At 70.8% G+C, this 57,671-nt stretch carries 47 protein-coding genes and 1 pseudogene (1 of these 48 running past the window's edge); 20 read left to right on the top strand and 28 right to left on the bottom strand.

Features of this window, described 5'->3' with window-relative positions; translation table 11 throughout:
- The 6 genes from SANBI_RS03215 to SANBI_RS03190 form a co-directional block, all read right to left on the bottom strand.
- Positions 1-314, bottom strand: partial view of an ABC transporter ATP-binding protein gene (locus SANBI_RS03215; protein ID WP_408669732.1) — the 5' end (the start) only. The gene continues 523 nt to the left of window position 1, outside the view; only the first 314 of its 837 coding nucleotides appear in the window; the start codon lies at positions 312-314; its stop codon lies beyond the left edge, outside the window.
- Complete coding sequence (locus SANBI_RS03210; protein WP_179913469.1) at positions 293-1,405, bottom strand: FecCD family ABC transporter permease; 1,113 nt, start codon at positions 1,403-1,405, stop codon at positions 293-295. The genes SANBI_RS03215 and SANBI_RS03210 overlap by 22 nt, the downstream gene beginning before the upstream one ends.
- Positions 1,402-2,442 (bottom strand): FecCD family ABC transporter permease, encoded by a 1,041-nt coding sequence (locus tag SANBI_RS03205; protein ID WP_056136195.1) that lies wholly within the window; start codon positions 2,440-2,442, stop codon positions 1,402-1,404. The genes SANBI_RS03210 and SANBI_RS03205 overlap by 4 nt, the downstream gene beginning before the upstream one ends.
- A complete protein-coding gene (locus SANBI_RS03200; RefSeq protein ID WP_319158872.1) occupies positions 2,442-3,557 on the bottom strand; it encodes an iron-siderophore ABC transporter substrate-binding protein in 1,116 nt (371 codons plus the stop codon). Before SANBI_RS03200 ends, SANBI_RS03205 begins: the two co-directional genes overlap by 1 nt.
- Before the next feature lie 90 nt (positions 3,558-3,647).
- Positions 3,648-3,899: a helix-turn-helix domain-containing protein gene (locus SANBI_RS03195; RefSeq protein WP_319158869.1), complete on the bottom strand. Its 252-nt coding sequence runs from the start codon at positions 3,897-3,899 to the stop codon at positions 3,648-3,650.
- Positions 3,889-4,590, bottom strand: coding sequence for a hypothetical protein (locus SANBI_RS03190; RefSeq protein WP_319158866.1), 702 nt, complete (start codon positions 4,588-4,590; stop codon positions 3,889-3,891). The genes SANBI_RS03195 and SANBI_RS03190 overlap by 11 nt, the downstream gene beginning before the upstream one ends.
- A gap of 349 nt (positions 4,591-4,939) precedes the next feature.
- Between SANBI_RS03190 and SANBI_RS03185 the strand changes: the two genes are divergently transcribed.
- Genes SANBI_RS03185 through SANBI_RS03175 form a run of 3 tightly spaced genes read left to right on the top strand, consistent with a single transcriptional unit; the run spans position 4,940 to position 7,478 of the window.
- A complete protein-coding gene (locus SANBI_RS03185; RefSeq protein WP_319158864.1) occupies positions 4,940-5,929 on the top strand; it encodes an ABC transporter ATP-binding protein in 990 nt (329 codons plus the stop codon).
- Complete coding sequence (locus SANBI_RS03180) at positions 5,926-6,684, top strand: ABC transporter permease (RefSeq protein ID WP_319158862.1); 759 nt, start codon at positions 5,926-5,928, stop codon at positions 6,682-6,684. Before SANBI_RS03185 ends, SANBI_RS03180 begins: the two co-directional genes overlap by 4 nt.
- On the top strand, positions 6,681-7,478 hold the full coding sequence (locus tag SANBI_RS03175; protein ID WP_319158860.1) for an ABC transporter permease: 798 nt from the start codon (positions 6,681-6,683) through the stop codon (positions 7,476-7,478). The genes SANBI_RS03180 and SANBI_RS03175 overlap by 4 nt, the downstream gene beginning before the upstream one ends.
- Before the next feature lie 84 nt (positions 7,479-7,562).
- Here the strand turns inward: SANBI_RS03175 and SANBI_RS03170 are convergent, their stop codons facing one another.
- A complete protein-coding gene (locus SANBI_RS03170) occupies positions 7,563-9,884 on the bottom strand; it encodes an FAD-binding protein (RefSeq protein ID WP_319158858.1) in 2,322 nt (773 codons plus the stop codon).
- Between the two features lie 63 nt (positions 9,885-9,947).
- Entirely contained in the window at positions 9,948-10,736 is a 789-nt protein-coding gene (locus tag SANBI_RS03165; RefSeq protein WP_319158855.1) for a 3-ketoacyl-ACP reductase, read from the bottom strand.
- Between the two features lie 433 nt (positions 10,737-11,169).
- Between SANBI_RS03165 and SANBI_RS03160 the strand changes: the two genes are divergently transcribed.
- Positions 11,170-12,072 carry a sugar phosphate isomerase/epimerase family protein gene (locus SANBI_RS03160; RefSeq protein ID WP_319158853.1) on the top strand — a complete coding sequence of 301 codons (903 nt, stop codon included), beginning with the start codon at positions 11,170-11,172 and terminating at the stop codon, positions 12,070-12,072.
- Between the two features lie 112 nt (positions 12,073-12,184).
- Here SANBI_RS03160 and SANBI_RS03155 read toward each other — a convergent pair whose 3' ends face one another.
- The 6 genes from SANBI_RS03155 to SANBI_RS03130 form a co-directional block, all read right to left on the bottom strand.
- Entirely contained in the window at positions 12,185-15,607 is a 3,423-nt protein-coding gene (locus SANBI_RS03155) for a hypothetical protein (RefSeq protein WP_319158852.1), read from the bottom strand.
- Between the two features lie 327 nt (positions 15,608-15,934).
- Positions 15,935-17,692 (bottom strand): ABC transporter ATP-binding protein, encoded by a 1,758-nt coding sequence (locus tag SANBI_RS03150; protein WP_056136176.1) that lies wholly within the window; start codon positions 17,690-17,692, stop codon positions 15,935-15,937.
- Positions 17,689-18,651 (bottom strand): ABC transporter permease, encoded by a 963-nt coding sequence (locus SANBI_RS03145; RefSeq protein WP_319158849.1) that lies wholly within the window; start codon positions 18,649-18,651, stop codon positions 17,689-17,691. The genes SANBI_RS03150 and SANBI_RS03145 overlap by 4 nt, the downstream gene beginning before the upstream one ends.
- Positions 18,648-19,628, bottom strand: a complete 981-nt coding sequence (locus tag SANBI_RS03140; RefSeq protein ID WP_056136493.1) for an ABC transporter permease — start codon at positions 19,626-19,628, stop codon at positions 18,648-18,650. The genes SANBI_RS03145 and SANBI_RS03140 overlap by 4 nt, the downstream gene beginning before the upstream one ends.
- Before the next feature lie 159 nt (positions 19,629-19,787).
- The gene (locus tag SANBI_RS03135; RefSeq protein ID WP_319158847.1) at positions 19,788-21,446 is read right to left on the bottom strand and encodes an ABC transporter substrate-binding protein; all 1,659 of its coding nucleotides are present in this window, start codon (positions 21,444-21,446) and stop codon (positions 19,788-19,790) included.
- A gap of 228 nt (positions 21,447-21,674) precedes the next feature.
- The gene (locus SANBI_RS03130; RefSeq protein ID WP_319158845.1) at positions 21,675-22,784 is read right to left on the bottom strand and encodes a LacI family DNA-binding transcriptional regulator; all 1,110 of its coding nucleotides are present in this window, start codon (positions 22,782-22,784) and stop codon (positions 21,675-21,677) included.
- A gap of 223 nt (positions 22,785-23,007) precedes the next feature.
- Between SANBI_RS03130 and SANBI_RS03125 the strand changes: the two genes are divergently transcribed.
- Positions 23,008-24,282, top strand: coding sequence for an Nramp family divalent metal transporter (locus SANBI_RS03125; RefSeq protein WP_319158843.1), 1,275 nt, complete (start codon positions 23,008-23,010; stop codon positions 24,280-24,282).
- Positions 24,283-24,395: 113 nt separating this feature from the next.
- Entirely contained in the window at positions 24,396-25,394 is a 999-nt protein-coding gene (locus SANBI_RS03120; protein ID WP_319158841.1) for an ATP-binding protein, read from the top strand.
- A 110-nt stretch (positions 25,395-25,504) separates the two neighbouring features.
- Here SANBI_RS03120 and SANBI_RS03115 read toward each other — a convergent pair whose 3' ends face one another.
- Positions 25,505-26,026 (bottom strand): MarR family winged helix-turn-helix transcriptional regulator, encoded by a 522-nt coding sequence (locus SANBI_RS03115; protein ID WP_319158839.1) that lies wholly within the window; start codon positions 26,024-26,026, stop codon positions 25,505-25,507.
- 99 nt (positions 26,027-26,125) lie between these two features.
- Here SANBI_RS03115 and SANBI_RS03110 point away from each other — a divergent pair, with 99 nt between their 5' ends.
- The 3 genes and pseudogenes from SANBI_RS03110 to SANBI_RS03100 all read left to right on the top strand — a co-directional run.
- Positions 26,126-27,067 (top strand): LLM class flavin-dependent oxidoreductase, encoded by a 942-nt coding sequence (locus SANBI_RS03110; RefSeq protein ID WP_319158837.1) that lies wholly within the window; start codon positions 26,126-26,128, stop codon positions 27,065-27,067.
- 21 nt (positions 27,068-27,088) lie between these two features.
- Positions 27,089-29,440, top strand: a complete 2,352-nt coding sequence (locus tag SANBI_RS03105) for an LLM class flavin-dependent oxidoreductase (RefSeq protein WP_319158835.1) — start codon at positions 27,089-27,091, stop codon at positions 29,438-29,440.
- A 200-nt stretch (positions 29,441-29,640) separates the two neighbouring features.
- Positions 29,641-30,486, top strand: a pseudogene (locus SANBI_RS03100) (alcohol dehydrogenase catalytic domain-containing protein); the annotation flags it as partial.
- Between the two features lie 454 nt (positions 30,487-30,940).
- On the opposite strand, the gene SANBI_RS03095 reads toward SANBI_RS03100, so the two are convergent.
- Positions 30,941-32,416: an MDR family MFS transporter gene (locus SANBI_RS03095; RefSeq protein WP_319158831.1), complete on the bottom strand. Its 1,476-nt coding sequence runs from the start codon at positions 32,414-32,416 to the stop codon at positions 30,941-30,943.
- A gap of 175 nt (positions 32,417-32,591) precedes the next feature.
- On the opposite strand from SANBI_RS03095, the gene SANBI_RS03090 reads away from it, so the two are divergent.
- Together SANBI_RS03090 and SANBI_RS03085 are read left to right on the top strand one after the other, a co-directional pair.
- Positions 32,592-33,206, top strand: coding sequence for a TetR family transcriptional regulator (locus SANBI_RS03090; RefSeq protein WP_162246168.1), 615 nt, complete (start codon positions 32,592-32,594; stop codon positions 33,204-33,206).
- Positions 33,207-33,273: 67 nt separating this feature from the next.
- A complete protein-coding gene (locus SANBI_RS03085; RefSeq protein WP_319158828.1) occupies positions 33,274-34,191 on the top strand; it encodes a ketopantoate reductase family protein in 918 nt (305 codons plus the stop codon).
- Positions 34,192-34,209: 18 nt separating this feature from the next.
- On the opposite strand, the gene SANBI_RS03080 is transcribed toward SANBI_RS03085, so the two are convergent.
- Positions 34,210-34,860, bottom strand: a complete 651-nt coding sequence (locus SANBI_RS03080) for an SGNH/GDSL hydrolase family protein (protein WP_319158826.1) — start codon at positions 34,858-34,860, stop codon at positions 34,210-34,212.
- 142 nt (positions 34,861-35,002) lie between these two features.
- On the opposite strand from SANBI_RS03080, the gene SANBI_RS03075 reads away from it, so the two are divergent.
- Together SANBI_RS03075 and SANBI_RS03070 are read left to right on the top strand one after the other, a co-directional pair.
- Positions 35,003-35,560: a MarR family winged helix-turn-helix transcriptional regulator gene (locus SANBI_RS03075; protein WP_319158824.1), complete on the top strand. Its 558-nt coding sequence runs from the start codon at positions 35,003-35,005 to the stop codon at positions 35,558-35,560.
- Complete coding sequence (locus tag SANBI_RS03070) at positions 35,557-35,979, top strand: organic hydroperoxide resistance protein (RefSeq protein WP_056136148.1); 423 nt, start codon at positions 35,557-35,559, stop codon at positions 35,977-35,979. The genes SANBI_RS03075 and SANBI_RS03070 overlap by 4 nt, the downstream gene beginning before the upstream one ends.
- A 135-nt stretch (positions 35,980-36,114) precedes the next feature.
- On the opposite strand, the gene SANBI_RS03065 is transcribed toward SANBI_RS03070, so the two are convergent.
- Positions 36,115-37,638: a xylulokinase gene (locus SANBI_RS03065; protein WP_319158820.1), complete on the bottom strand. Its 1,524-nt coding sequence runs from the start codon at positions 37,636-37,638 to the stop codon at positions 36,115-36,117.
- Complete coding sequence (xylA, locus tag SANBI_RS03060; protein ID WP_179912881.1) at positions 37,638-38,819, bottom strand: xylose isomerase; 1,182 nt, start codon at positions 38,817-38,819, stop codon at positions 37,638-37,640. The genes SANBI_RS03065 and xylA overlap by 1 nt, the downstream gene beginning before the upstream one ends.
- Positions 38,820-38,923: 104 nt before the next feature.
- Between xylA and SANBI_RS03055 the strand changes: the two genes are divergently transcribed.
- Positions 38,924-40,201 (top strand): ROK family transcriptional regulator, encoded by a 1,278-nt coding sequence (locus tag SANBI_RS03055; protein ID WP_319158818.1) that lies wholly within the window; start codon positions 38,924-38,926, stop codon positions 40,199-40,201.
- A 62-nt stretch (positions 40,202-40,263) separates the two neighbouring features.
- Here SANBI_RS03055 and SANBI_RS03050 read toward each other — a convergent pair whose 3' ends face one another.
- A complete protein-coding gene (locus SANBI_RS03050) occupies positions 40,264-40,944 on the bottom strand; it encodes a hypothetical protein (RefSeq protein WP_319158816.1) in 681 nt (226 codons plus the stop codon).
- Positions 40,945-41,069: 125 nt separating this feature from the next.
- On the opposite strand from SANBI_RS03050, the gene SANBI_RS03045 reads away from it, so the two are divergent.
- Positions 41,070-41,288, top strand: coding sequence for a hypothetical protein (locus tag SANBI_RS03045; RefSeq protein WP_319158814.1), 219 nt, complete (start codon positions 41,070-41,072; stop codon positions 41,286-41,288).
- Positions 41,289-41,290: 2 nt separating this feature from the next.
- Positions 41,291-41,734, top strand: coding sequence for a hypothetical protein (locus SANBI_RS03040; protein WP_319158812.1), 444 nt, complete (start codon positions 41,291-41,293; stop codon positions 41,732-41,734).
- Between the two features lie 175 nt (positions 41,735-41,909).
- Here SANBI_RS03040 and SANBI_RS03035 read toward each other — a convergent pair whose 3' ends face one another.
- From SANBI_RS03035 to SANBI_RS03015, 5 genes are all read right to left on the bottom strand, one after another.
- On the bottom strand, positions 41,910-43,277 hold the full coding sequence (locus SANBI_RS03035; RefSeq protein ID WP_319158810.1) for an acetamidase/formamidase family protein: 1,368 nt from the start codon (positions 43,275-43,277) through the stop codon (positions 41,910-41,912).
- A 268-nt stretch (positions 43,278-43,545) separates the two neighbouring features.
- Positions 43,546-44,286: a ThuA domain-containing protein gene (locus SANBI_RS03030; RefSeq protein ID WP_319158808.1), complete on the bottom strand. Its 741-nt coding sequence runs from the start codon at positions 44,284-44,286 to the stop codon at positions 43,546-43,548.
- A complete protein-coding gene (locus SANBI_RS03025) occupies positions 44,283-45,293 on the bottom strand; it encodes an aldo/keto reductase (RefSeq protein WP_319161162.1) in 1,011 nt (336 codons plus the stop codon). The genes SANBI_RS03030 and SANBI_RS03025 overlap by 4 nt, the downstream gene beginning before the upstream one ends.
- 263 nt (positions 45,294-45,556) lie before the next feature.
- On the bottom strand, positions 45,557-47,158 hold the full coding sequence (locus SANBI_RS03020; RefSeq protein WP_319158806.1) for a methyl-accepting chemotaxis protein: 1,602 nt from the start codon (positions 47,156-47,158) through the stop codon (positions 45,557-45,559).
- Positions 47,159-47,382: 224 nt separating this feature from the next.
- The gene (locus SANBI_RS03015; protein ID WP_319158804.1) at positions 47,383-48,069 is read right to left on the bottom strand and encodes a class II aldolase/adducin family protein; all 687 of its coding nucleotides are present in this window, start codon (positions 48,067-48,069) and stop codon (positions 47,383-47,385) included.
- A gap of 420 nt (positions 48,070-48,489) precedes the next feature.
- Between SANBI_RS03015 and SANBI_RS03010 the strand changes: the two genes are divergently transcribed.
- From SANBI_RS03010 to SANBI_RS02995, 4 genes are all read left to right on the top strand, one after another.
- The gene (locus SANBI_RS03010; protein WP_319158802.1) at positions 48,490-49,491 is read left to right on the top strand and encodes a TerC family protein; all 1,002 of its coding nucleotides are present in this window, start codon (positions 48,490-48,492) and stop codon (positions 49,489-49,491) included.
- Positions 49,492-49,865: 374 nt separating this feature from the next.
- Positions 49,866-51,500, top strand: coding sequence for a peptide chain release factor 3 (locus tag SANBI_RS03005; RefSeq protein WP_319158800.1), 1,635 nt, complete (start codon positions 49,866-49,868; stop codon positions 51,498-51,500).
- Between the two features lie 76 nt (positions 51,501-51,576).
- Complete coding sequence (locus SANBI_RS03000; RefSeq protein ID WP_319161161.1) at positions 51,577-53,247, top strand: ribonuclease J; 1,671 nt, start codon at positions 51,577-51,579, stop codon at positions 53,245-53,247.
- 150 nt (positions 53,248-53,397) lie between these two features.
- Complete coding sequence (locus SANBI_RS02995; protein WP_319158798.1) at positions 53,398-53,943, top strand: hypothetical protein; 546 nt, start codon at positions 53,398-53,400, stop codon at positions 53,941-53,943.
- A gap of 37 nt (positions 53,944-53,980) precedes the next feature.
- Here the strand turns inward: SANBI_RS02995 and SANBI_RS02990 are convergent, their stop codons facing one another.
- The 3 genes from SANBI_RS02990 to SANBI_RS02980 form a co-directional block, all read right to left on the bottom strand.
- A complete protein-coding gene (locus tag SANBI_RS02990; RefSeq protein WP_319158796.1) occupies positions 53,981-55,273 on the bottom strand; it encodes a tetratricopeptide repeat protein in 1,293 nt (430 codons plus the stop codon).
- Positions 55,270-56,559 (bottom strand): ATP-binding protein, encoded by a 1,290-nt coding sequence (locus SANBI_RS02985; protein ID WP_319158794.1) that lies wholly within the window; start codon positions 56,557-56,559, stop codon positions 55,270-55,272. Before SANBI_RS02985 ends, SANBI_RS02990 begins: the two co-directional genes overlap by 4 nt.
- A gap of 268 nt (positions 56,560-56,827) precedes the next feature.
- Complete coding sequence (locus SANBI_RS02980; RefSeq protein ID WP_319158792.1) at positions 56,828-57,322, bottom strand: hypothetical protein; 495 nt, start codon at positions 57,320-57,322, stop codon at positions 56,828-56,830.
- Positions 57,323-57,671 lie beyond the last annotated feature (349 nt).

Here is a 57,671-nt window from a genome sequence, read left to right as displayed (position 1 = left end):
GGGGTCTGCGGCAGCAGCGCGAGCATCCGGGCGATCTGCTTGTTGCCGAGGGACGCGAGAGGAGTCCCGTAGAGCTCGACCTCGCCGGCCCGCGGGGTGAGCGTCCGGCCGAGGGCACGCAGCAGGGTCGACTTGCCGCAGCCGTTCGGCCCGACGATCACCGTGAAAGAGCCCGCCGGGATCTCGACGTCGAGCCCGTCGACCACGACCCGCTGGTCGTAGGCCAGGCGCAGGCCGGTCCCCCGCACGGGCGGTACGGCAGCCTCGCGCGGCTCGAGGTTCTCGGTGGGGGTCACAGCGTTCCACGTCTCCATTCACGGGTGAGCAGGACGGCGAGGTACAGACCGCCGATCCCTGCGGTGAGCACGCCTACAGGGAGCGAGCCGAACCACGGCTGGTGCACGGCGACGAGGTCGGCGCCGACGAGCAGCAGAGCACCGGTCGCGCCTGCCGCGACCATCCCTGGCCCCGTCGACCCGGTCACCCGGCGGGCGACCTGCGGGGCGACGAGCGCGACGAAGGCGACGGGACCGCAGACGACGACGGCCGCTGCGGCCAGACCGACACCGACCGCGACGGCCAGCAGCCTGACCCGCCGGGCCGGGACACCGAGGGCGACGGCCGCGTCGTCGCCCATCTCGACGTGCTGCAGCCCGCGGCTCAGGGCGAGCGCCGCGAGTCCCAGCACCACGAGCGCGACAGCGATGATCGTCACGTGCTCCCAGCTGCGTGCGTTGAGCGAGCCGTTGAGCCACGCCGCCATCTCCTGTGCCTGCTCGCGGCGTGTGCGGGTGATCGCGAACTGCACGAAGGCGAGCGACATGGCGCCCACCCCGATCCCGATGACGACCATCCGCAGCGGCGCCTGCACGCCACGCCCTGCCCCGAGCAGCACGAGCACCACGGCGACGGCCCCACCCAGGAGCGCACCGACGGGTGCGGGCAGCAGCCCGGGCCAGACCAGGGTCACCGCGGCGGCCCCGGCGGCCGCCCCGGCGTTGAGGCCGATGATGTCAGGGCTGCCGAGAGGGTTGCGCGTGACGCTCTGGAAGATCGCGCCGGAGATCCCGAGGGCAGCGCCCGCGCAGATGCCGACGACAGCCCGCGGGAGCCGGTTGGTGAACACCACGAAGTGCTCGGTCTTGCTGCCCTCGCCGCGCAGCACCGCGGGGAGGTCGGCGAGAGCGATGCCGAGCCGACCGAGGGTGAGCGACAGGACGAGAGAGACCAGGACGAGGACCAGGGCCACCGTGACGACGAGCGTCGCACGGGCGTTCCACGGAAGGGCCGCACCGAGCACGCGGACATGACCGTCCTCGATCCGGGGGCGCAGAGCGCGCGGGGCACGACCACCTGCGGCAGCGTCTTCTGCGACCGCCTCGGCGACGGTCGTCGGGCGGGTCACAGCCCGCTCCCCGAGCGACGGACCGCGACGTACAAGAAGGGCGCACCGACGAAGGCCGTGACGACACCGACCATGAGCTCGGCGGGTCGTGCCACCACCCGGCCGATCACGTCAGCGCCGAGCAGCAGGACAGGTCCGAGGGCGACGCAGTAGGCGACGAGCCAGCGGTAGTCCGAGCCGGTGATGCTCCGGACGATGTGCGGCACCGCCAACCCGACGAAGGCGATCGGCCCGACGGCCGCCGTCGCCGCGCCGGCGAGCAGCGTCGCGACGAGCGCACCGAGCAGTCGCGTCCGGCCGGCGTTGCCGCCGAGGGCCTGCGCCGTCTCGTCTCCGAGCGCGAGAGTGTTGAGCGGGCGGCCCAGCAGGAGACCGGCGACCAGACCGACGACGATGATCGGCCACACCATGTCGACGGTCGACGCCGGGCGTCCCGCGAGCGAACCGACGACCCAGAACCTGTAGCTGTCGAAGACCTCGGGATTGGTCAGCGTCACCGCCTGGATCGCCGCCGACAGGACGGCTCCGACAGCTGCGCCGGCCAGCACGAGCCGCACCGGTGTGGGACCAGAGCGCCCCGACCCGATCGTGTAGACGAGGACCGCGACGGCGAAGGCCCCGGGGAGCGCGAAGTAGATGCTGCGGCTCCCGAGGGTGCCGAAGACCACGCTGCCCGCCACGATCGCGGCCGACGCCCCGGTGTTGACGCCGAGCAGACCGGGGTCGGCGAGCGGGTTGCGGGTGATGCCCTGCATGAGCGCACCGGACACGGCGAGGGCCGCCCCGACGAGCAGCCCGAGGACCGTGCGCGGCACACGGGACGCGATGACCGTCGCCTCGAAGGAGTCGTCGGGCGCGAAGAGCCCGCGCCACACGGTCCCGAGGGGCAGCTGGTTGCTGCCGACGGCCAGGCTCAGCCCGGCGACGAGCGCCGCGAGGGCGACCGCGAGGACCAGCCCGGCGCCCAGCCCCCAGCGCCGAGCAGGACCGGACGTGACCGTCCGGTCCTGCTCGGGTGCGTCGACGTGCGTGGTCATCACCCGACCTTGGCGACGGCCTCGGAGATCATCGGGACGTACTTGTCGATGGCCCACGGCACGCTCAGCGGCGTGGAGACTGTCACGGCCATGCCGAGCTGGCGGTCGACCATCGGGACGTAGGCGCCCGACGCGAAGGCGGGGATCGAGGCGAAGAGGGGCTGGGCCTCGGTCGCGGCCTGCTCGGTCTCGTCGTTGAACCACGTGAAGAGGACGTCGACGTCGGAGAGCACGTCAGAGTTCTCGAGGCCGATGTCTGCGGTGAACAGGCCCTCGGGGGCGGTCAGGTCGGCGACAGAGGGCGCGAGCTGGAAGCCGAGCCCTGTGAGCATGTCGACGCGCGGGTCGCCGGGCACGTAGGCGGCGAGGGTGCCGAGCTCCTGCGAGGCGACGTAGGCGACACTGACGTCGGCGAACTCCGGGTGCTCTGCCGCGGCGTCGGCAAGGGTCGTGTCGACCTCGTCGAGGAGCGGCTGCGCGGCGTCGGGGACACCGAGGGCCGTCGCGGCGATCTCGACCTGCTCGTCGAGGGGCGTGATCCACGGGCCCTCGGGGTACGCGACGACGTTCGTGAACTCCGACAGCTGGTCGAAGGTCGCCTGGTCCAGGCCGGACTGCGGCGCGAGGATCAGGTCGGGCTCGAGGGCGATGACAGCCTCGACGTCCAGCTCGGGGTACATCTCGATGGTGGTGGGCAGCTCAGCGCCCTGCTCCTCGACGGCGTCGCGGAACCACGGCTGGTAGCCGTCCTCGTCACCGGCCCACGCGTCGGTCTCGATGCCGACGGGCACGACGCCGAGCGACAGGGCGATGTCCGAGGAACCCCACCCGAGGGTGACCACGCGCTCGGGAGCCTCGTCGATGGTCGTCTCACCGAGGGCTCCGGTGATGGTGACCGGGAAGGCGCCAGCCTCGGCGGCGGGCGCCGAGCTGCTGTCACCCGTCGCGTCGTCCGCGGAGTCGTCCGAGCCGCAGGCTGCCAGGGCGAGCACCGCGGTCGCGGTCGCCGCCGCGACGAGAGTGCGCCGCAGGCGCGAGGTGGGGCGTGCTGAGGAGACGGACACGGGGTGCCTTCCGGAAGACGTCGAGGTGCCGACCACCGATCGGGAGGTCATTTGGTAAGGCTACCCTCAGGATCGCACCCCGGACGAGGACCGGGTTGTCACCGGGGGTGTGACCTGCTGCACACCCGGCCCGCGCGCAGGTCAGGGAGCCATGACATCGCTCCGCGAGGCCTCGGCGCGCAGGACGAACAGGTCCCCCGGCCCCACACCCAGAGCGGCACAGAGAGCCGCGACCGTCGTGAACCTCACCGCCCTGGCCTTGTTCGTCTTGAGCACCGACAGGTTCGCCATCGTGATCCCGGTCCGCCTGGAGAGCTCGGTCAGCGTCATCCCGCGCTCGGCGAGGATCTCGTCGAGCCTGCAGACCACGACGTCAGACGACTCAGACGACACTGTCGACCTCGTCCTGGAGTCGAGCACCTTCGCGGAACACCAGCCGCAGCACGAGGACGACAAGACCGGCGGCGATCATCGTCCACGGCCACTGCGGGCCGGCCAGGCGGAAGCCGTCGACAGAGATGATCCCCGGCACCTCGAAGACTGCGGTCGACACCAGGCGGACCGCGACGGTGTCGCCGAGGCCGACGAGCAGACCACCTGCGAGCAGCACAGGTCCGAGCAGCGTGAGCATCGGCCGAGCTGACGTCCACGACCTCCGCCCGCGGGTGACGGCCAGGACGAGACCGACGACCAGGACCCCGGCGACCAGGATCGTCGCGCCATGGACGAGCACAGGCGCCGCCGCGATCACGCGGAGCGTCGTCGGGAGCTCGTCGAGGTAGACGGGGTTTCGACCACCGTTCTTCGTCAGCTCGAGGAGCTGCGGCAGCTCCGTGGCGTGGACCCTGGAACCGAAAGACGACTCGTACGGAGCAGCCTGACGGGCAAGCAGCACCGTGAGCGCTTCGATGAGGAGCTGCGCCACGGCCAGCACGGTGACGACCCCCACCGCTCCTGCGATCCACCGCACCGAAGTGCTCGTGCGCGACGCCGGCTCCTCCGGGAGCTGTGCTTCTCCGACCCACCCGAGGAGCACGGTCCCACCGTCTCCGTCACGACCCGTCGAGCCCGCGCGTCCCACCATGATGCCCCCTGTTATCGAGATCGATATTATTGATGTCGATAATCTAATGGGGCCGTGCGGCCGTGGCAACCCCCCTCGAGGGCCGCAGCGCAAGACCCTTGCCCCCGGGGCAGCACGACGCCCCACTCTCCAGCGACACCCGCGGCCAACCCTAGGTATACGCAAAAGATCCCACAGGCCAGTCTTGCCGGTTTCGCCCCCTTGGTGCTACCGTTCGGAAGTTCGCCCGAGGGCTACCGAAGAACGGTGAAGACATGAGCCTGGTATCGATCACGGCAGAGCTCGCCAGCACCGACGATCGCACCTCCGGGCCGAACCAGCTGGGGCTCCGCCTGCTGGAGGAGGCCCGGTGACAGCACCTGATGTCCTCTCCTGCCGCTCTCTGGTGCGCGAGTTCTCGAGGGGTAGAGAGCGGCGACGCGCGGTCGACGGACTCGACCTCTCTGTTCCTGCCGGTCAGGTCTGCGCCCTCATCGGCCCCAACGGCGCCGGCAAGACCACGACGGTCCGCATGTGCTCGACGCTCCTGCTGCCGACGTCGGGGAGCATCTCTGTCCTCGGGCACGATGTCGTCCGAGACACCCGCGCCGCTCGCCAGAACATCGGTCTCGTGCTGGGCGGTGAGCGGGGCTTCTACCTCCGCGCATCGGCGCAGGAGAACCTCAGGTTCTTCGCAGCAGTGCAAGGAGCCCGGATCACCCGGCGGGCTCTGAGCGACGTGCTCGACCAGGTCGGGCTCGCCGACCGGGCTCGGTCCCGCGTCGAGACCTTCTCGCGCGGGATGGTCCAGAGACTGCACATCGCGCGGGCGATCTTGACTCGGCCAGCGCTGCTCCTGCTCGACGAGCCGACCATCGGCCTCGATCCAGAGGTCGCCGTCGAGGTCCGCTCGTTGGTGCGGCAGCTCGTGGCAGAGGGGACCTCGGCCCTGCTGACGAGCCATTCGATGCGTGAGGTTGAGCTCCTCGCCGACACGATCGTCGTCATCGCCGGCGGACGGACGCTGGCTCAGGGCGACGCACAGGCGATCGGGGCGGCAGCAGGGATCGGTGAGGTCTCGTCGTACCTGATCGACGACTGGGCGGAGTCCTACCGCAGCCAGCTCCTCTCGTCCCCAGGAGTGCGTTCTGTCGACGTCCATGCCCGGGGGCTCATGACCGAGGTCGTCGTCGCCTGGCGCTCGGGTGCTGTGCCAGGATCAGCCCACCTGCCGTTCCTCGTGCGCGGCGAGAAGACGCAGGCCGCTGGGCTGGAGGAGTGCTACCTGGCGCTGCTCGCCGACCGAGGCCGCTCGGGGACCGGCGGCGCGCCAGACAGCCTGATCGACGCAGCGTCATGAGCCGGGACGCCGCGCTCATGGTGGGCTTCCACAGCCGTCAGATGCTCCGCAACTCGTTCTTCGTCCAGCTGATCGTCGTCACTCCCGTGAGCTTCGTCGCGGTCAAGGCACTCGTCGCCTACGGGCTCGACGCACCGCTCGGCGACCAGGTCTGGTTCGAGGCTGGCGCGGCAGGGATGTGGTCGCTGACCACGATGTCCGCGGGGATGATCGGCTTCCAGCGGTTCCAGGGGACGCTCCCCCTCCTGGCCGTCTCGCCGCACGGGGCCGCTCGCATCTTCGTCCCCCTCGTGGCCTCGACGGCCTGCTCCGGACTCCTGTGCTTCCCGGTGGCAGCCCTCGCCGTCCTCGTCTGCGGTGGACAGGTCGGGTGGTCGACCTCGCTGCTGATGCTGCTCTCGGTCGCGCTCTTCGCTGTGGGGTGCGTCGCGGCCGCACTGACCATCGCCGTCTTCTTCGTGCTGACACGGCACGCCATCGTCTACGAGGCCCTCCTCGTCATCCCGGTGTGGATGGTGTCCGGGATCGTGACGAGCCTCGACTCGTCGCCCGTCTACCTCCGATGGCTCTCGGTGCTCAGCCCGCTCACGGGCCCCGTCGCCACAGTCAGGGCTCTGCTCGACGACGCAGACCCGAGTCTCGTCTGGCTGGGGCTGTCGGCGTGCGCGACGGTCTTCTGGCTGCTCGTCGCACGACTCGGGTTCCGGGACGCACTGGACCGAGCCCGGTCGCGCGGGACGCTGGCCCTGCTGTGAACGGCCCCAGGTCTGACACCGTCACGGTCTGGACGACCCTGCTCGCATCCAGCGCAACCGTCGCCCGGCAGAGCCTGACGGCCTTCGCGACCTGGTCGACGGCTCTGGTCGTCTGCCTCGCGACCCCGGTGCTGAGCGTGATCTTCCTGACCGCCATGAGCTCGTCAGCCGGCGGTGAGGCCGGTGCGGCGGTGGCCTACAGGTGCGCCGTGATGGTCGCGGTGACGACGGCATCGGCACTGATGGTCGACCTCGGGATGACAGACAGGCGCCTCGGGGCGGTCGACTCTCTCCTGTCCTCGGGAGGGCTGGCCTCGTCAGCCCTGTGGCTCGGCAGGGGAGCAGTGACCTCGGCCACAGGCATGGCGGTCGGCACGACGACGTCGCTCGTCGTCGCAGCCGCGACCCACGAGCTCCCTGACGTGGGGTGGCACCTCGGATTCCTGGTCGTCGCAGCCCTGGCAGGCTCTGTCACAGGGCTGCTGATCCTCGCCGCTGGCCTCTCGCTGCGCGACCCTCACGTCCTGGCGACCGCCTACGCGTTGCTGATGCCGCTCCTCAGCACAGCCCTGCTGCCAGCCGTCGCCTATCCCTCTGCCCTCAGGCCCCTGGTCCGCCTGGTCCCAGGCTCGGGGTTGATCGACGCGACCCGCGACTCTGCGACGTCAGGCCGCGCAGGTGCGCTGCTCATCGAGGCGGTCCTGCTCTGCGCGCTGCTGGTGGTGGCCCGTCTCACCGTGAGGGCCTCCGAGGTGCGCGCACGCAAGAACGGCAGCGCCGTCATGACCAGCTGATCCCGTCACCAGACAGCACGACGGCCCAGTCCTCCCCCTGCGGAGCCCTGAGCCGTCGTGGTCTGTGTCGTCGACGAGCGTGCGTCAGACGATGTTCCTGTTCTCACGGTAGCTGCGCCACACGTTCTCGAAGAAGTCGTCGTCCTCAGGGATCGGACGCACCGGTCGCCACGTGAAGTCGCAGGTCCCAGCCCTGCGGCGGGATTCTGCGGCACGCAACCCCTCCTGCTCCGACCCGACCTCCTCGGCGGTGCCCAGGACTTCACCCGCTCCCCCGCGGTATGCGCTCTCCGTCCCCGTCCACGACGCCTCCTGGACCACGCCGTCGAGGGCACCGCCGTCGAGGGCGAACCTGAAGATCTCCGGAAGGTCGAGCTCGGCCTGCGGGTCGTCGCCGAAGCCCACCTGAGGCAGGTGACCCGACGCGTCGGTGTACAGCACCGACCCACGGCTGCGCCCGCCGTGGTCCACGTAGTCGGCCATCGCCGAGAGGTACACGTACTGCGTGGTGAGGATGTCACGCACCAGGAAGGTCCGGTTGACCGACCGGCGGCTGGACGGGTCGGCGACCACGAGGTCGTCGTAGGCGGCGAGCCACGCCGTCACCTGGGCCAGCGCCTCGGTGATCGACTGAGCCGAACGGACCGGCCCGGCCTTCTCGCTCATCAGGGCGCTCGTCGCGCGCAGCAGCTCGCCGGTGTTGTCAGGCTCCCCCGCCGCGGCACGACCCGCAGCCCGTGCCACCAGGGCTGCGGCGGACTCGACGAGCGGCGCCGCGACGTCCCGGAAGGACACGAGGTCGACGGGCTCCTCGGTCCGGCGCACGGCGATGAACTGCGCAGCCCGCGTCGCCCCCACCTGACCGGAGTTGAGCGCCGCGCCACCAGGCCTGTAGATCCCGTGCGCCCCGCCGGCCTCGCCCACCGGGAAGAACCCGGCGACGTTCGACTGCCACCACGCGTCGACGACCAGTCCGCCGTTGTTGTGCTGGGCGCACACGTCCACCTCGAGCCAGTCCTTCTCGAGGTCCACGTAGGGGTTCTTGCCGAGGTACAGCTCGTAGGACGGCATGTTCATGTGCTTGAGCCGCTCGATCGGCGTACCGAACAACGCACCACCCCGCTCGAGGTAGGCGTGGGCCTCGGGCGAGATCTTCGACGCGTCGAGCTCGGCCTGCACGGGGTTGCGTGTGAAGTCGAGGTAGACCTTGCGACCGCGCAGCACAGTCTCCTGGTAGACGAGCAGGTCGATGAGCGACGAGCCGTCGAGGGCCTTGCGGATGTCGAAGGGCCACTGGTAGCCCTTGAGGAAGATCATCGACAGCTGACGCCCGTAGTCGGGGACCGTCTCGCTGAGGAACTCGCGCTCGTCCCCGCCGTCGGCGTCGGTCGAGACGAAGCGCGGCATCACCTGCATGTACGTGCCGGAGACGTTCCAGCGCGGCTTGGTCGACGCGAGGCCGAACTGCCACTCGGTGAGGTTCTTGCCGTGGACCCCGGCCCTGTAGGCGGCACCCGACGCACCCCACTGACCGTTGGGGAACACCGAGGTCGCGTACATACCGGCAGGCCCGCCCGTCGCGTAGACGAGGTTGCGGGCCCGGAACAGCACGAAGGGGCTCTCTGTGCCGTCGTGCACCACGTCGGTCCGCAGGCACAGGAGGCCTACGACCTCGCTCGTCGCACTGTCGGGCGCGCCGTCCGTGACCGCGGCCGGTCCGGCGCCGGCCGCATCGGCAGCACCCGCTGCACTAGCTGCACCCGCTGCACCCGCTGCACCCACCATGTCGCGCGTGACGACATCCACCACCCGGCACTGGTCGTAGATCCGCGTCCCGTTGCGGTGCACCTTCTTCTCGAGCTGCTCGACCATCGACCTTGACGTGTACGGGCCGACCGAGGTCGCCCGGCGTCGCGGGTCGTGGTCGGTCTTGTAGCCGATGAACTCGCCGTATCGGTTCTGCGGGAACGGCACCCCGAGCTCGCAGAGCCTGAGGAACCCGCGGGCGGAGAGCGCAGCCTCGCAGAGCGCGTTGTCGCCGTCCATCGCGCCGCCCGAGAACAGCGTCTCGGCCATCTCGCGGACCGAGTCGCCGTCTCCGCCCGAGAGCGTCATCTTGTAGTACGTCTGCTTGTCCGACCCGGCGTTGCGCGACGAGCCGGCGTTGACCTTGTCGGCCACCATGACCACGTCCTCCTGGCCGAATTCCCACAGCCGGTCAGCGGCGCAGAACCCTGCCGAGCCGGTCCCGACGATCACCGTGTTGGCGCTCACGACGGGCACGTCGTACCCGGCCACGCGCACGGTCTCGACGTCGAAGGTCGCGTTGACCGAGTGGTCACCGGCCTCGCGCGAGGCCGCAGGGCTGGTCGTTCCGGTCGTCTCAGGTGTGGCGGGGGCTGTCACGGTGACTCCTGGCAGGACGGTCTCGGCGGTCCGAGAGAGATGGGATGGGGGCGGCAGGTCGCGTCAGAGGCGCGGGATGTGCTGCCCGCCGTCGACGTGGAACACCTCGCCTGTCGAGTACGGGGTCTGCCCCGAGGCGAGGACGGCGACTGCGCCGGCCACGTCGCTCGGACGTCCCCAGCGCGGCATCGGGGCGAGGCCGTCGGCGAAGAGCTTGTCGTACTTCTCCTGCACCCCCGCGGTCATGTCGCTCTCGATGACACCCGGGCGCACCTCGTAGACGACGATCCCCTCGGGTGCCAGGCGCACGGCGAAGAGCTGCGTCCCCATCGAGACGCCGGCCTTCGACACGCAGTACTCCCCGCGGTTGGTCGACACCGCCGTCGCGGAGATCGAGGAGACGTTGATGATCGTCCCGACAGGACGGTCGACACCTGTGGCCTCACCGCGCCCGGCGATCATCGCGTTGGCAACACGCTGGGTGAGGAAGTACGGACCTCGCAGGTTGATGCCGAGCACCCTGTCGAAGCTCTCGGGCTCGGCCTCGAGCAGGTCCGCCCGGACCGTCGGGGCCACACCCGCGTTGTTGACGAGCAGGTCGATGCGCCCCCACGCCTCGAGCGCGGCGTCGACGAAGCGCGCGTGGTCGGCTACCTCGGCGACAGAGCCCTGGACGTAGAGCACCTCGGCCGGGCCACCGTCGGGTCCGCTCGACCGGAGCTCGTCGAGCAGCTCGGTGGGCTCGGGCCGGGTCGCGAGGATCGCGACGGCGTAGCCGTCAGCAAGGAGCCGGCGGGTGATGCCGAGCCCGATCCCGCGGTTCCCGCCGGTGACAAGAGCAACCTGGGTCATGCGTCCTCCGGTCTGTGCGGGCACCGTCGCCCGTCGTCAGGTCTGAGCGCGCGGAGACGCTCACGTGCCGTCGATGCTCTCAGAGATCGACAGTTTGGGCAAGCGCTTTCCATCGCCCTTCTCCGGGCCTCCGCCGGGAGCACCGGACGGATGCCCCTCCGAGCCCGACCCACCCCGCGGAGGCCGGGAGCGGCAGGCGCTCGGTCGCCATCGATACCCGTGGCCGTGGCCGGGGCCGGGGCCGGGACCGGGACCGGGACCGGGACCGGGACCGGGACCGGGACCGGGACGACGGCAGCACGCTCCCGTCAGGGGAGGCGCGGCGCGCGACCACGAGCATCGACGCCTTGACCCCACTCGCCCACCTCACTAGGCTCTCCGGAAAGCGCATTCCGAACTGGGGTGCCCGCAGCCCTCTCGAACGGACTCGACGATGACCTCCGGCGCAGACCTGTCCAGGCTCTCCCTCAACACCGCGACCACCAAGCTGCTCACCCTGACCGAGGCCGTCGACGGTGCGGCGCGCGCCGGCTACGGAGCTGTCGGGCTGTGGCGGGACAGGGTCCAGGAGATCGGAGCCGACAAGGCCGCGAAGGTCGTCGCCGACGCCGGTCTGCGCGTCTCGTCGCTGTGCCGGGGCGGATTCCTCACGGCCTCCGACGACGCGGGGATCGCCTCGGCCCTCGAGGACAACAAGGCCGCGATCGTCGAGGCGGCGACCGTCGGGACCAGCGAGCTCGTCTTCGTCGTCGGCGGCCTGGGCGCGAACCCCGGCCCGGGCGAGCCCGCGCGAACCTCGCAGGACACCGCCGAACGGGATGCCGGCCGCGACATCGTCGCGACCCGCCAGCGTGTCGCCGACCGCATCGGCGACCTCGCGCCCTTCGCCGCCGAGCACGGCGTGCGCATCGTGCTCGAGCCCCTGCACCCGATGTTCGCGGCAGACCGCGCCGTCGTCTCGACGCTCGGCCAGGCGCTCGACCTGGCGGCACCGCACCCGGCCGACGTGGTCGGTGTCGTGGTCGACACGTACCACGTGTGGTGGGACCCGGATCTCGAGGCGCAGGTCGCCCGGGCCGGCGCCGAGGGACGTATCGCGTCGTACCAGGTGTGCGACTGGCTGCTCCCTCTCGCGGCCGACCCGCTGCTCTCCCGCGGGTACATGGGCGACGGCTACGTCGACTTCCCGACGATCACCCGGTGGGTGTCCGCGACGGGGTACGCGGGCGACGTCGAGGTCGAGATCTTCAACCAGCAGATCTGGGACACCGCAGGGGATGTGGTGATCCGGACGGTCGCCGAGCGCTACGCAGCGCTCGTGCAGCCGTACCTCTGAGCCGCGCACCGCGGCCCAGAGACACCGACGGCCCGGTGGTCACCTGCACGTCCCCTCCTCGGGCGCAGGCGGCCACCGGGCCGTCGTCGTGCTGTCAGGCTGCGGTCGTGCGTCAGCCTGCGAGGGTGCTGCGGTCGAGGCCGACGTAGACGTCGACGTCGCCCGTGAGCTGCTCCGAGGCGACGAAGAGCCCGCCCGAGCGGTAGTGCGCGGGGACCTCGGAGCCCTCGACAGCGACGCCACCGACCTCGACACGGACCGGTGCGTCACCGGCGACCACGTGCAGGGTCACGCGGCGGTGCACGCCTGCCAGGTCGACACCGAGCACGGTGCCGTCGTCCTCGGCCGCGAGGACCGGGTCGAAGACGACGCCACCCGCGCGCTCGGTGATGCCGAGCGCGCCGTGCACCAGCTGGCGCAGGTAGATGCCTGGGCCCGAGGAGTACACGCGCCACCCGCCCTTGACCTGGACCGAGCCGTCACGGAGCTTGTCGAAGTTCTCCGCGAAGTCGTAGCGGTCGGTGAAGCCCGCGTCCGAGGAGGAGTAGAAGCAGTTGCGCTGGCGTGCGGCGCTGTGGTCGAGACGCTCGAACTGCCCGACGGGGCTGATGCGCAGCAGCTCGGTCACCAGACGCTCACGCCCGAGGGCGGCGAGGGCCTGCGTGTAGCGGACGTGCGCGTGGGTGTACATGAGGCCGATCTCGCGACCGACGTTCGCCGCCTGCTCCCCACGACGGAAGTACTTCGTGATGCCGTCCTGGAACGGTGCCGGGCGGTCCATGAGACGCACGCCGTCGGGGAAGTGCAGGTTGTCCTCGACGAGGGCCTCGTGACGCAGCACCTGCTCGGGCGTGAACAACCCCGCGATGATCGAGCGCGTCATCGGGATGAGGCGGTACCGCAGACCCGTGCGGTCGTCGGTCGGGTGGATGACGGGCCACGGGCCCTCGGGGGCGAAGACCACGTAGCCGGCGAGCACGTCGTCGATCATCAGGCGGTCGGTGAACTCGGCGGCGATGACGTCGGCCTCGGCCTGGAGCTCGTCGGCCAGCGCGTCGTGCGAGCCGCCGCGCAGCAGAGCGGACAGCGTCGACGTCGCCTGGAACAGGAGCGCGACGGTCCACGCCGACGCCATCTCCTCCTTCATCGACTCCTGAGCGGGCTGGAGCGTGTCGTCCCAGTCGCCCTCACCGTAGGAGAGCAGCTGGGTGCCGGGGGCGCGGTGCGTGCGGATGTACTCGAGCGAGGCACGCACGTGCTCCAGGACGGGGACGGCCTCGGTCCCGGCGCGACGAGCAGAGGAGTCCCAGAAGGGCACCTCGACGTCGAGGACCGACGTGTCGCCCGTCGCGGACAGGTACTCGCCGAGGGCCATGAGCGGCCAGACGACGACGTCGCCGTGCGCCTCGTCGGAGTAGCGCTCGGAGTAGGCGTCGAACATGAACCACTGCGGGAGCGTGCCGTCGGGGTCCTGGTGGCCGAAGACGCGCAGCACGATCTCGCGTGCGGTGTCGAATCGGCCGAAGGCCAGGTTGAGCTCGAGCGGTCCCTGGCAGACGTCGCGGGTTCCCCACGCGGCGCCCGAGTACTGCTCGAGGCCGTGCGGCACGAGGAAGTGGATGAGCCCGTTCTGCGTGAACCACGGCAGCAGCAGGTTGACCTCGGCGAGGCGTCCCGAGCCCTCGACGTGCAGGTTGCGCGTGAAGTCACCGATGTAGCGGCGGTGCGCCACGAGCTCGGCGGGCACGTCGAGCGCGGCGGCGAGGGTGCGCGCAGCGGCGTCGAGGGCCGGTGCGCGGCCCTCGAGGTCACCGGTGAGGACCACCGAGGCCGAGGTCGCAGCCTCGAAGGCCACGGTCACGACCGAGGTGCGGCGCGCCTCGCCGTCGGCGAAGAGCACCGAGTCGTCGCCGATCCGGCCCGTCGGGCTCGCGAGGACGTAGGTGAGGTCGGGGCAGTGCGACTGCACGTCGGTCCCGGCCTCGGCCGTGAAGACGAGCGCGCGCCCGTCGAGGGCGGGCTCGGCCGACCAGGCGTGGTCACCGAGCTCGACGTCGACCGTGACGAGCAGCTCGAGAGGCTGCTCGGAGTCGACGCGGACCTCGAGCACACGGCCCTCGGCGCTCGCCGTGGTGCGCACGCCGATGCGTCCGGCCGAGGTCTCGTAGACCCAGCGGAGCCCGCCGAGGTCCATGACGAGCGCAGACGGCACGCCGAGCAGGTTCCAGGCACCGTCGATCTTGACCAGCGCGCGCACACCGCTCGAGCGGAGCAGGTTGAGGTGGTTGCGCTGGACCGACACGAAGCGGTTCACCGAGGTGTTGCCGACGACGACGTGCGAGGCGAAGACACCGTAGACGTAGGAGGACGCCGAGAGGATGTTGTCGTTCGGTGCGACGTCGGTGCCGGCCTTGACCACGTGGCCGTGCGGACGCTCGACCGCGAGCTCCTTGGCGCGGGACACCACGTGGGTGGCGTCGGCCGTGAAGTACGAGAGGAGCGAGCCGTCGGACGCACGCTCCGGCTGGAGGACCGAGCCGGCTCCGAGGTCGACGAGCTCGTCCTCGGTGAGGTCCCGGCCGGCGAGCAGCGGGGCGGAGACGAGGAGCGAGCGGACGGCCGGGGCTGCGGCGTCGCTGGCGACCACTGCGGCAGCAGCCTCGACGGCGCGGTCGAAGAGGCCCGGGACGGCGTCGATCGCGTCGGCGAGCTCGCCGCGGTAGTCCGGCACGAAGGCCGTGACAGCGTGCACGGTGCGCGGCTCGGACAGGTCGAGCGTTGGGCCGAGCAACGTCGGCATGGAGAGCTCGTACTGGTAGACGAGGGAGTCCCACTCGGCGGTGTCGAGGGCGTGCGCGTGCCCGTCGAGCTTGCTGTCGAGGCCGTAGAGCGAGAAGCCGTCGGTCAGGTGCGCACGCGCACCCTCGACGATCGCGCTCACGGCGAGCGGGAGGACCGGGGCGGTCGCCATGGTCTGGCGGCTGGCGAGGACGGAGCCTGCGGCCGAACCCTCGACCACGTGGTGCACGATGTACTGGCTCACGTAGGGCTCGCTGCTCAGCGACATGCCCTCGGGCGCCAGGGCGAGGTCCTGCGCGACGACCACGTCGTAGGTCCCGGCCGCACCGGCTTCGACGGAGGCGAGGTCGACGCGCCAGACCCAGAGGTCACCCGTGGGATCGAGCACGAGGGAGACCGTGTAGGCCGCGCCGAGGACCTCGCCGGCCCAGCGGGCGGAGCCGTCGACCACGGAGAAGCTGCTCGCCGAGCGGGCGCCGACGAGCGGTGCGCTCTGCACGGAGCCGTCGGTGTGGCGGCGCAGGAACACCCCGCCGATCATCGCGTCGTGGTCCGAGGGGCTGTACTGGCTGACGAGGGTCGACCCGCCGTGGCGGATCGAGCGGACGTCGCCCGTCGCCGTCAGCGCGATGCGCGTCGGTCCGCTGCTCAGCTCGGCGTCGACCGGCGTCACCGGGCTGCTGGGCGCCTCGAGCACGGCGGACGTGGTGGACGGGTGGACGGGAGAGCTGTTCACGGCGGGGGTCCCTCGGTCGGGTTCGGGATGGTCGGTCGCTGCGGTGTCCGCAGTCACGAGGACGAGGTCGGGTCGCCCCCGCGGGAGGTCAGGGTCGGGTGGGACGGGCGGTCGGACCGCCTCCTCACCCGTCGCCGTCAGGTCACGCCAGGGCGTCTCGCTGCACGGCGGTGCTGGGCTCGTGAGATCCACGAGTCCTGAGGTCTGTGCTGTTGTCGGGTCCCGCCCGCCCCCGTGGGGGCCGGGCGGGAGCGCCGCACGACGGCTGCGGCCTGCCGGGGCCGGCGCGGGGAGCAGATCACCCGTCGCGCGGCCCCGGTCACGAGGTCAGCGTCCTTCGCCGGCCCGGGCGGGCTGCGGGATCGCGTCCAGCAGCTCCATCGTGTAGCTGTCCTCGGGGAACCTGAGGACCTGGGCGGTGTTGCCCGACTCGACCACGCGGCCCGAGTTGAGCACCATGATCTGGTCGGTCACCAGACGCGCGGAGAGCAGGTCGTGCGTGATGTACAGCATCGAGACCCCGAAGGTGGCCCGGAGGTCGTCGAGGAGCGCGAGCACCCCGGCACGCAGCGACACGTCGAGCATGGAGACGGGCTCGTCGGCGATGATCACCTGCGGGTCGCAGGCGAGCGCGCGGGCGATGACCACACGCTGACGCTGCCCGCCCGAGAGCTGGTGCGGGAGCTTCGCCGCGAACTGCTCGACGGGCGTCAGACCCACGGTCTCGAGGAGCTCGAGCACGCGGGTGCGTGCCGCGGTGCCCTTGAGACCCGTGTAGTTCACGACGGGGCGCATGAGCGTGTACTCGACCGAGTGCAGCGGGTTGAGCGCCGAGTACGGGTCCTGGAACACCATCTGCACCTCGCGGCGCAGGTTCTTCAGACCGCCGCGGCGCAGCTTGTCGACACGGGCGTCACCGAAGTGCACCTCGCCCGAGGTCGGACGCTCGACACCCGTGATGAGCTTGGCGAGGGTGGACTTGCCCGAGCCGCTCGCACCCACGAGGGCCATGGACTGACCGGGCTCGAGGGTGAAGGACACGTGGTCCACCGCGGTGACCGGGTCCTGACCGCGACGCGGCGGCGGGTAGACCTTCGACACGTCGGAGACCACGACGGCCTTGTCAGCCACGCGGCCGGCACGACGACGCGAGCCCGAGGCTCCACCGGCGGTCGGCGCGGCGGCACCACCCTCGGTGGCACCGTGGGCCGGGGTCGCACCGTGCGCTGCTGCGACGCTGCTCGTACCGGTGGTCTCGATCGACCCGCCACGGACGACGAGGCCCGGGACCTCGACGACCTCGGCGCGCGGGTCGGCGTAGTGGCTGAGCAGCATCTGCGTGTACTCGTGCTTCGGTGCCTGCAGGATCTGCTGCGAGGTGCCGTCCTCGACGATCACGCCCTCGCTCATCACCATGACGCGCGACGTCGACTCGAGGACGATGCCGAGGTCGTGGCTGATGAGCAGCGCCGTGAAGTTCTCGGTCTTCTGCAGGTCACGGATGGTGCCCATGACCGCATGCTGCACGAGGACGTCGAGGGCCGTGGTCGGCTCGTCGAAGACCATGAGCTGAGGCTCGAGGGACAGCGCGAGCGCGATCGACACGCGCTGGCGCATGCCGCCCGAGAGCTCGCCGGGGAAGCGGTCGAGGACCGTACGCGGGAGCTCGACCTTCTCGACGAGCTCGTAGGCGCGCTGCAGGCGCTTGGCCTTGGGGACGTGCCCGTGGGCCGCGAAGATGTCGCCGAAGTGCTTGCGGATCGAGCGCACGGGGTTGAGCGCGTTCATGCCCGACTGCAGCACCATCGCGAAGCCTCCCTGGCGCTGCGTGCGCAGCTCCTCCTCGGCCATGCCGGCGATGTCGCGGCCGTCGAAGAGGATCTTTCCCTCGGAGATGCGCGCGGGTGCCTTGGCGAGGCGGGTGACCGCGAAGCCGAGGGTCGACTTGCCCGACCCCGACTCCCCCACGAGGCCGACGAACTCGCCGCGCTCGAGGGAGAAGCTCGCGTTCTTGACCGCGTAGGTCGGCTCTGCGCCGCGCGGTTCGTAGACGACCGACAGGTCCTGGACCTCGAGGAGGCTCATCGTCCCGATCCTTCCCGTAGGCGGGGGTTGGACAGTCCGTCCACCCCGAAGTTGATGAGGGTGAGCGACGTGGCGAGCAGCGCGATGCACAGACCGGGTGCGAAGAGCAGCACCCACTGGCCGGTGAGCAGCGCGTTGGAGTTCGACGCCCAGAAGAGCATCGAACCCCAGCTGACAGTCGTCGTGTCGCCGATGCCGAGGAACGACAGGCCCGACTCGGCGAGGATCGCCGACGTAGCCGCGCCGAAGAAGCTGCCGGTGATGAGCGACGTCATGTTCGGGAGGATCTCGCGGAAGACGATGCGAGCCGCACCGTCGCCGGAGAACTGTGCCGCGGTGATGAAGTCGCGTCCACGGATCGACTGGGTCTGCGACCGCAGCACGCGGGCACCGTAGGCCCAGCCGGTGAGGACCACCACGAAGATGATCATCGTCATGCCGCCGTTCTGCAGGTACGCAGCGATGACGATCATGAGCGGCAGGCCCGGGATGACCAGCACGAGGTTGACGACGAAGTTGATGACGTCGGCGAGCGGTCCGCGGATGTAGCCCCACGAGAGCCCCACCACGACGGCGATGAGGGTCGAGAGGAAGCCGGCGATGAAACCGACGAGCACCGAGATCCGGGCTCCGAAGACGACCTGCGAGAAGACGTCCTCACCGGCTGCGGTGGTGCCGAACCAGTGGCTGCCCGAGGGGCCCTGGTTGCGGCCGAAGCCGTTCTCGCTCGCACCGTAGGGCGCGATGAGCGGCGCGAAGATCGCCATGAGGACGAAGAGCAGCAGCAGGACCACGCCGATGCGGGCCTTCTTGTTGCTCCAGATGGTCGAGGCGCCGCGGGACAGGACCTTCAGGGGTGAGGCCGGTCCGTGCGGGATGGGCGCGACGGTGCTGTCACGCTCCATCTCGTGAGGAGGTGTCGAGCCCGTGGGCTCCGGGAGGTTCGCTGCAACAGTCATCGGCGGGTCCTCGGATCCAAGAGTCCGTACAAGATGTCAACCAGGAAGTTCGCGAGCAGCACGCTGATCGTGATCATGAGGAACAGCGCCTGCATGAGCGGGAAGTCCTGGTTCGTGACCGCGTTGAACAGCAGGTAGCCGACACCGGGGTAGTTGAACACCTGCTCCACGAGCAGCGAGCCGCCGACCACACCACCGAGCGCGAGGCCGAAGCCCGTGAGGTTCGGGAGGATCGCGTTGCGGGCCGCGTACTTGATCGCGACGGTGCGGCTGCGCAGGCCGTTCGCCTCGGCGAAGGTCACGTAGTCGTCACCGAGGGTGTTGATCATGTTGTTGCGCATCCCGAGGATCCAGCCACCCAGAGAGGTGATGAGGATCGTCAGGGCGGGCAGCCACGCGTGACCGATCGCGTCGTTGATGAAGGCGAGGCTGAGGTTCGGCGTCGACTCGCGGCCGTAGGCCCCCGACGTCGGGAACCACTTGAGCTGGTACCCGAGGAAGAAGACGAGCAGCAGGGCGGTCCAGAAGTACGGGAACGCCGAGGTGAAGGTGCCACCGAGGGTGGGGAGGGTGTCGAGCCACGTCCCGCGCTTCCAGGCGGCGAGGACACCGAGCAGGGTCCCGACGATGAAGGCGATGATCGTCACGAGCCCGACCATGACGAGCGTCCAGGGGAGCGCGTTCATGATGAGCGTCGAGACGTTCTGCGGGAAGAACGTGTACGAGACCCCGAAGTCGAGGCGGAACACGTTGCCGAGGTACTGGATGTACTGCGACCAGGCGTCGCCGGTCGGGACGCCGAGCTGAGCCTCGATGGCTGCTCGGGTCGCGGGGTCCACGGGGCCGTTCTGCGCCAGCTTCGCGATGGCCGCGTCAGCCGGGGTGCCGGGCATGAGGCGCGGCAGCAGGAAGTTCAGCGTGATCGCGGCCCACGCAGTGAGGAGCAGCAAGCCAAGCTTGCGCAGGAGATACCACACGGGGTGCTCGCCTTCGTCGGGAGGTTGCGGGTACAGCACGGGCTGAGCGAGGTGCTCCGGGGGTGCGTCGCACCTCGCTCAGCCATGAGCGGTCTAGAGGTGAGACCGCTGACGTCGTGCAGAGACCAGGACGTCAGCGGTCTCGAGGGGCTAGGCCTCTCAGCCGTCAGCCTTCTTGATGGTGGTGAGGATGACGAGCGCCGATGCCGCGTAGGGCGTCGGGGTCATGTACGGGTTCTCCGCGCTGGGCCATCCGGTGAAGCTTTTGTCGGAGAAGAGGCCCCAGAGGCCTGCGTAGTAGACCGAGACGATCGGGACGTCGTTGTACATGACCTCCTGGAGCTTGCCGGCGATCTCCTTCTGGCGAGCCTCGTCGACGGTCGTGCGGAACTCGGTGAGGAGAGCGTCGACCTCAGGGTTGGAGTAGCGCTGGTAGTTCGAGGGAGCGGTCTCTCCGAGCGGACGGTTGAAGTCCGAGCTCAGGAGGTTGTAGTAGCCCTGGTAGACCGAGCCGTTGCCGCCGAAGGACGTCATCGCGACGTCGAAGTCGCCGTCCTGGACTGCCTTGAAGTACGCGGCAGGCTGCGGCTGGTTGACCTTCACGTCGATGCCGATGGCGGTGTACTGCTTCTGGATCTCCTGGACTGCGCGGAGCCAGTCGGTCCAGCCGTTCGGCGTGGTGATGGTCATCGTCGCCTGGTTGCCCTGCGCGTCGACGAGCTTGTCACCCTGCTTGGTGTAGCCGGCCTCGGCGAAGGCTGCCTCGGCGGCACCGGTGTCCTGGGTGACCATGCCCTCGTCGGGGATGGCGTCGGTGAGCCACTCCTCCTGCGTCGGGAGCAGCAGACCCTGCTGGCCCGCGGCACCGACGGTGCCCTCGGAGGCGTTCTCGGCGATGATGCCGCGCTCGAGAGCGAGCGACATGCCCCGACGGAAGTTGACGTCGTTGTAGGGCGCCTTGGTGAGGTTCGGCGCGATGCCGACGGTGCCACCGGCGGGGAACCAGTACTGGTTGCCCTCGTCGGCTGCGACCCAGGTGTTCTCCACGTCAGACATGAAGGCGTAGGCCCAGTCGTAGCCGTTGTTGACGACGTCGAGCTGCGAGTTCGCGGCGGGGAGGACGAGCTCTTCGGCGGCGACCTTGTCGGCCTGCCAGTAGGTCTCGTTCTTCTCCATCTTGTACTGGTTGGCGTTGAAGTCGCCCAGCACGTACGGGCCTGTGCCCACGGGGTTCTCGTTGGTGAAGGTGACCGGGTCAGCCTGGTCGGCCCACACGTGCTCGGGGACGATCGGCACGGCGAGCACGATGATCGGCGCGGAGGAGTCCTCGGCCTTGAGGGTGAACGTGACGTCCTGGCCCTCGGCGGTGACGGACTCGACGCGCGACCAGATGCCGGTCGTGTCGAGGGCCGGGAAGTCCTTGAGCATCGTGTAGGTGAACACGACGTCGTCGGCGGTGAAGTCCTCGCCGTCGCTCCACTTCACGCCCTCGCGGACGGTCGAGACGATCGTCTTCGCGTCAGGCTGGGTGAAGTCGGACTGGAGGAAGTTGGTCGACTTGCCGTCGAGCGCGTTCACGACCATGAGGGGCTCGTTGATGATGAGCGACATGTTGCGCTTCTCGATCACGAACGGGTTGAAGTTGCGCGTGAACGTCGGTGAGCCGTTGTCGGCAGCGAGCATGAGCGAGCTCGAGTTCGCCGTGCCGTTGCTGCTGGACTCAGGGGCCGCACAGGCGCTGAGGGCGAGGGCCGCTACGAGGCCCAGCCCGAGCGCGGAGGTCAGGCGCTTGCGCGTCCGACGGGTGCCATCGGTCATGGCTGTCTTCTCCTTCGTGTCTTCTTCGTCACGTCGACCGGGCGGTGCGCAGCTGTGCGGCTCGCGTCGGTGATCAATGCTGTCCTGAGCAATGTATGCGCATACATCGCGCTGTGCAAACCCTGGACGTGCGTCCCAGATGCGTCTGCGGGTGAGATGTGCGAAGACGGGCACAGCAGTACACCACCGTCCGAGCCCGGACCTGGGCCGAAGGTCATGTCCTGTCGGTCAGACAGACTCGGGCGGCAGGCAGCCGCAGCTGCCGCGCAGCAGCACCTTGACCGGCAGCGTGCGGGTCTGCGGCGGGATCTGCGAGTCGCGGAGCCTGTGCAGGAGGGTGTCGACAGCCGCCCGGCCAAGGTCGCGCATCGGCTGGTACACGGTCGTCAGCCGCGGCCGTGAGACCTCCGAGGCGTCGATCCCGTCGAAGCCCGTGACGATGACGTCCTCGGGGACCCGGCGTCCGGCCGAGGTCAGAGCGTCGAGGACGCCGAGCGCCGTCTGGTCGTTCGAGCACACCAGGGCGCGCGGCACCCGTCCCTCCGCGAGGAGGCGACGGCCGATCGACCGGCCCTGGGCCCGCGTGAAGTCACCCCGGGCGACAGGGGTCGCGGGCGCGGGCAGCCCTGCTGCTCGCAGCGCTTGGCAGAAACCCCGGAAGCGCGCGTCGTCGTCTGGGGAGTCAGCAGGTCCACCGACGAAGGCGAGGTCGGTCACGCCGTGCTCCTCGAGCACGTGGGAGGTCATCACGCGCATGCCCTCGGCGTTGTCTGTCGTGATGTGGTCGTACTCGTCGTCGGACCGCGGCCCGGCGAGGACCACGACAGGCACGCGCCGCGCGATGTGCGCGAGCTGCTTGTCCGGGATGGTGCGGGCGAGCGTGACGATCCCGTCGACCCGGCCGGCGAGGTTGTCGAAGATCTCTGACCCGCGGGAGCCGCGTGCCACGGCGATGGTCACCGCCATGCCGTGCTGCCAGGCCTCGATCTCGGTGCCGAGCATGACCTCGGAGATGTAGAGGTGGTCGCCGAGCTCGACGTCCTCGGGCAGGTCGAGGACCGTGGACACCCGGCCGTCGGAGAACTCCACGGGGGCCAGACCCGACACCTCGTCGATCCCGTCGAAGTCGGGCAGGCACAGACCGATCGCGCCCGAGCGCCGGGCAGCGAGGCTGCGCGCGCTGCCGCTCGGCACGTACCCGAGGTCCAGGACGGCCGCGTTCACCCGGTCACGGGTGGCGTCTGCGACCTCGTGCGGCTTGCGCAGGACGCGAGACACCGTGGCGATGGACACCCCGGCCAGCTCGGCGACGTCGTAGACGGTAGGAACCTTCTGCATCAGACCATCCTTCGCGTCAACCAGAGATGGTACGGCACCCCGGGTCGCAACCTGCGGCGAAGGTCCCGGTCGGCGGGCTGATCGGCGACCTGTGCGGGGCGCTCTCACCTGCACAGACGCCCTCGGGGGGCTGCGCTAGCGCGCTCGTCCCCATGGCCCGCCTTGCAAGAGTTCGACCATGGGAGCACTCTGAGTTCGCACCGACGAAACTGGGAGGGCCTCCATGCAGGACAGCGGCACGACCGCGGTCGGCACCCCTCCCCGTCCGCCGGGCAGCAGGTCAGGGCGGCGGCCCTCGACCCTGCGTCTGCTCGGTCCGGCCTTCGTCGCCGCGATCGCCTACGTCGACCCCGGGAACGTCGCGGCCAACGTCTCGGCCGGTGCGCAGCTCGGCTACCTGCTCGTCTGGGTGATCGTCGTCGCGAACGCGATGGCCGTCCTCGTGCAGTACCTGTCCGCCAAGCTCGGGCTCGTCACCGGCAGGTCGCTGCCCGAGGTGCTCGCCGAGCGGATGGGGCGCCGGGCCAGGCTGGCGTACTGGGGACAGGCCGAGCTCGTCGCGGCCGCGACAGACCTCGCGGAGATCATCGGGGGCGCGATAGCCCTGCACCTGCTGTTCGGTCTGCCGCTCCTCCTCGGCGGGGCTGTCACGGGCGTGATCTCCATGCTCGTCCTGACCGTCCAGCAGCGCCGCGGGCAGCGCACCTTCGAGACCGTCATCACCTCGATGCTCGCGATCCTCGCCGTCGGGTTCTGCCTCGGGCTCGTCGTCGCACCGCCGTCGTTGGCCGGCACCGTCGGCGGGCTCGTCCCGCGTTTCGAGGGGACGTCGTCGGTCCTCATCGCCGCCTCGATGCTCGGGGCGACAGTCATGCCGCACGCGATCTACCTGCACTCCTCCCTCGCCCGCGACCGCCACGGCAGCGGCCACTCCCCCGCCGGGCTGCGCCGCCTGCTCGTCGCGACCCGGTGGGACGTAGCCCTGGCGCTGCTGCTCGCCGGGACCGTGAACCTCGCGATGCTGCTGCTGGCCGCGTCGACCCTCGCCGGGCGGACCGGGGTCGACTCGATCGAGGGCGCGCACGCCGCGATCGAGGACACCCTGGGACCCGTGGTCGGCATCGCCTTCGCGGTCGCGCTGCTCGTGTCGGGGCTCGCGTCGACGTCGGTCGGCTCCTACGCCGGCGCCGAGATCATGCAGGGGCTGCTCAAGGTCCGGGTCCCGCTGCTCACCCGGCGCCTCGTCACGCTGGTCCCCGCGCTCGTCCTCCTCGCGACGGATCTCTCGCCGACCTGGTTGCTCGTGCTCAGCCAGGTGGTCCTGAGCTTCGGCATCCCCTTCGCGCTGGTCCCGCTGGTGCGTGTCACGAGCGACCGGGCCCTCATGGGCGAGCACCGCAACGGGACGGCGACCCGCGTCGTGGCCTGGGGCGTGGCGCTGGCGATCGTCGCGCTCAACGTGGCGCTGCTGGCGCTGACGCTGTCGGGGGTGGGCTGAGGGGGCGGCGCGGCGCACGCTGTGAGGCTCTTGCCCGACGAGCCCGTCACCGGGTGCTCGCAGACGGGGTCGCGTGCCTCGAGACAGCCCGGAGCAGCAGCCTGCTCTCGCCTTTGGAAGCGTTTGTCAGTTCTCCGAGGACCGAGGCCGGGGATGCGGCTCTGCGCCTGGGGTGGGTCACTCTCTCGGAGACCGCCACACCGGGGATGGTGATGCGCCTGAGCCATGCCACGACACGGGCGCTCGAAGACGTCGACCCCTCGGCCGCCCCTCGCCGCTCGATCACCGGCCTCACCCTGCCCGTGGTCGGCGGTGGGATCACGGTGTCAGCGCCGCCCTCGACGGTCGTCGACTGGAGGTACGACCTCGGTAGGCTGCTCGATCCTCTCGAGGCCCGAGGGTCAGGTCTGCTGATCACGGTTGACGAGGTGCACTCGGCCGCCCGAGACGACCTGCGCGACCTCGCCGCCACAGTTCAGCACCTGGTCCGCGAGGAACGGACCATCGCCCTGGCCATGGCAGGGCTCCCTTCGTCCGTCTCGGACCTGCTCAACGACGATGTCCTCACATTCCTCCGCCGAGCCACCCGCTTTCACCTGGATGACGTCCCGCTCGATCACGTCGCAGACGCACTGCGCGAGACCGTCATCGCGAACGGACGCACGATCGACGACGACGCACTGGCCGAGGCAGCCTCGGCGACGGGCGGGTACCCCTTCATGATCCAGCTCGTCGGCTACCACGTCTGGAGAAAGGCGACCGGAGACAGGATCACCCTTGCCGCGACCCGAGCCGGCGTGCCAGCCGCGCAGAAGCGACTGGGTTCGCTGGTCCACGAGACTGCGCTCGCGGACCTCTCTGGTGTGGACCGTACGTACCTCCTCGCGATGGCTCACGACGAGGCTGAGTCCTCGACAGGCGAGATAGCACGTCGTCTGGGCGTGACCCCGTACTACGCGTCCACCTACCGCGCCCGACTCATCGCGGCGGGCGTCGTCGTCCCTACTCGGCACGGGTTTGTCGACTTTGCCGTCCCTTACCTCCGGGAGTACCTGCGGGAGCATGGCGCTCGGTACGAGATGGCAGGTCGCCGCACCGACGGGTCGTCCTGAGGCCACGGCGGTCAGACTGATGTCACAGCCAGGTATGCACTGAGCAAGGCGGCACGCACCAGACCCCGACCGGGACGCGATCCTCGCCAGGCCGGACATCTGTGGCCTCGTCAGCCCCTGTCGCCCCGGCCAGGGACTGGTTGTGCGTCGAGGGTCGCTGCGGCGACGGCGCAGGGGTCGGTCGTGTCGTCGACGTCCCGCACCGAGCCTGCGACGCGCAAGAGCATCTCGCGGAAGGCGGCCTGCTCGCCAGGGTCGAGGGCGCCGAGCACGCGCTCTTCGGCCGCGGCGACGCGCGTGCAGGTCTCGGCGAGGCGGGTCAGCCCCAGCGGTGTCGCGACGATCTTGCGCTGGCGGCGGTCGGCGGGGTTGGGCTGACGCTCGACCAGACCTTCGGCGACGAGGTCGTCGATGAGGTAGGTCATGACCGTGCGGTCGATGCCGAGGTGGACCGCGAGCGCCAGCTGGCTGGGCTGGTCGCCGTGGACGACCTCCTGCATCACCTGGTAGCCGCGGTGCCTGTGCGGGAGACCGTCGAGCTCGGTGCCGACGACGGCCTCGTAGCCGCGGAGCAGCACGCCGAGCGGCCAGCCGAGGCTCTGGTCCGTGGTGTCGACGGGTGCGGTGTCCATGACGCGATCCTACGAGCCACATGCTCTCTTGCTCAACTCATCTGAAGAGCATATCGTCTGTGTGTCAGACGATTAATCCCGGCGCGACAGCGAGGACCCATGACGGACTACGGCCACGACCTGCTCTTCGGGTCGTTCATCACGCCCACCAACGCCGACCCTGAGCAGGTCCTCGCCCTCACCGCTGCCTCCGAGGCCGCAGGGCTCGACCTCGCGACCTTCCAGGACCACCCGTACCAGCCGGGGTTCTTCGACACCTGGACGCTGTTGTCCTTCCTCGCGGCCCGCACCTCGACGATCCGGCTCACGGCCAACGTGCTCAACCTGCCGCTGCGACCACCGGCCGTCGTCGCCCGGGCGGCCGCGAGCCTCGACGTCCTCAGCGGCGGGCGCATCGAGCTCGGCCTCGGCGCCGGGGCTTTCTGGGACGCGATCGTCGCGATGGGCGGCGAGCGCCTGACACCTGGCGAGAGCATCACGGCGCTCGGCGAGGCCATCGAGATCATCCGCGGGATCTGGGACACCGGCGACCACTCGCTGCTGCGCGTCGACGGCACGCACCACAGGGTCGACGGGGCCAAGCGCGGGCCAGCGCCCGCTCACGACATGGGGATCTGGCTCGGCGCGTACAAGCCGCGCATCTTGCGGCTCACCGGGCGGACAGCAGACGGCTGGCTGCCGTCGCTCGCCTACATGAAGAGTATCCAAGACCTCGTCGACGCGAACGAGATCATCGACGGGGCCGCGAGCGCCGCTGGCCGCCAGCCCGGCGACGTGCGGCGGCTGCTCAACATCACCGGTCGACTCACCTCGGCACCGAGCGAGCAGATGCTCGTCGGGCCTCCCGAGCAGTGGGTCGAGCAGCTCGCGACGCTCACCCTCGAGCACGGGTTCAGCGGCTACGTCCTCGGCGGGGACGACCCGCGGGCGATCGCCGTCCTCGGTCAGGAGATCGCACCGGCACTGCGGGAGCTCGTCGCCGCAGAGCGTGGGGCGGGCCCGGAGCCCAGGCGGCCTGAGCGTCCGGGCGACGCCAGGTAGGGGCCGGACGCCGACGAGCACGTGAGCGTCGTCGACCGCCCCGCTCCCCTCGTCGCCACGCTGCGTCGACCGCACCGCAGCCCTCCCACGCACGCACGCACGCACCACCGCACCGCACCGCACCGCACCGCACGAGAGAAGACCATGGACTACGCGCACCCGCTGACCCTCGGCCTGCAGATCCCTGCCGGGCCCGGCCAGCCCGACCTCACGCTCGCCCTGCTCGCGGAGGAGGCCGGGCTCGACGTCGTCGTCACCCCCGCGTCCCAGGACGGCGGGCTCGACGGCTGGACGGCACTCTCGTGGGTCGCCGGGGTGACCAGCCGCGTGTCCGTCTCCCCCTCCGGGATCGACGCGACGACGGGCCCTGCGACGGTCCTCGGCCGCGCGACGGCGAGCCTCGACCTGCTCTCGGGCGGTCGCGTCGACCTCACCCTGACCTCGCAGGACGAGGACGCCACAGCGCTCGAGGAGACCGTCGACGTGGTCCGGGGCATGTGGGCGACGGGGGCCGACGGCCCGCTCACGTACAGCGGCGAGCACCACGTCGTGCCCGGCACGCCTCGTGGTCCAGCCCCGGCTCACGCGGTCACGATCTGGGTCGCCGGTGCGTCGACGGCAGCCCTCGAGGTCGCGGGGCGCACAGGCGACGGGTGGAGCGTGCGCTGGGACGAGATCGACCCGTCCGACCTCGCGGCCGCGTCCGCGGCCGTCGACCGCGCCGCGCTGGCTGCAGGCCGGGACCCTCGCGAGGTCCGCCGACGGATCGTGCTGCCCGCCGCACCGGTCGTCGGGCACCCAGGATGGACCAGCCCCGAGGACGACGCTGCGGCAGACACCGTCCTCGCGCTGCGCGGCCTGGTCGTCGGTCTCGGGTTCTCGACGCTCCTCGTCGAGACCGACGACCCGGCAATGGTGTCGCGCGTGGCCCAGACCGTAGCCCCGGCGCTGCGGGCGGCCGTCAGCGCGGCGCGGGCAGAGTCCGGGATCGTGCCCGGCCTCGTCCGGCCCAGCCGCACCCGCGCCCAGCGCCACCCCGGCATCCGGTACGACGACCTCCCGGAGACACTCGTCGAGATCGCCGTCGAGCCCGGCGACGCCGGCTACGGCGACGTCCGCTCGACCTACATGCGGGGTGGGTCGCCCGGTCTCGTGCTGCGTCCCCGCACAGTCCCCGAGGTGGTCGACGCCCTGGCCTTCGCGCGGTCGCACGACGTCCCGCTCGCGGTCCGCAGCGGCGGGCACGGCATCAGCGGACGGTCCACCAACCGTGGCGGGATCGTGCTCGACCTCGGGCGCCTCGACCAGACCGAGGTCCTCGACCACGAGAGCCGTCGGGTGCGACTGGGCCCCGGGGCCCGCTGGGGCGCCGTTGCGCGGGAGCTCGCGCCGCTCGGCTGGGCCATCAGCTCGGGCGACTACGGCGGTGTGGGTGTCGGGGGTCTCGCGACCTCAGGGGGCATCGGCTATCTCGTCCGGGAGCACGGGCTGACCATCGACCACGTCCGCGCCGTCGAGATGGTGCTGGCCGACGGCCAGGTGGTCCGCGCGAGCGACACCGAGAACACCGACCTCTTCTGGGCGGTCCGGGGCGCCGGGCACAGCGTCGGCATCGTCACGTCCTTCGAGCTCGAGGCCGACGAGGTCGGCGAGATCGGCTTCGCGCAGCTGGTCTTCGACGCGACGGACACCGCCGAGGTGCTCGAGGCCTACGGGGCTGTCGTCGAGGCCTCGCCGCGCGACCTCACAGCCTTCCTCGTGATGGGCCGCCCACAACCCGGGCAGCCGCCGCTCGCGCAGATCATGGCCGTCGTCGGGTCTCCGGACCCCGAGGTCATCGTCGACAGGCTCGAACCGCTCGCCCGGATCGCCCCGCTGCTCCAGCAGTCGGTCCGGCTCACCACCTACGACCAGGTGGTCGCACTCCCGGCACCCGGGCCCCACCAGGGGCAGGGCGAACCTGTCACGCGCTCGGCGCTGGCCGACCACATCACCCCCGAGCTCGCCCGAGCCGCCGCGGCGCTCGTCCGCAGCGGGCAGAGCTATTTCTTCCAGATCAGGTCTGTCGGTGGTGCCGTGGCCGACGTCCCAGCCGACGCGACCGCCTACGCGCACCGCGACGCGGGCTTCAGCCTGGTGGCCTTCGGGGCGAGCCGCGACAGGCTCGACGCCCGTTGGGACGCGATGACCGAGCACTTCTCGGGGCTCTACACGAACTTCGAGACGGACCAGCGCCCTGAGCGCCTGCTCGACGCCTACCCGACCGCGACCCTCGCGAGGCTGAGAGAGATCAAGCACCGGTACGACCCCACGGGCGTGTTCCGGGACAACTTCGCGCTCGGCACGCAGGAGGCCGCGGCCAGCCGCACCTGACGGGGGCGGCATCAGCCCTGGTGAGTGCCGAGCGGCGGGCACCGGGTCGCGAGGGGGCGAGGGCGCGAGGTCGCGAGGTCGCGATCGGTGGATCGCGAGGTCTGCGAGGTCTCCTGTTGCGAGACGCCCGGGTCGGCGGTCGACTGGGGAGAGCACGTGATCTCGAACCGCGTCCCCCGGGGCGCACGGAAGGACGACCCATGAAGGCACTCGTGTACGACGCAGCATTCGACGTCTCGGTCAGAGAGGTCCCCGACGCGACGATCGAGCGCCCCACCGACGCCGTCGTCCGGATCACCTCGACCAACATCTGCGGGTCTGACCTGCACATGTACGAGGGTCGCACCGACATGGAGCCGGGCCGGGTGCTCGGCCACGAGAACATGGGCATCGTCGAGGCCGTCGGCGAGGGCGTGGACCGCATCAAGGTCGGCGACAGGGTCAGCCTGCCCTTCAACATCGCCTGCGGCTCCTGCGACCACTGCGTCCAGGGCAAGACAGCCTTCTGTCTGCGCGCCAACCAGGCCGGGACCGCCGGTGCGGCCTTCGGCTTCGCAGCGATGGGCGACTACGCGGGCGGCCAGGCCGAGCTGCTGCGGGTCCCGTGGGCAGACTTCAACGCTCTCGTCCTGCCAGAGGGCACCGACAAAGAGCTCGACTACACGATGCTCTCCGACATCTTCCCGACGGGCTGGCACGGCGTCGAGCTCTCGCAGTTCGAGCCGGGCGACTCCGTCGCGGTGTGGGGCGCCGGACCGGTCGGGCTCATGGCCGCGCACAGCGCGAGGATCCGCGGTGCCTCAGAGGTGTTCGTCGTCGACCAGCACGCGGACAGGCTCGCCCTCGCGGCGAGCATCGGCGCGACGCCCGTCGACTTCTCGGCGGGAGACCCCGTCGAGCAGATCATGGAGGCGACAGGTGGCCGCGGCGTCGACCGCGGCGTCGAGGCGATCGGCTACCAGGCGCACGACTCCTCGGGGACCGAAGACCCGACGCTCGCCCTCAACCAGCTCGTCGCCGTCGTCAAGGCGACCGGCGGGATCGGTGTGGTCGGCGTCTACCTGCCCCAGGACCCTGGTGCCAAGGACGACCTGGCCAAGGAGGGCAAGCTCGTCTTCGACTACGGCACGTTCTGGTTCAAGGGCCAGGGCATGCGCACGGGCCAGGCCAACGTCAAGGCCTACAACCGCCAGCTCCGCGACCTCATCACGAGCGGCGTCGCCACGCCGTCCTTCCTGGTGAGCCACGAGCTGGCCCTCGACGAGGCTCCGGCCGCGTACAAGAAGTTCGACTCCCGGGAGCACGGCTGGACGAAGGTCGTCCTGCACCCCGGAGAGCTCACGACCGCGGGGTGACCCGCTGACCGCGCGATGACGCGCCGCTGACCTGCGGCGGGCGGGCGGTGGCGGCCGGGTCCGGGGAGGGCCGAGCCGCCGCTGGCCGTCAGGCCGCACACGACGGGCCCCGCTCCTTCACAGGAGCGGGGCCCGTCGTCGGTCGTCAGTGGACCGGGACACCCGCCGGGGCGTTCTTCGGGCGACGCACGAGGAACGACGCGGCGACGGCGACGAGCGCGAGGCCGGCCCCGACGAGGAACGCCGCGTGGATGCCCGAGGCGAGGGCGTCGACAGGAGCGAGCCCGTCCTCGACCCCGGAGGTGGTCTTCGTCGTCATGATCGCGACGAACAGCGCGGTCCCGGCAGCACCGGCCAGCTGCTGGAGCGTGTTGAGCACAGCGCTGCCGTGGGAGTAGAGCGCCTTGTCGAGGGACCCGAGGGCCGACGTCATGAGCGGGGTCATGACCAGCCCGAGCCCCATGCTCAGCACCACGTGGACCGCGACGACCAGCGGGCGCCCCGACGTCTCGTCGAGGAGCGTCATACCGGCCAGGGCGAGGGCGACGACCATCGTCCCGGGGATGACCAGCGGGCGCGGTCCGACCTTGTCGAAGGCCCGGCCGACGAAGGGCGCGGTCAGACCCATGACCAGACCACCGGGGAGCAGCATGAGGCCGGTCTGGAGGGTCGTGAGGCCCTGGACGTCCTGCAGGTAGATCGGCAGCAGGATGAGCGTGCCGAACAGCGCCCCCATCGCGACGAGCAGCACGATGATGCCGACCACGAAGGACCGCTGCTTGAAGGGGCGCAGGTCGAGCAGCGCGGAGTCTGTGCGCTGCAGCAGCAGCTGACGCCACACGAAGAGGGCGAGCGCGACGACACCGACGGCGATCGGCACCGCGGGGTTGACCGGGGTGTGGCCGGACGCGGACTCGCCGATGCTGCTGAGCCCGTAGATGAGCCCGCCGAAGGCGAGGGCGGAGAGCACGATCGACACGAGGTCGAACCTCACGGCCTGCGGCGTGGTGATGTTCTTGACGAACACCGCGCCGAGGGCGAGGGCCACGAGGGCGATCGGCAGCACGATGAGGAACAGCCAGCGCCAGCTGAGCGCCGAGAGGATCAGCCCGGAGAAGGTCGGCCCGACGGCCGGGGCCACGGCGATGACGATGCTGATGAGCCCCATCGTGCGGCCACGGCGCGACTCGGGCACGAAGGTGAGGACCGTCGTGATGAGCAGCGGGATCATGATCGCCGTGCCGCTCGCCTGGACCACGCGGCCCACGAGCAGGACCGGGAAGCCCGGAGCGAGCGCCGCGAGCAGCGTCCCCGCGCTGAACAGGCTCATCGCGGCGATGAACACCGAGCGGGTCGAGAAGCGCTTGAGGATCAGGCCCGTGGTCGGGATGACCACGGCCATGGTCAGCAAGAATCCTGTGGTGAGCCACTGGGCGGTCGAGGCCGAGACCGCGAGGTCGCCCATGAGCTGGGGCAGCGCCACACCCATGATCGTCTCGTTGAGGACGACCACGAAGGTCGCGACGAGCAGCAGACCGATGACGATCTTGATCTCGCGGGGCAGGGCGTCGTCCTGTGGGTCGGCAGTCTTCTGCACGGGGGTGCCGGTGTCGGCTGTCATGTGGGTGCCTTGTCGCCTGGGGGGTCGGTCGGTCGGTCGGCGCGCGGGCTGCCACGGGGCTGCCCGGCGCGCGGTCTGCGAGGTCGCGACTCCGTCGGGCGACTGCATCTGTGAAAGCAGCGTACGTCACCGGTGTCAGCGACTGTCAAGAGCGTCGGCTGCTATCGTCGTGCTCGTGACCACTGCGAGCAGGCTGCGAGACGTCTCCCGCGCGGCTGTGCGCTCGGAGATCGCCGAGGCCGCCGACGCGCTCTTCACAGCACAAGGATTCGACGCGACCACGGTCGACCAGATCGCCGCAGCCGTCGGCATGTCGCAGCGGACCTTCTTCAGGTACTTCCCGTCGAAGGAAGACGCTGCGCTCGACAGCTTCGAAGAGCAGACTGAGATGTTCATCGACAGGCTCGTCGCCCGCCCCCTCGACGAGGGCGAGTGGGACTCGCTCCGCGCGGTCTTCGACGTCGTCGTCGCCCAGTGCGCCGACGCGACTCTCGGCGGGCGCATCGCCTCGCTGCACGCACTCCTCGGCTCGAGCCCGACACTGCTCGCCGCGTACCTCGAGCGCAGCTCGGCCCTGCAGAAGCGCATGGTCCAGACGCTCCACGACAGGGCGTCCGAGCGCGGCGAAGGACCCGGGAGCGACGCGGTGCTGCAAGCCGTCGTCGGTTCGGCCTTCGCCTGCCTCGAGGCGGCGATCACCTGCTTCACGGACGGCTCGACGGAGGGGCCCGTGCTCGCCGGTAGGCTCGACGAGGTCATGACGGCGCTGCGCCCAGCGCGCTATCTCTGACCCGAGCGCACGTCGGCACGAGCCGGCACCCTCGGCGCCCGTCGGCACAGCACCCCAGGGAGACACCGTGAAGATCCTCGTCGTCGGAGCCGGAGCCACCGGCGGGTACTACGGAGGCCGCCTGGCCCAGGCCGGGCGCGACGTCACCTTCCTCGTGCGCGAGGGGCGTGCCGCGCAGCTGCGCGAGCGCGGTCTGCGGATCACCGGGCTCGGCGAGGACGAGACCGTCGAGCCGACTCTCGTCACGGCAGGCGAGATCGACGGGCCGTACGACCTCGTGATCCTCACCGTGAAGGCGACGGGCCTCGACACGGCCCTCGACGACCTGGCTCCCGCCGTCGGCCCCGGCACCGTGGTGCTGCCCGTCCTCAACGGGATGGCGCACCTCGACGCGCTCGACGCCCGGTTCCCCGACGCCCAGGTGCTCGGCGGGGTCGTGCGCATCCTCGCGACGCTCACCGACGACGGAGACGTCCAGATCATGGCGCCGCTCGCCCAGGTCCGCACAGGCCCGCGGAGCGACAGGTCGACCCCGTCGCTCGACGCCGTGCTGGAGGCCCTCGACGTCCCGGGGGTCGAGGTGCAGCGGGTGCCCGACGTCGTGGCCACCATGTGGCACAAGTGGGTGTTCATCGTCGCGGCCGGGGCCGTGACAGGCCTGGCCCGCGGACCCGTCGGCCCGATCGTCGACTCCCCCGGCGGCTCGGACTTCGTCCGCGACGTCCTCACCGAGGTGACCGCCGTCGCCGAGGCCGCCGGCTACCCGGTGCCCGAGCGGGAGACCGCGACCTCGCTCGCGATGCTCACCGAGCCCGGGTCCACCTTCACGTCGTCGCTCTACCGCGACCTCGTGGCGGGGCGGGCGACCGAGGCCGAGCACCTGCTCGGCGACCTCACCCGCCGCGCCCGCGACCTCGGGGTCCCGACACCTCTCGTCGACCTGGCCCTGCTCCAGATGCGCGTCGCGGAGAAGCAGCGGGCCTGAGGCGGGGACGACCGCCGCTCAGACGGGCTCGGTGCTCCCGACCCACGCGACCGCGAGCGCGTCGGCACCCTCGTCGGTCAGGTGCACGCCGTCGTCTGCGTAGCGGGCGAAACCTGAGACCGGGGTCTCCCCGCGAGAGTTCACGGCGAGCTCGTTGAGCAGCCCGTCAGCCGCGACGAGCGTGGCTCCGTACTCGGCGGCGAGCCGTCGCACGACGGCGATGCGCGGGTCGAGGTCGGCGCGCCACGCCCACTGCTCCGGGGTGACGGGGAGCACGAAGGGCTCGATGAGCAGCAGCTGGGCGGCGGTCTCCGCGACGAGCCTGTCGAGGATGTGGCGGTAGTCCGCCTCGTAGGCCTCGGTCGTCGTCACCTCGCCGCTGTCCATCGCGCGCCAGGTGTCGTTGATGCCGATCATCACGGTGACGACGTCGGGGGCGACGTCGATCGCGTCGCGGGTCCAGCGGGCGCGGAGGTCTGCGACGCGGTTGCCGCCGATCCCCTTGTTGACCACGGTCACCGGGTGGTCCGGGTGCACGACGGCCCAGAGGTCTGCGGCACGCTGGACGTAGCCGTGCCCGAGCGACCCTGTCGAGTCGTCACGCCCCCACTCGGTGATCGAGTCTCCGATGAACAGGACTGTAGAACCGGCCTTGATCGACAGCGTCATGTCACGTCCTCGTGCGTCTGCGGTGGTGGGGTCGGGGCTCTGCGCCCCTCCGGCAGGGTATCGCCGCAGGCGTGCGAGGACGAGACGTACGAGACACAGCCGATAAGTTGTGCACAACCTATCTCGGTCGTAGTGTCGAGACATGACCACGCAGCCGACCCCCACCGACCCCGGCCTGCTGCTCGACGCCCAGCTCTGCTTCCGTCTGTACCGCAGCGAGCGCGCCGTCCTCGCGACGTACCGCGAGCTGCTCGCAGACCTCGGCGTCACGTACCCGCAGTACCTCGTGCTGCTGGTGCTGTGGGAGACCGACGGCGCGACGGTCTCGCACCTCGGGTCCCGTCTCGCGCTCGAGAGCGGCACGCTCTCACCGCTGCTGCGACGCATGGAGACCGCAGGGCTGGTGCTCCGCGAGCGCTCGGGCGACGACGAGCGTGTGGTCCACGTGCGCCTGACCGACGCGGGCCGCGCCCTCCAGACCCGGGCCCACGGCGTGCCGCACGACCTCGCGCGCCGTGGCGGTCTCGACACAGCCGAGACCCTCGAGCTCGCCCGCCTGCTCGACAGGCTGTGCAGCAACCTCGGTGCACCCGAGCCGACAGTCGACACCGCGATCGACGAGGCCTTCGGGTCACCCCAGAACCCTCACCCCGCCAGCGCCCGCACCCCGGGCGCACCGACAGATGGAGATCGCTCATGAACACGCTCTACTCCGCCGAAGCCCTCGCGACCGGCGACGGCCGCAACGGCCACGTCGCCACCCCCGACGGCCGCCTCGACATGGGCCTGGCCATCCCCAAGGAGATGGGTGGCTCCGGCGACGGCGCGAACCCCGAGCAGCTCTTCGCCGCCGGGTACTCCGCGTGCTTCCACTCGGCCCTGCAGTCGGCAGCCCGCGAGGCCAAGGTGAAGATCACCGGCTCGAGCGTCGGCGCCCGCGTGAACATCGGCCCGCTCGACAACGGCGGCTTCGGCCTCTCGGTCGCCCTCGAGGTCGTCATCCCCGACGTCCCGCACGACGAGGCCCAGGCCCTCGCGGACCGCGCCCACCAGATCTGCCCCTACTCGAACGCGACCCGCGGCAACATCGAGGTCACGGTCTCCGTCGTCGAGGACTGATCTTCACCACGACGCACAGCACGCAGCGGCGCTCGCGCCGTGCCCGTCTCCTCGGGGCACGGCGCGAGCAGCAGCCAGACGCCGACGGCGCCCGTCCCCCTGGGGGCGGGCGCCGTCCGCGTCTGCGGGCAGGACTCAGACCAGGTCGCGGACCGCTGCGTACTGCTCGCGGACGACCGGGGTGGCCGGGGCGTCGTAGACCTCGGAGGCACCCGACGCGCTGGTCCACTCCGGGGGCCCCTGCGCCCCAGAGAGCACCCATGCGGCCTGGCGCGCAGCACCGTCGGCCACGTACTCCCCAGGCTCGGGCACCTCGACGGGGACGCCGAACACCTGCGGAGCGATCTCTCGCACCGCCTGCGACCGGGCTCCCCCGCCGATGAGCACCACACGGCTCGCGACGGCGCCCTGCGCCACGAGGGCGTCGAGCCCGTCCGCGAGCGCGCACAGCATCCCCTCGACCGACGCCCGCGCGAGGTGCGCGGGAGTCATGGTGCCGAGCGTCAGACCGTGCAGCGTCCCTGTCGCGTCGGGGCGGTTCGGCGTGCGCTCGCCCTCGAGGTAGGGGACGAGCACGAGGCCGTCGGCCCCGGCCGGAGCAGACAGCGCGAGGCTGGAGAGCTCCGCGTGGTCGACGCCGAGCACCCGAGCCGCACCGTCGAGCACGCGGCTCGCGTTGAGCGTGCAGGCGAGCGGCAGGAACGCACCCGTCGCGTCGGAGAAGCCTGCGACGAGCCCCGAACCGTCGGCTGACGGCTCGACAGCGATCGCCGAGACCACACCCGACGTCCCGATCGACACGGCGACGTCTCCCGCGACCATCCCGAGACCGAGGGCTGCTGCGGCGTTGTCACCGGCTCCTGGCCCGAGGACCAGGTCGCCCGCCGCGCCGTCGCGCTCGACGACTGCCGCACGCTCCGTAGGTCCGAGGACCTTCGGCAACGAGACCCGCTCCGAGGCCCCCTCACCGAGGGCGAGGTCGAAGAGCTCGGGCAGGTACTCCCCCGTGCTCCCCGAGAAGTAGCCGGTGCCCGACGCGTCCGAGCGGTCTGTGGTGATCGCCGAGAGGTCACGGGCGCCCCCCGGCACACCGCCAGCCCCGGAGATCTGCCACGTCAACCAGTCGTGCGGCAGGCACACGGCCGCCACCCGGGCTGCGTTCTCGGGTTCTGCACCGGCGAGCCAGCGCAGCTTGGTCACCGTGAGCGAGGCGACGGGCACCGTACCGATCGCGTCGGCCCACGCCTGCTCGCCCGAGCCGCCCCGCCGCTCGCCGAGCTCGGCGACCAGATCGGTCGCCGCCGCGGCAGAACGGGTGTCGTTCCACAGGAGCGCAGGACGGACGACCTCTCCGTCGGCGTCGAGCACGACCATGCCGTGCTGCTGCCCGCCGACCGAGAGCGCCGACACGTCGTCGAGCCCACCGGCGGCCTCGACGGCCTCGAGGTACGCCTCCCACCAGGCGGAGGGGTGCACCTCGGTGCCGTCGGGGTGACGCGCCGACCCGGACCTGACGAGCTCACCGGTCCGGGCGTCACGGATGACCACCTTGCAGGACTGGGTCGACGAGTCGACCCCCGCCACGAGCACGCGGTCCGTGGCACCCTCGGCGGCCGAGGAACCCCGACCGACCGCACCGCTCGACGACACGTCGACCATCAGCCGATGAGGTGGCGCAGGGCCAGCTGGTTGAGGCGCACGAAGCCGAAGTCGCGCTCAGCAGCGGCCTCGGGGTCGAAGTCCTCGAAGGCAGAACGGTCCGCGAGGAGCTCGGCGACGGTCTCGCCCGGGTTGAGCGTCGGCGTCGCGAGCTCGAAGATGCCGGCGGTCTTGAAGGCCTCCTGCACCTCGGGGTCGGCGCGGTACTCGGCCGACTTCTTGGCGAGCATCTCGTACATCTCCATGTTGGCCGACGCGGAGTCCCAGACCCCGGCCTCGACCTCGGTGCGCGAGGGCTTGTAGTCGAAGTGGCGCGGGCCCGTGTAGCGCGGGGCGTCGGGCGAGCCCGGGAAGCCGTTCTCGACGAGGTCGACCGTGAAGAAGGCCGACAGCAGGTCGCCGTGGCCGAAGACGAGGTCCTGGTCGAACTTGATCGAGCGCTGCCCGTTGAGGTCGATGTGGAACAGCTTGTCCGACCACAGCGCCTGCGCGAGACCGTGCGTGTAGTTGAGGCCCGCCATCTGCTCGTGGCCGGTCTCCGGGTTGAGGCCGACGATGTCGCCGTGCTCGAGCTGGGCGATGAACCCGAGGGCGTGGCCGATGGTCGGCAGGAAGATGTCGCCGCGGGGCTCGTTGGGCTTGGGCTCGAGCGCGATGCGCATGTCGTAGCCCTTCTCCTTGATGTACCCGGCGACGAGGTCGATGCCCTCGCGGTAGCGCTCGAGCGCTGCGTGCAGGTCCTTGGCACCGTCGTACTCGGAACCCTCGCGACCGCCCCACATGACGAAGGTCTTGGCGCCGAGCTCAGCCGTGAGGTCGATGTTGCGCAGCACCTTGCGGAGCGCGAAGCGGCGCACGGAGCGGTCGTTCGACGTGAAGCCGCCGTCCTTGAACACCGGGTGGCCGAACAGGTTCGTCGTGACCATCTCGATGGTCATGCCGCTCTCCTCGGCGGCCGTCTTGACCTCACCGAGCAGACGGTCGCGCGTGGCGTCGTCCGAGCCGAAGGGGACGACGTCGTCGTCGTGGAAGGTGAAGCCCCAGGCGCCGAGCTCGGCGAGCTTGCGCACAGCGCGGGCCGGGTCGAGGTGCGGGCGGGACGCCGAGCCGAACTGGTCCTGGGCGTTCCAGCCGACGGTCCAGAGGCCGAAGGAGTAGTTGATGCCAGATGCGTGCGCCATGGGAGATCTCCTCGTCGAGAGTTCGCACCGCCAGGCCGCGACGTCGCGGCGAGCGGATTAGTTGTATGGATGAACTTATCCCCGTCCGGCGGTAGGGTCAACCCATGATCGTGACCCCGGCCGTCGGGCAGCACTCGCTGCGCGAGCAGAACATCGCGCTCGTCGCCCGCGCCGTCGTCGACGCCGCGGCACCTCCGTCGCGCTCCGACATCGCGACCTCGACAGGACTCACCCGGGCCACGGTGTCCTCGCTGGTCGACCGCCTCGTCGAGGCCCGCATCGTCGCCGAGCTGCCGCCGGTCGCGTCACGTCGCGCGGGACGCCCGGCGGTCCCGCTCGTGCCCGCGCGCGGCACGCTCGTCGGCATCGGTCTCGAGATCAACGTCGGTCACCTCGCCGGGGTGGTCCTCGACCTCGCCGGCGACACCCTCGCGAGCGAGACGCTGCACGGCGACTTCCACGGGAGCGACCCCGCCGCCACGCTCGCCCTCCTCGGAGCGCTCACCGGACGGCTGCTGGCGACAGCCCGGGCAGATCACGCCTCGCTGCGCGTCGCCGGTGTGCAGGTCGCGGTCCCCGGTCTCGTCGAGCCCGGGACGTCGACCCTGCGCGTCGCCCCGAACCTCGGCTGGGCCGACCTCGAGGTCGACACGTCCGCTGTCGCCGAGCACACCGGCGACGCCCTCGTCACGCTCAGCAACGAGGCCAACCTCGCCGCCCTCGCCCAGGTCCCGTGGCAGGGCCGTCACGTCGACGTCCCCGACTCCTTCCTCTACGTCTCGGCCGACGTGGGCATCGGGGCGGCGATCGTCCTCGACCGCGAGCTCTTCGTCGGCGGGCGCGGCTGGAGCGGCGAGCTCGGGCACGTCGTCGTGGACCCGGCCGGGCCGCTCTGCCCCTGCGGGGCGACGGGGTGCCTCGAGCAGTACGCCGGGACGGATGCCGTGCTGCGGGCCGCCGGGCTGCCGCGCGACGCGGGTGTGCGGTCGCTGCTCGCGCCTGCTCGACGAGCGTCCGGCGCCGACGACCCAGACGAAGGACGCGACGGACCGGCGGCCGATCTCCCACCGGCCCTTCCGGCGGCACCCGCGAGCGCCGCGTCCGCCGCCGCCCTCGACCGCGCTGGCCACGCCCTCGGCGCGACCCTCGCCGATTTCGTCAACCTCATCGACGTCCCGGCGATCGTCCTCGGCGGGGCGTACTCCGACCTCGCCGACCACCTCGCCCCGATCGTCCACGCCGAGCTCACGACGCGGGTGCTGTCCGCGCCGTGGTCGACCTTCAGCGTCGTCCGGGCGCCCGTCGCCGGGGCCGCCGCGACGGTCGGCGGCGCACGTCAGGTGCTGCGCAGCGTGGTCGAGGACCCGACCGCCTGGCTCTGACACCCGCGCCCGGCGCTCAGCGCTCGGGGACCGGGTGATGGCACCTGCCGTCGGGGCAGCGGTCAGCAGGTCACGTCCCACCGCTCCGGGCCGATGGGCTCGCTCGGGTCGATCAGGGCGAGGGTCCCCACGCCCTCCGCCCACCGCAGGTCCCACGCCCCGAGGGTGAACGGCCTGTACCTGTCGTCAGAGCTGTAGGTGCCCTGCCAGCGCGGCAGCACGCCACCCGGCGACAGCGTCCCGACCCTCCCCCACCCCGACTTGAGGCCGCGCGACTCCTCGACCACGACGACGCACCCGCTGGGGCTCGCCGGCTCCAGGGCGGTGACCCTGGCGTCACCCACGAGCAGCCACACCATGCCGAGCGTCGTCGCCAGCACCACCGCCGCGACGAGAGTCCCGACGCGCCTCGCGGTGTGCCTGCGCCGAGGCAGGACCCGCAGCTCGGCCCGACGCAGCGCCGCGGTCCGCAGCGTCACGGCAAGGGCGACGCAGAGGCAGGCGACACCTACGAGCCCGAGCACCACCCCTAGGTGCCACCACGCCACCCAGACCCCTCCGACCCGGGCGAGCGTCCGGGCGCCGGAGATCATGACCACCCAGGCAAAGACGACCGCGGCACCCCACGCCCACAGGCCCGCCGCCCACCAGCGGTCACAGAGCTCCTCCCGCCGGACGAGGTCTTGCTCTGTCATCACCACGGGCAGGCTGCTGCCCGCCTCCCCCTGCTCCCCTGACGTCATGGAGCGAGACTAGGCGGCCGCACCGGCCGGACGGGCTGCTGCACGGCATGCCCCCAGGACCCTCACGACTACCGGGCCCAGCAGTTCACCCACCGGCCCCGTGGGCCACCGACTAGCGTGGTCGGATGCGATGCGACCAGTGCGACAAGAAGATCACCGGCCCACCCGTGAAGACCGCGACCCGCACCCTCTGCGCGCGCTGCGGCGACACGCTCGACGGCTTGACCGCAGGGGTGCTGGCGGGTGGCGACGTCGGTGGCGCGATCGCGACCGCAGGGTGGTACACCTCGCTGCGCGAGAGGCGGCGCGAGGCCCAGGAGAAGAAGCGCAGGAGCGGCTCCTGACCGTGGTCGCCCGGCGAAGCACCACTGCAGGCACGACGCAGCGGGGCCGCTGGTGCGCATCCGTCCTCGCCGCGTGCTCGCTGACCGTGACGGCCTCGTGCACGGCGGAGAACAGCTGTCCGGCGATCGGCACGCCCAGCACGCTCGAGGTGCGGCTGGCCGCCGCCTGGCCCGAGCGGGGCACCTGGGACGTCGACGTGGTCTGCGACGAGCCTGCCGGCTGCTCCGTGCTGGACGACACCCCTGGACCGGATCGTCAGGTGACCGTCGGTGACCCCGACGAGGCGCAGACCGTCGAGGTGTCGGTCCGCGACAGGTCCTCCGGCAAGATCGCCCACGTGGGCGATCACGAGGTCGCCTGGTCCACGACGACGCAGCCCGGACGGTGCGGAGCCACGTACTCCACGGGTGTCGTCGTCCTGGACGTCAGGCATGCCTCGACCTGAGCGCCGTGCCGCGGCAGCAGCCGCACGGCACCCCCGGTCGACGCCGAGGTCGCACGATCCCTGCCCAGGTCGCACAGACACTCCAGGAGAGCACGGGGACCGACCCGGACCTGGCGCGTCTGTGCGACCTCGCAGGCAGGCGTGCGACCTCGCAGGCGCCGGGCCCGCGGTCCGGTCAGCCGAAGTGCGACTTCGAGATGAGCCCGTGGACACCGACGGTGCGGTCGACCACCTGGGTCACGGTGAAGTCTGCCGCGGCCGACAGGTAGGCGTAGGCCGTGGCGCGGTCCATCCCGCGGTCCTGCTCGAGGAAGTCGAGGGCGTTGACGACGGCGCGGCGCATCGCGACGTCGAGGTCGCTCCCCTGGCCGTCGACCGAGCCGTCGGGGTCGGACAGGCCGATGGGGATCCACGCGTCCTCGGTCTCGGCGAAGGGGTAGCCGTAGGCGACCGACGGCGCGTCGCCCGAGCCCGGCTTGCAGACCGTGAGACGGAAGGTCCCGCGCAGCGACCCCTCCATCGCAGTGAGGGCGACCTCGCCGTCCCCCATCGCCATGTGCGGGTCGCCGACGTAGAACAGCGCGCCGTCGGCCTGGACCGGCAGGTAGAAGGTCGACCCGACCCCGAGCTGGCGGATGTCGATGTTGCCACCGCCGAGGGTCGGCGGGATCGAGTTGGCGCTCGGTGCTGTGGGGTCGGTGTCCTGGGAGAACGCGACACCCATCATCCCCATGAAGGGGCGCAGCGGGAACCGCACCGACCCGGCGTTCGCCCCACCACCGAAGGTCATGACTCCCTCGTCGCCCTCGACGGCCGTGAAGGTCGAGAGGTTGCCGAAGGACGTCGGGTCTCCGCTGGCACGGCCGTCGGTCCCGACAGGCGGCATGACCTCCTCGAGGGTGATGCCCGCGGGTGGGGTGCCGTCGGCGGTGAGCGCGAGCGCGCCCTTGCCGTGCCGGCTCGACACGACCCCGTAGGGCACACGCGGGATCGCCTCGAGGGTCTCGATCTTGAGGACGTCGCCGGGCTCTGCCCCGTCGACGTGCACGGGACCGGTGACGACGTGCGGCCCGTCCTTGACGAAGTCGCGGGTGGTCCGGTCGTAGTCGGCGGCGATCGCGATCGCGTCCTCGAGCACGTCGGAGGACGCGACGCCGTGCTCGGCGAAGAAGCTCACAGGGTCACGGCCCTGGTCTTCGAGGATCCCCTCGTGCGACACGGCGTCGATGGTGATGGTCTCGCCGGAGCGCATCCGGGCTGACGGCGTCGAGTGGACCGTCGGGACGTAGCCCCACAGGACGGCGTCCGGGGTCGAGCCGAGGTAGTGGTCGCCGCTGACGTCACCCGAGCCGGGCTGCAAGATCCCACGCTGGGTCGGGGACGTCGAGGGACGCGGCGTCGACGCGGACCCCGGTGAGCACGCGGCCAGCGCACCCGCGACGGCTCCGCTCGCGCCGACGGCCGCAGCCGCCCTGAGGAAGTCTCGTCGGCCGAGTCCTCGGGCGAGCACGGTCGCTGCTTCTCGGGGGTCGATCTGAGGCATGCGTCCTCCACGGGAGCGGTCGTCGTCACGCCCCGGGGTCTCCCGGGACGTGACGTCGACGCTAGTGAGAGGGTGTTTCTCACCCGTTTCAGGGAATCGACACGCAGGTACCAGATCGAACGGCAACCGCTCCCCTCACCACGTCGCACCTCCCCGGTCGAGGTCGTACAGACACGCCAAGAACCTCCGGAGGAGCCAGGGATCTGGCGTGTCTGTACGACCTCGCGGTAGGAGGGACGACCTCGCGGCGAGCGAGTGGGCTCGCCGGTCAGGTTCCGGCGAGCAGCCAGGCGACCTCGGCGCGCAGGAGGGCCTGGCGGGACGGGGAGTCGTAGGAGCGGGCGTCGTGGCCGAGGGCGTCGTAGACGCAGCGCACGCCGGGCGCACCCGAGACCCACACGACAGGGTGGTCGATGCCGTCGTGCCGCTGGGTGAGCAGCACGGTCGACGACTCGGCAACCGAGAGATAGCTGTACCGCTCGTCGAAGGCGGTCACTGTCCCGGACGTCGCGTCGCGCAGCACCGCGGCGAGGTCGTGCTCAGCACCGCTGAGCGTGAACTCTGCCTCGCCGATGTCGGGGTGCATCGACGTGCCGTCGACCCACCGCCCGCCGAGGACCCGCTCCCAGTGCGCCGAGTCGGCGAAGGTGTTCGCCGCCTGGTGCAGACCGAGGACGGGGCGACCTGCGTCGGCCCAGACGCGCAGCCTCTCGTGGAACCCGGCCCACCGGGCGTCGTCGCCGTCGAAGCCGGGGTCCGGTCGACCCGAGCTGGTGTTGACGACCACGAGGTCGACACCATCCCCAGCAGGGTCGAGGTCGTCGAGCGCGTCGGGGAAGGCTCCGCGCACCGACACCTGGTACGCGGGGCTGCCGAGGTCGTCGGTCCCGTCGAGCGTCGGCGCCGAGAGCACCTCGGCGACCCTGTGCGACGTGGCAGCCATGTCGTGCCAGGGGTCCTCGTACCGGCCGCGACCGGCGAGCACGAGGACCCGTGGCACGGAGGTCACCGGTTGGTCCCGTCGACCGCGAAGGGCTCGATCGCCGCGATCTCGTCAGCCGTCAGCGGCGCGGCGTGCGCGGCCTGCACGTTGTTCTCGAGCTGCCCGACGCTGCTCGCACCGATGAGGGTCGAGGTGACACGGGAGTCGCGCAGCAGCCACGTGAGGGCGAGCTGCGCGAGGGTCTGCCCACGACCGGCAGCGATCTCGTTGAGGCCACGCGCGCGCTCGAGGTACGTCTCGCTGATCGAGTCGCTCTTGAGGAAGTGCCCGACGGCTGCGCGCGAGTCCGACGGCACGTTGCCGTCGAGGTAGCGGTCGGTGAGCATGCCCTGCGCGAGCGGGGAGAACACGATCATGCCGATGCCGAGGTCGCCCACGGTGTCGAGCAGCGACTGGCCCGTCGTGTCGGGGTCGTCGGTCTTGCCCGCGTCGGGCATCTCGACATGGCGGTTGAACATCGAATAGCTGGGCTGGTGGATCAGCAGCGGGGTGCCGAGGTCTGCGAGGACCTCCTGCGCGACGCGGGTCTGCGCGGGGCTGTAGTTCGAGATGCCCGCGTACAGCGCACGGCCGCTCGTGACTGCGGTGTGCAGCGCACCCATCGTCTCCTCGATCGGGACCGTGGGGTCCGGACGGTGGGAGTAGAAGATGTCGACGTAGTCGAGGTTCATCCGCTGGAGCGACTGGTCGAGCGAGCTCAGCAGGTACTTGCGCGACCCGCCGTCGCCGTAGGGGCCGGGCCACATGTCGTAGCCGGCCTTGCTCGAGATGACGAGCTCGTCGCGGTACGGACGGAAGTCGTCCGTCATGTGACGGCCGAAGTTCTCCTCGGCCGAGCCGTAGGGCGGCCCGTAGTTGTTCGCGAGGTCGAAGTGCGTGATCCCGAGGTCGAAGGCGCGGCGCAGGACGGCCCGCTGCGTCTCGAAGGGGGTCGTGTCGCCGAAGTTGTGCCAGAGGCCCAGCGACAGCGCGGGGAGGTCGAGCCCGCTGCGACCTGCGCGGCGGTAGGGCATCGAGGAGTAACGGGAGTCATCAGCGTTGAAGAGGGTCACCTGTCGATCCTCCCAGACGCGAGGACGCGGGGGAAGCGATATCCGGTGCCTGTGGAGGACCGCGCGGGCTCCCGACCGCCAGCAGCGCTGCCAGCAGGCCGACAGCCGGGAGACAGCAGAGAGACAGACAGCAGACGGCCCCGCCCGGGTCTCCCCGGGCGAGGCCGTCCGTCCCTCTGCCTCCGCACCTGCCGCCGGCGACGGTCGGCACAGGCCAGGTGCGCTCAGTACCGGAAGGTCTCCACCCGTCCGCGCAGCTCGGAGGCGAGCCCGGCCAGCTCGGAGATCGCGCTGCCCATCTGCCCGACCACGTCCGTCGAGGACGCTGCCGACGTCGCGACGCCGACGATGTTCGCCGCGATCTCGCCCGAGCCCGTCGCGGCCTCGGCGACCGAGCGGGACATCTCGTTGGTCGTCGCGGTCTGCTCCTCGACGGCCGAGGCGATGGTCAGCTGGTAGTCGTTGATGCTCGCGATGATGGTCGAGATCTCGGCGATCGCGGCCATCGCACCCGAGGTCTCGCCCTGGATGGTCTCGACCTTGCGGGCGATGTCCTCCGTCGCACGGGCGGTCTCCTGCGCGAGGTCCTTGACCTCCGAGGCGACGACCGCGAAGCCCTTGCCGGCCTCACCGGCACGGGCGGCCTCGATGGTCGCGTTGAGCGCGAGCAGGTTGGTCTGCTCGGCGATCGAGTTGATGGTCTTGACCACCTGGCTGATCTCCTGCGAGGAGTCGCCCAGGCGCCCGACCGTGACGTTGGTGGTCTCGGCCATCGTGGTCGCCTGCGCGGCGACCTTCGCGGCCTCGGACGAGCTCTGCGCGATCTCGCGGATCGACGCGCTCATCTGCTCGGCACCTGCGGCGACGGTCTGGACGTTGCGCGAGACCTGCTCGGCCGCGGAGGCGACGACACCGGCCTGGCTCGACGTCTCCTCAGAGCCGGCGGCGACCTGGCTGGACGAGGCGGCGAGCTCTTCGGCCGCGGCGGCGACGGTCTGGGAGGACTCGACGACGTCGCCCATGACGCCGCGCAGGTTGGTCTGCGCCTCGTCGAGGGCGGCTGCCATCTGCGCGACCTCGTCGCGACCGATCACGCCAGAGCGGACCGTGAGGTCCCCGTCGGCCATCGCGACGAGAGAGGCCCTGACGTCCTTGAGGTCGCCGAGGATCCGGCGGACGACGAGGGTGGCGAGGAAGGTCGGCAGCAGCAGGCCGAGCAGCAGCGCACCGAGGACGAGCCAGATCGCGGTCTGGGCGGAGTCGTGCGACGCCTCGGAGCGCTCCTCGGCCTGGGTGATCTCGGCCCCGAACTCGGCGTTGAGAGGGTCGAGGACCGCGGTCGACAGGGTGCGGAGCTCGTCGGAGAGCGCGCTGAACTGGGCGAGGTCGCCCGAGTCGGCGACGGGGAGGAGCGTCTCGTCCGCGAAGGTGTAGTACGCGTCGAGGGCGGCATCGAGGTCCGCCATGGCCTTCGTGTCCACGACGAAGGGCGTGTAGGAGTCGATGAGCGCGTCGAGCTCTCCATGGCGGGTCGCGAGGTCCGCGACGAGGTCCTGACGCCCCTCGGCATCGGCCAGCCCGTACTGCAGGTGCCGGGTGCGGTCCCCCTGGTAGCTGCGCTGGATGTCGTTGAGGATGCGCGTCGGCGCGACGTTGTCCTCGGCGAGGGTCGTGCCGGCGGCGTCGAGGCTCGTGAGGCGAGCGATCGCGAGGACTGCGATGACGACCATCATGAGCGCCATCCCGCCGAGCACGAGAGTGATCTTGAGGGCGACGGGGAGGTCGCGGATCGCGTTGGTCCGCGTGAGACTGGTCGTGCGGGTCATGGGCTTTCCATTTCGGAGCAGGGGGACGTCCGCTGCTTATCGGCCCACGACCCGCGAGATGTAGCGGTTGCCGGGAGGTGTCCAGCCGCCGGACAGACCCGGACGCCCCCTCTTCGTCGAGGGGGGGGACCGACGGACCCGCTCGGGCACGGTCGGGCAGGAGCGGGTCCGGGCGTTCCGGTCCGTCTGCGCCAGCAGCGCTCGTCAGCCTGCGGCGGGACCGCTCAGGGCAGCCGCGCTCCCTCGGGCACGTCGATGTCCGCGTAGACGAGCACCTTCGGAGTGCCCGCAGCGCTCGCGCGGAGCAGCACCTCGGCATTCTCCTCGACCGCCACCGCGACCTTGAAGGCGAGCCTGAGCGAGGTCCCGACGGCGAGCAGCCCGTGGTTGCCCCACACGACGGCATCGACGTCGTCGCCCATGAGCTCGGCGCTGCGCCGCCCGAAGTCGGCGTTGGTCGAGAACTCGAAGGGCATGACCTCGACCGGCCCCTTGGCGTAGAGCACCATGTTGAGCAGGACAGGGTCGATGCGGCGGCCCAGAGCCCCGAGGACGTTGACGAAGGTCGACTCCGTGTGGACGATCGCCTGCACGTCCGGCCGGCGCCTGTAGTGCTCGAGGTGCACGGGCAGCTCGGTCGACGGGAGCAGGTCCCCCTCGAGCACGGTCCCGTCGAGACCGACGACCACCATGTCGTCGACGCTCATCGCGTCGTAGCGCACGTCGGAGGGGGTGATGACGATCGCGTCTGCACCATCGTGCGCACCGGGGAGACGGACGCTGATGTTGCCCTGGGTGTTGAAGTTGAGGCCGGTCCGGACCGACTCGCGGCAGTAGTAGAGGATCTCCTCGCGGATCGCCTGCGGTGCTCTGCTGGTCGTGCGTACGGTTCCGGTGTCGGTGGTCGTCATCGTCCTGCTCCTCGTCCTACGGTCTCAGCGGCGTCGTTGCTGCGTCGTCTGGGGCACCTGGCGTCTGGGCACCTGGGATGTGGGGACCTCTCGAAGGACCCGGTGAATCGTTTCAATACCTCCATCGTCCCAGCATCCGGGAAGGAGGCCAGGGACCTACGTCCTCTCCCGCCGTCCTCCCCAAGCCCTTCACACCTCCGCGGTGCGCGCCGCCCGTCCCGCCGGTACAGTCGTCGCCAGTTGAAGGGGAGTACTCCTACGCGGTGACGTCGTCATCACGGTCGGCACAGACGTCGGCCCGGTGCCACCGGCCTCGTGACATGCACCTCGGCCCCCGGGCCGAGCAGAGCGCACGAGGCGGAGAAGACCTTCGGTACCCCGTCGCGCCCCCTGGGCGCCACGTACCGAAAGGCACCGTTCATGGACGTCCCCCTCTGGGTCTGGGCCCTCACCGTCGGCGTGATCGTCGCGATGCTCGCCGTCGACTACGTCGGCCACGTACGGACCCCGCACGCCCCCTCCATCCGCGAGGCCGCCTGGTGGTCGGCCGGCTACGTCGGCGTCGCGATCGTCTTCGGCCTCATCGTCTGGTGGGTCTGGGGCGGCACCTACGGCGGCGAGTACTTCGCCGGGTACGTCACCGAGAAGAGCCTGTCCGTCGACAACCTCTTCGTGTTCGTCCTCATCATCACGGCCTTCAGGGTGCCGCCGATGATGCAGCAGAAGGTGCTGCTCATCGGCATCACCATCGCGCTCGTCATGCGCACGGCCTTCATCTTCGCGGGGGCCGCGATGATCGAGAACTTCAGCTGGGTCTTCTACATCTTCGGCGCCTTCCTCGTCTACACGGCGTGGGCCCAGGCCAAGCACAGCTCTGAGGAGCCCAAGGAGTTCTCCGAGAACGCCGTCCTGCGCCTGACCCGCCGCATCTTCCCGACGACGGACACCTACGTCGGCGACAGGCTCACCACGCGCATCGACGGACGCCGCCACATCACCCCGATGCTCATCGTCATGATCGCGATCGGCAGCGCCGACCTGCTCTTCGCGGTCGACTCCGTCCCGGCGATCTTCGGCCTCACCCAGGAGACGTACCTCGTGTTCGCCGCGAACGCGTTCTCGCTCCTCGGCCTGCGTCAGCTGTACTTCCTCATCGACGGTCTGCTCGACCGCCTCGTGTACCTCGCGTACGGGCTCGCGGCGATCCTCGGCTTCATCGGCGTCAAGCTGCTCATCCACGCGCTGCACACCAACGAGGTGTCGTTCATCAACGGCGGCGAGCACATCACCGCGATCCCGGAGATCCCGACCGCGCTGTCCCTCGGGTTCATCGTCGCGGTCCTCGCGGTCACGACCGTCGCGAGCCTCCTCAAAGACCGCTCGGTGCGCCGAGCGGCGGCCGAGGTCGGCGCCGAGAAGTAGGGCGAGCGTGGGCTCCGGCGCACCTGCGGGGAGCCCACGACGCTCTGCGCCCTCCAGCGGCACTCTCCCCCACCGGTGGGCCTCGCGCGACGTCTCTACGGAGGAGAGTCTGTCGTCCTCTCCGACCCGGACGAGTCCTACCTGTGGCTGCTCGAGGACGAGCTCGACTCGATGGCTGACGACCGCGAGGCCTGAGCCTCGCCCGCAGGGTCGGGCCCACCTCCGCGACCCGGCGCGAGACGCATCATGGGGCGCACCGCGGTGATAGTGTGGACGCGAGATACTAGGCCCAGCAGGTGTGCGCAGGACGCCCCGACGGCGGCCCCCTCCTTTCATCTCCTAGTCACTCGTCGGTCAACGTGCAGGAAGTCTCAGTGCCTCAGGCAGCCCCCGAAAGCCCCGCTCTCACCGAGAGCGGCACCACCTCGTCACGCGACGGCGCGGCCGTCCTCACCGAGGCGCGGCGCCGACGCTCCTTCGCCGTCATCAGCCACCCCGACGCCGGCAAGTCGACGCTCACCGAGGCTCTCGCGCTGCACGCCAAGGCGATCCGCGAGGCCGGGCGCGCCGACGGCAAGGCCGGCGGCAAGCGCACGGTGTCCGACTGGATGGACATGGAGCAGGCCCGAGGCATCTCGATCACCTCCGCGTCGCTCCAGTTCACCTACCGCGACGCCGTCATCAACCTCGTCGACACCCCCGGTCACGCCGACTTCTCCGAGGACACCTACCGCGTGCTCTCCGCGGTCGACGCGGCCGTCATGCTCGTCGACGCCGCCAAGGGCCTCGAGGTCCAGACGATGAAGCTCTTCGCGGTCTGCAAGCACCGCGGCATCCCCCTCATCACGGTCATCAACAAGTGGGACCGCCCGGGCAAGGACGCCCTCGAGCTCATGGACGAGATCCAGGAGCGCACAGGCCTCGTGCCGACGCCGCTCACCTGGCCCGTGGGCATCGGCGGAGACTTCCGCGGCGTCCTCGACCGCCGCACCGGCGAGTACACCCGCTTCACCCGGACCGCGGGCGGCACGACCATCGCCCCCGAGGAGCACATGGGCCCCGAGGCCGCGCTCGAGCGCGAGGGCGACGCGTGGACGACCGCGGTCGAAGAGGCCGAGCTGCTCGAAGCCTCGGGCGCCGACCACGACCTCGACTCCTTCCTCGGCGGTGAGACAACCCCGGTGCTCTTCGGCTCGGCTGTGCAGAACTTCGGCGTGCACGCCCTGCTCGACGTCCTCGTCGACGTCGCACCGTCCCCGACACCGCGCGAGACCGTCGCGGGCGACACCCGCCCTGTCGAGGCGCCGTTCAGCGCCTTCGTCTTCAAGATGCAGGCCGGCATGGACACCGCGCACCGCGACAGGCTCGCCTTCGCGCGGATCTGCTCGGGCGTCTTCGAGCGCGGCATGGTCGTCACCTCGGCCCGCACCGGGCGCCCCTTCGCGACGAAGTACGCCCAGCAGGTGTTCGGCCGTGAGCGCACGGTCGTCGACGAGGCCTTCCCTGGCGACGTCGTCGGCCTCGTCAACGCGGCCAACCTGCGCGTGGGCGACACCCTCTACCTCGACAAGCCCGTCGAGTACCCGGCCCTGCCGACCTTCGCACCCGAGCACTTCGCGGTGATGCGCGCCAAGGACGTCTCGCGCTACAAGCAGTTCCAGCGCGGCGTCATGCAGCTCGGCGCCGAGGGCGTCGTCCAGGTGCTCCGCTCCGACCTGCGCGGCGACCAGGCCCCGGTGCTCGCCGCCGTCGGGCCCATGCAGTTCGAGGTGGCCGAGCACCGCATGGCCACAGAGTTCAACGCACCGGTCACCCTCGACCGCCTGCCCTACGAGATCGCCCTGCGCACGACGCAGGAGTGGGTCTCGACCCTCGACGCCCAGCTCGGCGTGGAGGTCCTCCAGCGTGAAGACGGAGAGCTGCTCGCGCTGTTCCCCGACCGCTGGCGCGTGACGTCTGTCCGCAACCGGCTCCCTGACGCGGTCCTCGAACCGCTCGTGGCCACCTGATCTCAAGCACGACCCCAGGGCCCCAGAGCGGGCCGCCCCACCTGACGAAGGTACGAACGTGATCACCACCACCAAGATGACTCTCTCAGCGCCCCCGGCGCTCCAGCGCGGTGCCCTGCGCATCGTGCCGCTCGGCGGCCTCGGCGAGGTCGGCCGCAACATGACCGTCTTCGAGCACGAGGGCAAGCTGCTCATCGTCGACTGCGGCGTCCTCTTCCCCGAAGAGCACCAGCCCGGCATCGACGTGATCCTCCCCGAGTTCACCTGGATCCGTGACCGCCTCAAGGACGTCGTCGCGATCGTCCTCACGCACGGCCACGAAGACCACATCGGCGGTGTCCCGTACCTGCTCAAGGAGCGCGCGGACATCCCCGTCATCGGCTCCAAGCTGACCCTCGCCTTCATCACCGCGAAGCTCAAGGAGCACCGCATCCGCCCCCGCACGATCGAGGTCGAGGCCGGCGGCACCTCCAAGCAGGGTCCCTTCGACCTCGAGTTCATCGCGGTCAACCACTCCATCCCCGACGCCCTCGCCGTCGCGATCCGCACCCGTGCGGGTCTGGTCATCAACACCGGTGACTTCAAGATGGACCAGTTCCCGCTCGACTCGCGGATCACAGACCTGGGCCACTTCGCACGCCTCGGCGAAGAGGGCGTGGACCTGTTCATGACCGACTCGACCAACGCCGAGGTCCCCGGCTTCACCATGTCGGAGCAGGAGCTCGTCCCCGCGATCGAGCAGGTGTTCCGCACGGCCCCGCGCCGCGTCATCGTGTCGAGCTTCGCGAGCCACGTGCACCGCATCCAGCAGATCCTCGACTCCGCCCACGAGGCCGGCCGCAAGGTCGCCTTCGTCGGCCGCTCGATGGTCCGCAACATGGGGATCGCCGAAGAGCTCGGCTACCTCAAGATCCCGCGCGGCCTCGTGGTCGACCTCAAGAAGCTCGAGTCGATGCCGCCCGAGAAGATCTGCCTCGTGTGCACGGGCTCGCAGGGCGAGCCGATGGCCGCGCTGTCGCGCATGGCCAAGAGCGAGCACGTCATCAAGGTCGACGAGGGTGACACCGTCCTCCTCGCCAGCTCGCTGATCCCGGGCAACGAGAACGCGATCTACCGCGTCATCAACGCCCTCACCGACCTCGGCGCGACCATCGTGCACAAGGGCAACGCGAAGGTGCACGTCTCGGGCCACGCCTCCGCAGGCGAGCTCGTGTACTGCTACAACATCGTCAAGCCCCGCAACGTCATGCCGATCCACGGCGAGTCGAAGCACCTGCGCGCCAACGGCGCCCTGGCCGAGAAGACCGGCGTGCCCTCGAACAACGTGGTCATCGCCCAGGACGGCACAGTCGTCGACCTCTTCAAGGGCAAGCTCTCGGTCGTCGGCAAGGTCCCCGCGGGCTACGTGTACGTCGACGGCCAGACCGTCGGCACCGCGACCGAGGACACCCTCGCCGAGCGCCGCGCGCTCGGCTCCAAGGGCATCGTCACGGTCCTCGCGCTCGTCGACCTCGACCTCGGTGTCATGGCCGAGACCCCCGAGTTCATCACCCGCGGGTTCGTGCACGACGGGCACACCTTCGACGACGCGGTCGTCGAGATCGAGAAGGCCCTCGCGCAGATCCCCAAGAAGGACGTCGGCGACATCGACCGCCTCGAGGCGACCATCGCCAAGGCCGTCTCGCGCTGGCTCCAGCGCAAGTACCGCCGCGAGCCGCTCGTCAACGCGATCGTCGTCGACGCGTGAGCTGACGCTCCACCGAGCACGACCTGCACCACCGAGCACCACCGGCCCCGTCTGACGGAGCCGCACGACGCCGAGGGCGCCGACCTGTCCGAGAGGACGGGGCGGCGCCCTCGGCGCGTCCTGAGACCTCCGTGCAGTACCTTGACCGTCATGGCCAGCCCTCTCAGCGAGCTCAGGTGCCTCGGCGAGCCGACGCTCGCCCACCTCGACCTCGACCTCCTGGACCGGTACCGCTTCGCCGACGGTGGCGGCTTCCCGCCGTCCTACAGTGACCTCGTCCGACGTGTCGGGTGGGGCAGGACCTTCGGTCTCTGGCTGGTCTACCCGCCGCTCCTCCCCGGCTTCGCCGACAGCTGGCAGGGTCGAGCAGCCGAGCTCACGCGCCGCTTCGCCGCGACCTACAACGACGGCCAGCGCGAGGACTTCGACTGGATGGTCGAGCCGGACGGCAGCTGGGAGCTCGCCGCCGACCTCTGCGTCTTCGCCTGGAGCGAGAACGGCGACGCGCTGCTCTGGGACACCGGGTCCCGCAGTGCCGACGGTGAGCTCCCTGTCTGGGAGTCGCGGTCGCTCGACTCCCTCCACCACCTCGGGGGATCTCTCGTCGAGGCTCTCGGGCACCTCAGCGCCAGCGCCGAGGCCCTCTTCGGTCCGCGCGACCACGACGTCGAGCCCTTGCCTGCCGTCAGGCTGTGACCAGCCGAGGCAGGTGCCCCCGGCGCGTCAGCCCGCGTCAGACTCTCGTGGCGGTGGAGTCCCGGCCCGCACCTCGTCCCGGGCGCGGGTCGTCTCCGCCGAAGGCGACGACGCGGTCCCAGAGCCAGTCGGCCAGGCTCTCCGCGAGCTCTCGGTCCGGCTCCCCGGGGGTGCGGCGGAAGAGCCGTCCACCCGTCCCCTCGAAGACGTAGGACCCGGAGTCGTCGGTGAAGACCTGCGTGTAGTACTCCCCCTCGGCATCCCACTGCGGCCAGACCTCGGGGTGCTCCTCGATCGCCTCGTCCATCGCACGGACCTCGTCCGCGGTCATGAGGCGGAAGGCCGGGCCGTCGCGCCACAGCCCGCCGGTGCCCGGCTCCTGACCGTCGTGCCACACGAGGACCTTGTCCTCGCCCCCGCTCGCCCGCGCCGTCTCCTTGTCGAGCGGCGGACGCAGCGAGCCGGCGAGGTCCTCCGGCATGACGGCGTCCAGCGCGACGAGCGCCTCGTCCACGCCGGTCTCGAAGAGCTTGTCACGCAAGATGCGCCACGCGATCTCGCCCATGCCGCCAGCGCGGAGGTCGTCCATCGTCCCGGCGCCGCTCTCGATAGGTGCCAAGAACGCCTTGGCGATGACGATGCCGGCCCGCGCGGCCTCCTCCATCGGGTCGTCCTGGAGCACCCGGCGGAAGAGCTCGGCCGCGTCCTCGGGGCGGTAGGTGTACAGGTAGGCGTATCCCAGCGCTGTCGCGATGGCCGCGTTGGTCGGGTCCGCCTCGATCGCCTGCTGCGCTGCGACGAGGAACCGGTCCGGCGGCGTGCCCGTCGCCAAGAACCACCCGGCGCGCAGAGCCAGCGCGTCGGCGTAGCGGTCAGGGTCGGTGCGTGCGCACAGCTCTACGGCGTCGTCGATCATCGCCCAGCCGGTCTCCGGGTCCACCGCGAGCGCCGTGGTGCTGGCGAGGTCCATCCTGTCGCGCCAGTCGGCCTCGGGGTCCTCGCGCAGCACGAGCTCCGCCAGGCGGAGCGCCTCGGCGTAGTTCCCGGCGGAGTCTTCGAGGTCGCGCAGGCGGCGGAGAGCGTTGAGGTACTGGCGGTCGCGACGCCCCATGAGGTCCTGCAGCAGCCTGCGTGCCTCGTCGACCTCGCCGCACGCCTCCCGGTGCATCGCGATCAGGATCGTCATGCCGGTGAGCTCCGGGGCCCGGGCGAGCACGCTCAGCGCGAGCTGCGGGATGCGCGGGTGCTGGGGCTGGGCCTCGAACAGCTCCCACGCCAGGTCGCGGTCCCTCGAGATCGCCTCGCGCTCGAGGTCGAGCGGCTCGTTCATCGCATCCCGTTCTTCACGCGGTAGGTGCGCAGCTGCGCGAAGGTGCCGTCGTCGACGCCGTACTCGAGGACCGGCGCGATCTGGTCGAACCAGGAGGTCGTCGACGGGGTCAGACCGGCTGCCGCGTCGAGCAGCGCCTGGGTGGTGACGGGCACGATGGCACCTGCACTCATCGAGGCCGTGAGCGACTGCTGGAGCGCGATCTTCGCGACCTGCGCGATGTCGGCTCCGGAGAACCCCTCGGTCGCCGCGGCGACGGCGAGGACGTCGACACCGTCGGCGGGCTTGCCCGCGAGGTCACCCTGCAGGATGGCGGCGCGCGCGACGGCGTCGGGCGGCAGCACGAGCACGGTCTTGTCGATGCGTCCGGGCCGGCGCAGCGCCGGGTCGATGTCCCACGGGCGGTTGGTCGCCGCGAGGAAGTAGACGCCGTCGTTCTCGCTGGTGACGCCGTCGAGCTCTTCGAGGAGCTGGGTGACGATGGTGCGCATCGCCTGCGACCCGCTGCTCGAGGTGCGGCGCCCGCCGAGGGCGTCGAACTCGTCGAAGAAGATCACGCAGGGCGACGCGGCACGCGCGTCCTTGAAGACGCTCTGGATCGCCTTCTCGCTGTCCCCGAGCCACTTGCTCAGCAGGTCAGCGAGGGTCACGTGGATGAAGGAGGCGCCGAGGTCTCCCGCGATCGCCTTGGCGACGTAGGTCTTGCCGCACCCCGGCGGGCCGTACATGAGCAGGGAGCCGCCCGGCTTCTGACCGAAGGCCGCGGCCATCTCAGGGTTGCGCAGGGGCGCGAGGAAGGTCGAGTCGAGGTGCTGCTTGACGTCGGCGAGCCCGGCGACGTCGTCCAGGGTGACGGCGGGGCGCTCGGCGTCCCAGAGCCCGGGGTGGTCGTGGCGGGCGTCTGCGGGGTCAGGAGTCGTCGGCACCGGGACCCGAGCCGGGGCCGGTCCAGGAGTCGGGGTCGACGTGGGAACCGGACCGAGAGTCCGGGCTGACTCGTCCGACGGGTTGGGCTCGTGCGATGGGGCTGCCTCGTGCGACGTTGCTGGCTCGGTCGAGGAGACTCCCTGCGGTCCTCGCAGCCGGGCTGCCATCACACGGGCCCGCAGCAGGCGCACCCGCGCCGGGTCGCCACCGTGCGCCTCGAAGGCCGCCACCTCGTCGGCTGCGCGGTCCGCGTCGCGCTCCAGCAGCAGCGTGACGAAGTCCTCCCGCAGTGCCATGTTCGTCGGGTCCTGCGCCACCTCGGCGGCGATCACCTCGAGAAAGTCGTCGTCCTGCGTCATCGGGTCCTCCGAAGGGGTGCGCGGTGCGGTCCATCCTGCCAGCGGGAGACGTCTGACCGACCGAGTACGCCAGGTTTGGGGAGAGGTGCCCATCGGTGCGCGCCGCGACGACGGGATGCATCGAATGTGATTCATCGAGGGGCCGCAGACCAGATGCATCACATGTGATGCATCTGGTTGCTCTAGGGCGTAGAGCTCGGGGCCCTGGCGTGAAGCGCTGGCCTGCCCGACCGCCGGGCCATCGACCCAGCCAGCCGGTCGCAGTGCGTCACTGGAGCGCCGCCCGCAGGTCGGCGATCAGGCGCGGTGTCCGTCGCTCGATGATCTTCCTGATCTCGCCCAGCGGGTAGGCCAGCCTGACGACGAAGTAGTTGACGTACTCGACGACCCCGAAGGACCACACCCCCAGGACGAGGACCGCAGCCCAGGGGGCTGACGGCCACCAGATCAGCACCCCGACGAGTCCTGCCACGAGGAGCACAGGGTCGAGGACACGGAAGACGCTGTAGACCGCGGCGAGCCCGACGGGCATCGTCCTCCGGCAGACCCACGTCCGGGCGGCCAGCCAGTAGAGGCCGGCCTGCACGAGGACCACCAGCAGCGGTATCAGCGCCGACCAGAGCGCGAACCTGTCGTCGGGATCGCCGAGACGCGGGACGACCGCGGTGGTCGCGACCCCGGCGAACACTGCCGCAGCCACGAGCTCACCGGACCCCAGGCTCAGATAGGTCCGGCGCAGCTCGTCTCGTCGCCGGTCGATCACACGAGAAACCCTATGCGCGGCGGTCCCCACCCGCGGCTCTGAGATCCCGGGACCCCGAGATGCCGGACGCCGGACGCCGGACGCCGGACGCCGGACGCCGGACGCCGGACGCCGGACGCCGGACGCCGGACGCCGGACGCCGAGATCGTGACGTCCGAGCGAGATCGCGCCTTGCACGTCACGATCTCGCTCCGAAGTCACGATCTCGCCGGAGCAGGGGCAGGGGCAGGGGCAGGAACTGGAGCTGGAGCAGGAGCTGCAGACGGCACCGGGGCTGCAGACGGCGCCGGCGGGCCGGGGCCGCCAATGGTCCGGCGCTGTCGGGGAACGGTCCCCAGCCCGGCGCGAG

Source organism: Sanguibacter biliveldensis (assembly GCF_033798665.1).
Lineage (GTDB): Bacteria > Actinomycetota > Actinomycetes > Actinomycetales > Cellulomonadaceae > Sanguibacter > Sanguibacter inulinus.
This window is presented reverse-complemented; position numbering and strand designations above follow the sequence as displayed.

What these genes read in the sequence shown, in the direction of transcription:
- SANBI_RS03205 (WP_056136195.1), bottom strand. Translation starts at nt 2,442, where the DNA reads ATGACCACGCACGTCGACGCACCCGAGCAGGACCGGACGGTCACGTCC.
- SANBI_RS03200 (WP_319158872.1), bottom strand. Translation starts at nt 3,557, where the DNA reads ATGACCTCCCGATCGGTGGTCGGCACCTCGACGTCTTCCGGAAGGCAC.
- SANBI_RS03190 (WP_319158866.1), bottom strand. Translation starts at nt 4,590, where the DNA reads ATGGTGGGACGCGCGGGCTCGACGGGTCGTGACGGAGACGGTGGGACC.
- SANBI_RS03180 (WP_319158862.1), top strand. Translation starts at nt 5,926, where the DNA reads ATGAGCCGGGACGCCGCGCTCATGGTGGGCTTCCACAGCCGTCAGATG.
- SANBI_RS03165 (WP_319158855.1), bottom strand. Translation starts at nt 10,736, where the DNA reads ATGACCCAGGTTGCTCTTGTCACCGGCGGGAACCGCGGGATCGGGCTC.
- SANBI_RS03160 (WP_319158853.1), top strand. Translation starts at nt 11,170, where the DNA reads ATGACCTCCGGCGCAGACCTGTCCAGGCTCTCCCTCAACACCGCGACC.
- SANBI_RS03150 (WP_056136176.1), bottom strand. Translation starts at nt 17,692, where the DNA reads ATGAGCCTCCTCGAGGTCCAGGACCTGTCGGTCGTCTACGAACCGCGC.
- SANBI_RS03145 (WP_319158849.1), bottom strand. Translation starts at nt 18,651, where the DNA reads ATGACTGTTGCAGCGAACCTCCCGGAGCCCACGGGCTCGACACCTCCT.
- SANBI_RS03135 (WP_319158847.1), bottom strand. Translation starts at nt 21,446, where the DNA reads ATGACCGATGGCACCCGTCGGACGCGCAAGCGCCTGACCTCCGCGCTC.
- SANBI_RS03130 (WP_319158845.1), bottom strand. Translation starts at nt 22,784, where the DNA reads ATGCAGAAGGTTCCTACCGTCTACGACGTCGCCGAGCTGGCCGGGGTG.
- SANBI_RS03125 (WP_319158843.1), top strand. Translation starts at nt 23,008, where the DNA reads ATGCAGGACAGCGGCACGACCGCGGTCGGCACCCCTCCCCGTCCGCCG.
- SANBI_RS03115 (WP_319158839.1), bottom strand. Translation starts at nt 26,026, where the DNA reads ATGGACACCGCACCCGTCGACACCACGGACCAGAGCCTCGGCTGGCCG.
- SANBI_RS03110 (WP_319158837.1), top strand. Translation starts at nt 26,126, where the DNA reads ATGACGGACTACGGCCACGACCTGCTCTTCGGGTCGTTCATCACGCCC.
- SANBI_RS03095 (WP_319158831.1), bottom strand. Translation starts at nt 32,416, where the DNA reads ATGACAGCCGACACCGGCACCCCCGTGCAGAAGACTGCCGACCCACAG.
- SANBI_RS03080 (WP_319158826.1), bottom strand. Translation starts at nt 34,860, where the DNA reads ATGACGCTGTCGATCAAGGCCGGTTCTACAGTCCTGTTCATCGGAGAC.
- SANBI_RS03075 (WP_319158824.1), top strand. Translation starts at nt 35,003, where the DNA reads ATGACCACGCAGCCGACCCCCACCGACCCCGGCCTGCTGCTCGACGCC.
- SANBI_RS03070 (WP_056136148.1), top strand. Translation starts at nt 35,557, where the DNA reads ATGAACACGCTCTACTCCGCCGAAGCCCTCGCGACCGGCGACGGCCGC.
- SANBI_RS03065 (WP_319158820.1), bottom strand. Translation starts at nt 37,638, where the DNA reads ATGGTCGACGTGTCGTCGAGCGGTGCGGTCGGTCGGGGTTCCTCGGCC.
- xylA (WP_179912881.1), bottom strand. Translation starts at nt 38,819, where the DNA reads ATGGCGCACGCATCTGGCATCAACTACTCCTTCGGCCTCTGGACCGTC.
- SANBI_RS03055 (WP_319158818.1), top strand. Translation starts at nt 38,924, where the DNA reads ATGATCGTGACCCCGGCCGTCGGGCAGCACTCGCTGCGCGAGCAGAAC.
- SANBI_RS03050 (WP_319158816.1), bottom strand. Translation starts at nt 40,944, where the DNA reads ATGACGTCAGGGGAGCAGGGGGAGGCGGGCAGCAGCCTGCCCGTGGTG.
- SANBI_RS03045 (WP_319158814.1), top strand. Translation starts at nt 41,070, where the DNA reads ATGCGATGCGACCAGTGCGACAAGAAGATCACCGGCCCACCCGTGAAG.
- SANBI_RS03035 (WP_319158810.1), bottom strand. Translation starts at nt 43,277, where the DNA reads ATGCCTCAGATCGACCCCCGAGAAGCAGCGACCGTGCTCGCCCGAGGA.
- SANBI_RS03025 (WP_319161162.1), bottom strand. Translation starts at nt 45,293, where the DNA reads ATGCCCTACCGCCGCGCAGGTCGCAGCGGGCTCGACCTCCCCGCGCTG.
- SANBI_RS03020 (WP_319158806.1), bottom strand. Translation starts at nt 47,158, where the DNA reads ATGACCCGCACGACCAGTCTCACGCGGACCAACGCGATCCGCGACCTC.
- SANBI_RS03015 (WP_319158804.1), bottom strand. Translation starts at nt 48,069, where the DNA reads ATGACGACCACCGACACCGGAACCGTACGCACGACCAGCAGAGCACCG.
- SANBI_RS03010 (WP_319158802.1), top strand. Translation starts at nt 48,490, where the DNA reads ATGGACGTCCCCCTCTGGGTCTGGGCCCTCACCGTCGGCGTGATCGTC.
- SANBI_RS03000 (WP_319161161.1), top strand. Translation starts at nt 51,577, where the DNA reads ATGACTCTCTCAGCGCCCCCGGCGCTCCAGCGCGGTGCCCTGCGCATC.
- SANBI_RS02995 (WP_319158798.1), top strand. Translation starts at nt 53,398, where the DNA reads ATGGCCAGCCCTCTCAGCGAGCTCAGGTGCCTCGGCGAGCCGACGCTC.
- SANBI_RS02990 (WP_319158796.1), bottom strand. Translation starts at nt 55,273, where the DNA reads ATGAACGAGCCGCTCGACCTCGAGCGCGAGGCGATCTCGAGGGACCGC.
- SANBI_RS02985 (WP_319158794.1), bottom strand. Translation starts at nt 56,559, where the DNA reads ATGACGCAGGACGACGACTTTCTCGAGGTGATCGCCGCCGAGGTGGCG.